Genomic DNA, 57113 nt, shown 5'->3' on the forward strand with positions numbered 1-57113 from the left:
AAGCCGCCATTGCGCGCTGGATCGACCATGACCGGCCATTGCCGGGCTTCGGCCACATGCTCTACCCGAATGGCGACCCGCGCGCCGCCGGCCTGCTGGCCGACATGGTGCTGGAAGACAATGTCGAGGAATTGCGTCATGCAGCGCACGCCGCGACCGGCAGCGAGCCGACGATCGATTTCGCGCTGGTGGCGTTGACCCGGTCCTATCGCCTGCCCGCCGACGCGCCGATCAGGCTGTTCGCGCTTGGCCGCAGCGTCGGCTGGACTGCGCATGCCATCGAACAGATCGCTTCGGGCAAGCCGATCCGCCCGCGCGCCCGCTATGAAGGGCAGTTGCCGGCAGAGGGATGAATCTAGAGCAGGCGGAACGGAATGCCGGTCAGCAGCGCCTTCACATAGCGCCGCTTCTGGTAGTGGCCGTTGAGCGAGACCCGCGACAGCGCCGTCGGTCGCTCCAGGCTGGTCGCGTCGAGCACGCCGGGCCGCGTCGTCACCGCCAGCTGGATGCCCGCCTTGGCCACCGCGTCGAATTCGCGTGGCGTCACCGCGACCTTGGTTCCATAGGGATAGGCGAAGGTCGTCGGCCGGCGCCCGATATAGGTTTCCACCGCCGCGATCGACCCGGAAATCTCGTCGGCGAGGCGGTCGGCGCCGACACGCGCCATGTTGATATGGGTCTGCGTATGGGCCCCGAAACGGGCGAGCGGGTCGGCGGCAAGCGCGCGCAGTTCGTCGGCGTTCATGATCAACTGGTCGACGATGGAGAGCGGTTCGATCATGCGCGAGCGCGCGGCCCGGTCGATCTGCGCCACCGCAACGTCTTCGTCGTTTGAGTGGACGTAGTGTACGATGCGCTCATAGGCGTCCTGCTTGCGGCTTGGCGTGTCGGTCAGCACCGTCTCGCCGCCACCGCCGAAGTCGAATTCGAACTTGTCCTTCGAGCGGGTCAGCACCTTGGCGGTCTCCCACCATATGGAGCGGGTGCGCTCGACGAAGCCCTTGGCGATGAAGATGGTGTAGGGCACGTGGTGCCGGCGGAACACCGGCGCGGCATGCTCGGCATTGTCGCGGAAGCCGTCGTCCAGCGTGAACACGACGAAGCGGCGCTTGTCCTGCCTGTCGGCGAGCAGTGCCGGCAGATCGTCCAGCGCCACCGGCGTCAGGCCGGTTCCGACGCAGACCCGGATCGCCTCGTCCAGGAATTCAGGCGTCACCGACAGCGTCGCGTTCGGGTCGAAGCCGCCGCGCCGGGCTGGGCGCACATGATGCAGGGTGAGAATGACGCCGCGACCCGCCGCCGCCGGCCACAGCGCACCTGCCCTGGTCAGGGCTACCCCTTCGAGGCCAGCGCGGATGGCGCCATGTTTCAGAAACCGCTTGGCCGAATTTTTCAGCGACATGCCGGCGCCCCGTCCGCGAAGCTGGCGGCATTGGCAAGGCGGCCTTCCGATCCAGGATGGCGTTGCACGGACATTCCTCGGCTCTGCTACGCGCCCGCGGAATGCAGGACGCGTCGATGGCCGATGGCACGGCCGCTGAAAGCCTATTCCAGCGCCAGTTAATAAACTGCCCGTGCAGCGCTACGTTTTGGGTGTCATCGCCTTGCCGGGCAAGGCGATGCCCGCAACCGCCTCAGCGGTATTTCATGTAGCCGACAAAGCCGGCGATGCGCCAACGGTCGCCATCGTTGCGGCAGAAATAGAGCGTCTGCCAGTTCAGCCGGTCGCTGCCGCCATCGGCCAGCGGCACGGTGCCGTCGAACTTCTTGTGCGCCACCGCGACATTGCCGTTGATCTCGATGCGGTTGAGCGTCACCGCCTTGAGCAGGGCCGATGGCAACGGCTCGGCATAGGCGACGGCGGCGGATTCGGCCGCCTGGCGCAGCCATTCGTCGCGATAGGCCTGCAGCGTCGGGAAGGCGGCGTTCCAATCGTCCTGGTTGGGAGAATTGTGGGCATGGATGCCGAGGAAGCGCACCTCGTCGAAATCATTGGCCACCATCGACCAATCCTGCGCGGCAAAGGCCTCGAAGTCGCGCGGCATCAGCATCTCCCAGATGAAGGCGCGGTCGGCGTCGCCGGCAAAGGGGTTCTTGGTCTCGGTCATGTCGGCTCCGGTAAGGTTCGTCTGCAGAAATGGTTCAGGAGAGTTTGCCGCGCGCGGCGACGGGCAGGATGTCGACGACGCGGTCGCCGGAAATCAGATAGACCTCGTCGAACAGATTGGTGACGACGCAGGCATGGTCGGGCAACACGCGCACGCGGTCGCCGACGGCAAGCCTGGCGCCGCCGCTGAGTTCGACCTTGCCATGCTCTTCGCTCAAGGCCGTGACGCGCGCGCCGGGGATGCCGACCAGTTCGCCATGGTCCGGCAGGCCGAGCAGGTCGCTCGACAGTGCCTTCGAGCCGCTGTCGAGGATGGCGCGGGTCGGCGTTGGTGCGGAGACGACGGTGGCGAGCACGGTCAGCGCGCAATCGTCCGCGCTGGCCGCACCCTTCTCGACCTGGTAGCGGTCCATATAGATGTAGGTGCCGGGCCGGTATTCGGTAACGATGGCTGCGTCCTGCCTGCGCCACATGTCGGGCGTGCCGCCGCTGGTCACGGTCTCGCAGGCGAAGCCTTCCTTTGCCAGCAGGTCGCGGGCGTCGGCGAGCCAGGTTTCCGCGGCTTCCGGCGCGCCGGCGGCGGGATAGGTCATCAGACCGCCGAAGGTCAGGCCGGGCGCCGAAGCGATCTGCTTTGCCAGCGTCAGCGCTTGCTCAGCCGTCTGCACGCCGCAGCGGGCGGCACCCGTGTCGCATTCGATCAGCACTTTCAGCGGGCGGCTAGCGTCCGTGAACATTTCAGCGAGCCCGGCGACGGTGGTCGCGCTGTCGGCGGTCACCGAAAGCGTCACGCGCCGATGCAGGGCCAGCAGCCGCTCCAGCTTCGCCTTGCCGATGATGTTGTAGGGCAGGAAGATGTCGGTCAGCCCGGCATCCGCCATCACCTCGGCCTCGCCGATCTTCTGGCAGGTGATGCCGGCGGCGCCGGCTTCGACCTGCTTTTTCGCGAAATAGGGCAATTTGTGCGTCTTGATATGCGGCCTGAGCTTCACGCCCGCCGCATCGGCAGCAGCCTGGGCGCGGGCGATGTTGCGCTCGGCGCGGTCGAGATCGATCAGCACGGCAGGCGTGTCGATTTCGGCGATGGTTTTCGGGCGTGGGCTCATCTTTTTGTCTCTTGTCGGCAGAAACGGTTGTCGATCTTTCAAACCTGGCCGGTGGCGGAGCGCCAGCTCTCGATCAGCTCCCGGTACCAGCGGGCACTCGATTTCAGCGTTCGCTGCTGGGTGGCGAAATCGACATACACGATGCCCCACCGCTTGGTGTAGCCAAGTTCCCATTCGAAATGGTCCAGGAACGACCAGACGAAGTAGCCATCGACACGAATGCCGGACCGCATCGCTTCAGTCAGCACCTGCAGGTGGCCCGACAGGAAGCGAATTCGCCCCGGATCGTCGACACGGCCGTCTTCGGAGAGCTGGTCTGGCATCGAACAGCCATTTTCGGTGATGACGACAGGCGGCAGCTTATCGCCGTAACGGTCGCGGAGGGCGGTCAGGACCTCGCCGAGGCCACTGGGCACGATCGGCCATCCCATCGTTGTTTCCGCGGCGCCGCCCGTCACCTCAACCTCGAAAGGCTCAAGGGCGGGCGTGGCAGCGGGTTTCAGCGCGGTGACCGTGAGCGGGTGGAAATAGGTCAGACCGAGCCAGTCGATCGGCGCCTTGATGATGTCCAAATCGCCTTCCCGCACCGCGGACCAGTTGGCGTCGGGCAGGGCCTCCAGTTCCTTCGGATAGCGGCCGAGCAGAACGGCATCGGTGACGAGGTTGTTGCGCAGCGCATCGAACAGGACGGTCGCGGCTCTGTCTTCGGGAGCATTCGAGGCGGGCCGGCAGGGTGAGGAATGATTGGTCAGGCCGATTCTGGCATTCGAATGCGCGCGGATCGCCCTTGTCGCCAGGCCATGGCCGAGAAGCAGGTGATGCATCACCGGCAGCGCCGCGCCGGTCGACAGTCGAAAGCCCGGCGCATGCTCGCCAAGCACATAGCTGTGGCGCATCAGCGTATAAGGCTCGGCAATGGTGAACCAGCTGCGGACCCGGTCGCCGAGCCTCCGTGCCACATGTTCTGCGAAGTCGGCGAAGCGTGTGCTGGTTTCACGCGCACACCAGCCTCCGTTCTCCATCAGCGCGGCGGGCATGTCGGAATGGAAAAGCGTGGCGATGGGTTCGATGCCCCGTTCCAGAAGACCGTCGACGAGCCGATCGTAAAAACCGAGGCCCGCTTCATTGACCGCGCCGCTGCCGGTCGGCTGGAGCCGGGACCAGCAGACGGAGAAGCGATAGGCGCTGAGGCCCAGTTCGGTCATGATGCCGAGATCCTCGCGCCAGCGATGATAGTGGTTGGCCGAGACGGAACCGTCGCTGCCGTCGACGACGCGGCCGGGCTCTCGCAGGAATCGATCCCAGACCGATTCACCACGCCCATCCTCGGCGAGCGCGCCTTCGACCTGATAGGCGGCGGTCGCGACACCAAACAGAAAGTCGCGCGGGAATGTGGCACCGAGTGCTGCTGGTGTTTCAGCAATCACGCGAGACTGGCCGGAAAGGGTGGAGGGAAGTGCCACGGTCAATCTCCGAGCGGCAGGCGCGGATCGGCCACCTTCAGCGTGTTCACGCTTTGCTTGATCCGGCGCAGATTTTCCAATGCCTTCGATCCCCGCGCTTCGGCGGTTGCCGTGGCGATGATGTCGAGGATGGCCAGCAGCGCGTAGCGCGACGAGGTCGGCTTGTAGATGTTGCCGTCCTCGACCGCCTGGAACGGGATCACCGTTTCGGCCGCCTTGGCGAGCGCGGACTCCGGCGGCGTGACGGCCACGGTGACGGCGCCGTACTGGCGGGCCACCTGCACGGCCTCGACCGTCGAGCGCGCATAGCCCGACACCGAGAAGGCGACCACCGTGGTTTCGGGCGTCGCCACAGACGCATACATGCGCTGCAACTGTCCGTCGACCTGGGCGAGCGCCGACAGGCCGAGCCGGAACAGCCTGTTCTGCATTTCCGTCGCCATCATCGAGGAGATACCGCCGGAGCCGACGCACAGAATATTGCCGGAAACGGCTATGCGCTCGGCGATCTCGATCAGCTTCGGCATGGCGAGGCTGCCGGTGGCGCGCTGGATGGCGGCGATGGCGGATTCGGTGATGGCGGCCGCGATGCGCTGCTCGCGCACGTCGCTGCCGGGCGGCTCGGCCGACAGATACTGGCCGCCGATGGCGATGGCCTGGGCAAGGTAGAACTTGAAATCGCGCAGGCCTTCGCAGCCGAGGCTGCGGCAGAAGCGCGTCACCGTCGGTTCGCTGATGGCGGCCCGCGCGGCGATCTCGGAGATTGCCGCCTTGGAGACGAAATCGGGTTCGGACAGCACCATGCTGGCCAGCCGGCGATCCGACTTGGTGCCGTCCTGCGCCATCATTTGCAGGCGGGTGATGATGTCCGCCGGGCTTTTCACAGCGGCAGGCCCGTTGCCGTGTCGAAAAGATGGATGTTTCGGGGGGCGACGCTGACCGGAAGCTGGTCGCCGGGCTTCACTGCGATGCGGTCGCGGAACACCGCGCGCACCGGGTCGCTGCCGATGGCGCCATAGACATGGGTCTCGGAGCCGGTCGGTTCGACGACGTCGACACGAATGGTGATGGCGCCATCGCCGCCGGCGATAAAATGCTCGGGCCGAATGCCGGCCTCTATGGTGCCGCCAGCGGCTGCGCTGCCGGCAAGCTTCAGCCGGCCGCCGCCCGCAGGCTCGAACCAACCGCCGTCCGATGCCGCTTTCAGCGCCCCGGAAACGAAGCTCATCGATGGCGAGCCGATGAAGGAGGCGACGAACTTGTTTGCCGGCTTGTCATAGAGGTCGAGCGGCCTGCCTACCTGTTGGATACGGCCCTTGTCCATTACCACGATGCGGTCGGCCATGGTCATCGCCTCGATCTGGTCGTGCGTGACATAGACGATGGTGGATTTGAGCCGCTGGTGCAGCGCCTTGATCTCGGTGCGCATCTGCACGCGCAGTTGCGCGTCGAGATTGGAGAGCGGCTCGTCGAACAGGAAGACTGAAGGTTCGCGCACGATGGCGCGACCCATGGCGACACGCTGGCGCTGGCCACCTGAAAGCTGGCGTGGATAGCGGTCGAGATAGGAGAACAGGTTGAGGATGCCGGACGCTTTCTTGACCTTCTCCTCGACCACCGGCCCGCTCTCGCCGCGGATCTTGGGGCCGAAGCCGATGTTCTCCGCCGCTTTCAGATGCGGGAACAGCGCATAGGACTGGAACACCATGGCGATGTTGCGCTTCTGCGGCGGCAGGTTGTTGGACCGCACGCCGCCGACCAGCAGGTCGCCGGCATTGATCGTCTCCAGTCCGGCCAGCATGCGCAAAAGCGTTGACTTGCCGCAGCCCGATGGGCCGACCAGCACGACGAACTCGCCACTGGCGATCTCGAGATTGATGTCCTCCAGAATTTTGTGATGCCCGAAGGACTTTGACAGGTTGCGGAACGAGACGTCGGTCATGTCTGGCTAACCTCCCAGAATGTCGTCGATGAATGGCAGATAGCCCGCCGTCAAACCGGCATCGACAGGCATGACGACGCCGGTGATGCCCGAGGCGCGCTCTGAAGCGAGGAAGGCGACGGCTTCCGCCACTTCCTTCGCATTGACGATGCGCCCGAGCGGATAGAGCCGCTTCAGTTTGCCGAGAATGTCGGGGTTTTTCTCCAGCCGGTGATCCCAGGCGGCGGTGCGGATCGAGCCGGGGCACACGACATTGGCGCGCACGCCGCTGCGACCAAGCTCGACGGCAAGTGCCTTGGCATAGGCGTTGATGCCGGCCTTGGCGGCGGCATATGCCGGATTGCCGAAATGCGCGATGGCGTTGACCGAGGACACGAAGACGACGCTGCCGCCGCCGCGTTTCGCCATTGCCTTGGTCAGCGGGTCGGCGAAGGTCATCACGCCGGTCAGGTTGAGGTCGAGTTCGCGCTCGATGCTTGCCGCGTTGAGCGCGACAAGCGTCTCGGCGCGGGTCCAGCCGGCGTTGTTGACGAGGATGTCGGGCACGCCATCGCGTTCGACAAGGTTAGCCGCGGCCGTCTCCAGCGCGGCGCGATCCGTCAGGTCGAAGACATGGCGCGAGGCGATCGCCGGATTGCTCAGCGCCTCCATGGACTGGTCGCAGCCGACCACACGTGCGCCGCGCTCAGCAAGCAACGCGACCAGCGCCGAGCCCAGGCCGCCGCCCGCGCCGGTGATCACCACGGTCTTGCCCTGGAACTCTTTGTCGGACATCGCCCGTGCTCTCTCCCCCTGGCTGGACCTTTTCACGGCTAGGCGCAAAAATGTAATTAAGCAACAGAAAAATCTGCTTGAAAGGTGGATTTTGCACGATAATGTAGGAAAGTAACATGAAGGCAAAACCGCATGTTGCGACTCGGGCCGCCGGCCCGCAAAGACAATGGGAGAGATTTTATGAAACTGGCACGATGGACTGCCGGCCTCCTGGCCGGGTTGAGCATGCTGGCGGTGGCCGCACAGGCGGAAGCGGGCGAAGTGCGGGTGACCGTCGCCGAATACAGCTCCAAGACCGGCCCTTATTTCGAAGAGGTCAAGAAGGAATTCGAGGCGGCCAATCCCGGCACGACACTGAAGTTCGAAATAGTTCCGTGGGACGTGTTGCTGCAGAAGCTGACCACCGACATTGCCGCCGGCACCAATGCGGATCTCTCGATCATCGGCACGCGCTGGCTGATCGACTTCGTCCAGCAGGGCGTCGCCGAACCGCTCGACAGCTATGTGACGCCGGATTTCAAGGGCCGCTTCATCGAGACCTTCCTGTCGCCCTCGATCATGGAAGGCAAGACCTACGGTCTGCCGATCGCCGCTTCGGCGCGCGCGCTCTATTACAACAAGGACCTGTTCGACAAAGCCGGCATCAAGAACCCGCCAGCGACCTGGACCGAGCTTCAGGAGGACGCCCGCAAGATCAAGGCCAACGGCGCCTTCGGTTACGGCATCCAGGGCAAAGAGATCGAGACCGACGTCTATTATTATTACGCGATGTGGTCGTTCGGCACCGAAATCCTCAACAAGGATGGCACTTCCGGCCTGAGCACGCCCGGAGCGCTTGAGGCGGCCAAACTCTACAAGTCGATGATCGACGAAGGACTGACCCAGCCCGGTGTCACCTCGATGAACCGCGAGGACGTCATGGCCCTGTTCAAGCAGGGCAAGGTCGGCATGATGGTCACCGCGCCCTTCATGATGAACCAGCTCAAGGACGAGGCGCCGAACCTGAAATACGGCGTTGCCGCCATCCCGGCCGGTCCGACAGGCGCGCGCGGCACCTACGGCGTCACCGACTCCATCATCATGTTCAAGAATTCCAAGAACAAGGATGAGGCCTGGAAACTGCTCGACTTCCTGTTCACCACAAAGCAGCGCGCCAAGTTCACTCAGAACGAAGGCTTCCTGCCGGTGAACAAGGAAGAGGCCAAGATGCCGTATTATGTCGACAATGCCGGTCTTGCCGCCTTTACAGCACTGCTGCCCGAAGCCCGCTTCGCTCCGGTCATCCCGGGTTGGGAGGAGATCGCGCAGATCACCAGCGACGCTGTGCAGAAGATCTATCTCGGCCAGGGTGAGCCGGAGGCGACGCTGAAGGACGCCGCCGCCAAGGCAAACGGCGTGCTGAAGAAGTAGCAGCCGACGGCGCGCCCGGTTTCGCCGGGCGTGCCACGGCACGGCGAAGAATGCGGCACCAACCAGGCCGCCGCGCCTTCTCTCGCCCGATCTCCGCTTCGTCCGGCATCCTTCCGCATCAGAAGAGGGAACCGGTCAGGTCCACCGCGGCGCCGGTCTCGTTGCCTCCCTTCGAGGTCGTCGCCCAGGTGGACCTGATCGTTGGGCGGTCGCTTCCGCAGGACGGAAGCGGCTTCGTGAAGCGGGATCGGGCGAGGCCCCAACCGGATTAGACAGATTTTCGCATGCACAATCGCGCGCTGCCCTATCTGCTCACCTTGCCCAGCCTGTTTCTGGCTGCGGTGGTCATCTTCTGGCCGGTCTACGACCTGATCCAGATATCGACCCACGATGTCAGTCGTTTTGGCCAGCTGCGTGACTTCATCGGCTTTGCCAATTTCGCAGCCCTTGCGGGCGATCCCGACTTCATGGCCGCACTGTGGCGCACCGGCCTGTGGACGCTTTCGGTCGTCGCCGGCGCGCTGATCCTGTCGGTCCCCGTAGCGATGATCCTGAATTCCGACTTCTACGGCCGCGGTCTCGCCCGCATCATCATCATGCTGCCCTGGGCGGTCTCGCTGACCATGACCGCCGTGGTCTGGCGCTGGGCGCTGAACGGCGAAAGCGGCATGTTGAATTCGGCCCTGATCGGGCTCGGCATCATCGACCAGAACATCCAGTGGCTGGCCAGCGCCGGCACCGCCTTCCCGATGCAGGTGCTGATCGGTATCCTGGTGACGGTGCCGTTCACGGTCACCATCTTCCTCGGCGGTCTGTCCTCGATCCCCGACGATCTCTATGAGGCGGCCGCGCTCGAAGGGGCGTCCCCCTGGCAGCAATTCCGCACCATCACGCTGCCGCTGCTGAAGCCGTTCATCAACATCGCCATCGTGCTGAACATGATCTACGTCTTCAATTCCTTCCCGATCATCTGGGTGATGACGCAGGGCGGGCCCGCCAATTCCACCGACATCCTGGTCACCTATCTCTACAAGCTGGCCTTCCGCGTCGGCAAACTCGGCGAGGCCTCCGCCGTCTCGCTGGTGATGTTCGCCATATTGCTCATCTTCACCATGATCTATGTGCGGCTGGCCATGCGGGAGCGGCAGGCATGAAAAAGAGCAAACTCGTCCGTTCCATAATCGCCTGGCTTTTGCTGGCGCCGTTGATCGTCGTCACGCTGTTTCCCTTCGCGGTGATGTTCCTGACGGCGGTGAAGCCGCGCACCGAGGTTTTGTCTCCGACCTGGTGGCCGAGCGAATTCCGCTGGTCGAACTTCGCCGACATGTGGGTGGCGACCGGTTTCGGCCGGGCGCTCATCAATTCGCTCTACGTTTCGATCCTGGCCACCGTCGGCGCCATCCTGATTTCCATTCCCGCTGCCTATGCCATGTCGCGCTTCCGTTTCGCCGGCTACGGGCTGATGCGGCAGTTCCTGCTGGTCTCGCAGATGATCTCGTCCATCGTGCTGGTGCTCGGCCTGTTCCGGCTGATCGCCGCCTGGGGGCTGATCGAGAGCACGACGGCCGTTGGCGTCGTCTACATGGCCTTCAACGTCGCCTTCACCGTGTGGATGTTGCAGAGCTATTTCGACACCATCCCGCGCGATCTAGAGGAAGCGGCCTGGATGGAAGGGGCCAGCCGCTGGCTCACCCTGCGCAAGGTGTTCCTGCCGCTTTGCCTGCCGGCCATCGCCGTCACCGCCATCTTTACCTTCATCAACGCCTGGAATGAGTTCATCGTGGCATTGACGATCCTGCGCAGTCAGGAGAACTACACGCTGCCCATTCAGGTGTTCGCGCTGGTTGCCGGCCGCTACACCATCGAATGGCATCATGTGATGGCCGCGGCCTTGCTTGCCACGCTGCCGGTGGCGGTGATGTTTGCCTGGCTGCAGCGCTATCTCGTTCGCGGCCTCGCCATCGGCGCGGTCAAATAACAGGAGAAATTTGAGACATGTCACGCAAGCAGGTTTTCGGGTCCTCGCATGTGCCGCTTTCGCCGGCGGTCAGGGCCGGCGACTTCGTTTTCGTCTCGGGTCAGGTGCCGGTGCGCGCCGATGGCACGGTGGTCGATGGCGGTATCGAGCCGCAGACCCGGCAGGTGCTGGAAAACGTCAAGGCGGCGCTGGCGCTGGCCGGCGCCACCATGGACGATGTGGTGAAAACCACCGTTTGGATCGAGGACGCCCGCGACTTCGGCGGCATGAACAAGGTTTATGGCTCCGTCTTCGCCAAGGAGCCACCGGCCCGCACCACGGTGGAATCGCGGTTGATGATCGACATCAAGGTCGAGATCGAGGCCGTTGCCTACGCGCCGGTGAAATAAAGACCGGCACTTGCGCTAGCTTCTCCGCCCAAGCGGCGGAGGGGCACAACTCCCAAGCTGATAGAGTACCCCATGCGTATCTTCACCGCCTCGCTGGCGACCGAAACCAACACCTTCTCCCCCGTGCCGACCGACCGGGCATCCTTCGAGATGGCCTTTTATGCCGGGCCGGGCGAGCATCCGGAAACGCCGACTTTGTGCTCTTCGCCGATCGTCGCGTTGCGCCGTCGCGCCGCTGCCGAAGGGTTGACCGTGATCGAAGGTACGGCGACTTGGGCCGAGCCCGGCGGGCTGGTGCAGCGCCAGACGTTCGAAGCGCTGCGCGACGAAATTCTCGACCAGCTGCGCGCAGCGCTTCCCGTCGACGCCGTCATCCTCGGCCTGCATGGCGCGATGGTGGCGCAAGGCTATGACGATTGCGAGGGCGACCTCTTGGCGCGCGTGCGCGAGATCGTCGGGCCGGATGTCGTGGTCGCTTCCGAGCTCGACCCGCACAGCCATCTGACGCCGAAGCGGGTGGCGGCGGCCAACATCCTGGCCGCCTTCCTCGAATTCCCGCACACCGATTTCTATGAACGCGGCGAACATGTCGTCGAACTCGGCCTCGCCGCCGCGCGTGGCGAGATCAAGCCCGTCATCTCCACCTTCGATTGCCGCATGATCGAGGTGATGCCGACCAGCCGCCAGCCGATGCGCGGTTTCGTCGATCGCATCAAGGCGCTGCACGGCAAGGACGGCATCCTGTCGGTCTCCGTCATCCACGGCTTCATGGCCGCCGACGTGCCGGAGATGGGCGCGCGCGTCATGGTCGTCACCGACAATGACAAGAAGAAGGGCGACGCGCTGGCCGAGCGGCTGGGACGCGAGCTTTACGCGTTGCGCGGGCAGCTCGCCATGCCGATGCTGACGGCGGATCCGGGCATCGACCGCGCGCTTGTCGTGCGCGCTTCCGAGAGAGCAAAGCCGGTGGTCATCGCCGATGTCTGGGACAATCCCGGCGGCGGCGTCGCCGGCGACGGCACGTCGCTGCTGCGCGCGATGCTGGCGCGCGGGCTCAAGAATGTCGGCGTCGCCACCATCTGGGACCCGCTCGCCGTCACCTTTTGCCACGCTGCGGGCGAGGGTGCCGTCATCGACCTGCGCTTCGGCGGCAAGGCCGGCCCGCTCGCCGGCGAGCCGATCGACGCCAAGGTGCGCGTGGTCAAGGCCGTCGACGAAGGGTGGCAGAGCTTCGGCCCGAGCCGTGTGACGCTGGGCGCCGCAGCGCTGGTGCGGCTGGAAGGCACCGAGATCGACGTCATCCTCAACACCAACCGCACGCAGACTTTCGAGCCGGATATCTTTTCCAACTTGGGCCTCGATCCGCTGACGAAGGACGTGCTGCTGATCAAGTCGACCAACCATTTCTACGCCGGCTTCGAACCGATCGCCGCCGAGATCATCTATGTGTCGGCGCCGAGCTCCTATCCGAGCGACCCCAGGGCGACCGACTACGCCAAACTGGTGCGGCCGATCTGGCCGCGCGTCAGCGATCCTTGGAAAGACGCGCAGAACTAGGCTGGCCTGGACGGTCGACGTCGCGACGGCCAAACACCCCGCGACGCTGCCCGGCAAAGAGCCGAGGTCGACGGATTGCAACAATGGTCAGGCCGCGCACGCCGGTCGAGATACGATACGGCGTGCGCGACCGAACCCATTCCACCCGAACCCCAGGCGCGGGAAGTCTAGCCAAATTTACCGCGCCAGCGAACTTCCCGCTGAAATACACCCAAAAATAGTTGGAAGTACTGCCGCGCTTGCCCGGGTAGAGCATACGTGTTTGCGTCCGGTTACACTTTGCTGGCGGTCCCGGCTGGTGTAGAGAACGCGCTCGAAACTTCCAGGGACGGGTTGATGACAATGTCGAAAAATATTCGCGGTTTTCTGTCCGGCGGGCGCCGGAGCGTTGCCGCGGCCCTCGTCCTGCTCGGCATGGCGATGCCGGCAATGGGCCAGGAGGCCAAGCTCGATGCGGCAAAGCCGGCCGACGGTGCGCCCTGGTTGATCAATTGCGCCAGCGGGGTTTCGAGCACTGATCTCGAGTGCCAGGCTTCGCAGAACTTGACCGAAACCAAGACCGGCCAGCGCGTGCTGACGCTGACGGTGCGGCGGCAGGGGGAAAAGGGCGAACTGACCTTGCTGCTGGCCTTGCCGCATGGGCTGTTCTTGCCGTCAGGGGTCTCCTACCAGGTCGACGAAGGCGAAAAGGCGACCGCCGCCATCCAGACCAGCGACCAGAACGGCGCCTATGCGGCCGTGCCGCTGGCGCCGGCCCTGCTGAAGACGCTGAAATCCGGCACGACGCTGAGCATCGGCATGGAAGCGGTGACGCGCAAACCTGTCACCATCCCCGTCCCGTTGAAGGGCTTCACCGCCGCCGTCGACAAGATGGTAGCAACGAAGTAGCGGCTTGAACGCCGCGCTTCCTGTCGGGCGCGAAAAGGACACTCCAGCAGTTTGGCACAGCGGCTGGTTCGTTCCGAAAAGCGAACCCGATTTTCGAGGTTGTGGGCCAGGTCAATGTCCGGGCGCCTCGTCTTCCTCAGCCTCAGGTTCCAGTTGATCGAACGCGATTTGCCAGTCGGCGACGATATCGGCGCGCGCCTTGTCACCGCCCTGGGCCGCAAGCCGCGCCTCCTGTCTCAGCGCGATGCGTGCGGCAGCCCGCGCAACGCGGCCTGACGGCGGCACCCACCCTCGAGGTTCGACGCCTGTCGCCAGCGCTTCGCCGACCGCGGCCTTTGCCTCCAATGCTTCGCCGGTGCCATACCGGGTGAGCAGCGCCTGAAACGCCACGTGCAGGTCCGGATCGAAGGCCTGTTCCTCGCCGAGCGCGCCGATCACCGGATTGCCGGGATGCAGGAAGGCCAGCGGCAAGAGGCCGGCCGGGATCGGGGTGTTGGCCGAATGGGTGCGGCCGCTGGCCAGCAGCTTCGGCAGGAGATGTGTGTGCGGGCCGGGCGGCGAAACACCGCCAGTGTCCGGTCCGCCGATCTTCTGATAGACCTCGACGCGGCCGAGCGCGGTCAGCGCCACACGATGCGGATGCGTCGACAGGATGGCGGCGGTCGCATTGTTGCCTGCCTCGAACAAGGAGCGGCCGAGATTGGCGCGCAGCTCGCCAAGCAGCTTCGGGTCGCTGGTGCGGATGCAGAAATCGCACTGCGCCAGGCCGAGCCCCATGTCGAACAGGATGCCGGTGCGGTCGATACCGCGGATCGCGTGGTCGTCCGGTCCGATCTCGGTCAGCACCTTGCGTTCCGCGCGCCGCGCATTGGCCTCCGGCAGGCAGAGTGCCACGGCATGGCTCCAGCGATGTCGTTTCGGGCTCAGCGTCTCATAGGCGATCGCGGTCACGTCGGCGAGGCGCCGCCGCTCCAGCCGGATGCCACCGCGCCGCGTCGCGCGCGCCAGTTCCAGCCCGTCGTCGATCACCGGCTGTTCGCCCTTGTCCTGGTGGAATTCGGCAATGGCGCCGAAGGAACCCATGCTCCAGCCGGACCGCCAGTCGCCGAGATGGGTTTGCAGCAGCGGCTCAAGGTCGGTCATGGTCTTCTTCCTGTTGTTGGGCTGGTTCGGCGAGGTCGAGCGGTTGGACGACGGCTCGCCCGTGCGCCGTGCCGAAATAGGCCTCGACGCCATAGACATCGCGCAGCGCCTGCGGTGTCAGCACCTGGTCCGGCGCGCCGTCGGCCACCAGACGGCCGCCGTCGAGGATGAGCAGCCGGCTGCACCAGCGCGCCGCGAGACCGAGATCGTGCAGCGAGGCGACGACGCTGCGGCCTTGCCCCGCCAGTTCGGCAAACAGCCGCATCAGCGTGATCTGGTGCGACGGGTCGAGGCCGGCGGTCGGTTCGTCCGCGAGCAGCAGCGGTGTTTCCTGCGCCAGCGCGCGTGCGATCAGCACCCGCGCCTTTTCGCCGCCGGACAGTTCGGTCGCTGCGCGGTCGCGGAAGCCGTCCACTTCCATGCGCCGCATCGCCCGCTCCACGGCGGCGCGGTCGTCAGGCGACGGGGCGGCAAATCCCGCGCGGTGCGGAGTCCGCCCCAGCGCCACCACCATCTCGACCGGGATTGCCCAGGCAAGTTCGCGCTCCTGCGCCAGATAGGCCACCGCTGCAGCCCGTTCTCGGGCGTTCATCCCGGCGGCATCGCGTCCGTTGATGACGATGCTGCCTCGTGCCGCGACGAGGCCGAGCACCGAGCGCAGCAATGTCGACTTGCCGGCGCCGTTGGGGCCGATCAATCCGACGAATTCGCCCGGCCGGACGGTGAAGGAAATGTCTTCCAGCACGCGCCGGGCGCCGAGCGAGGCGGAAAGGCTGGTGAGGGTCAGCAGGCTCATGCCAGCCTCCGCCGTTCGCGATAGACGAGCCACAGGAAGAACGGCGCGCCGACGATCGCGGTGAGCACGCCGAGTTTGAGGTCCTTGCCCGGTGCGATGACGCGCACGAGGATGTCGGCGGCGAGAACCACCGCCGCGCCGCCAAGGGCGGAAGCCGGCAGCAGCCGCGAGGGCCGTGCTCCCACCAGCGGTCGCAGCAGATGCGGCACCACCAGCCCGACGAAGCCGATGGCGCCGGCCACGGCGGTGGCGGCGCCCACGGAAGCGGCGGTGCCGAGCACCGCCAGGCGCTGCACGCGGCGTATGTCGATGCCCAGCGAGGCCGCGGTGTCGCTGCCGAGCGTCAAGGCGTCGAGCGCGCGGCCGAGTGTCAGCAGCACCGCCCAGCCGGCAAGCATGAACGGCGCCGCCAGCCAGACATGGGTCATCGAACGGTCGGTGAGCGAGCCGAGCATCCAGAACATGATCTCCAACGCCGCGAAGGGATTGGGCGACAGGTTGAGCGCTAGCGAGGTCATGGCCCCGGCGAGGCTGGAGACGGCGACGCCGGCCAGGATGATGGTAAGCGTGCTGCCGCGCCCTCCGGCGAGCGCCTGCACGACGATGACGGCGACCATCGCCCCCGCGAGCGCTGCCAGTGGCAAGGCGAAGGGAAACAGCATCGTCAGGCCGGAATAGATGGCGAGCACGGCGCCGAGCGAGGCCGAGGCGCTGACGCCGATCAGGCCGGGTTCAGCCAACGGGTTGCGCAGATAGCCTTGCAGGGCCGCGCCCGAAAGGCCGAGCGTGGCGCCGACCATCAAGCCGAGGAGCGCGCGCGGCAGCCGGATCTCGCGCATGATGAGTACGATTTCGTCCGCCTTGTCGGAGAACAGCGCGCGCATGCTGTCGCCGAAGGCGATGGCTGCCGGACCGACCGTCAGCGACAGCATGAACAGCAGCACGACCAGGACTGTCAGCGCCGCGAGCAGGGCGCGGTAGCGGGTCGTTTCACTCATGGCTTTTCGGCTCCCGAATGATCGCTGGCCGCCTCGACAAGCAATTGCACTGCCTCCGCCGTGAACGGGGTGCCGCAGATCGTGTATCTGGCCGGCACGGAAATGCTGCCGGTTTCCGCCGCCAGCGTTCTGTAGGCGGGGTGGACAAAGGTCTGCTGGGCAAGGGCCGGCGCGGCGTAGCGCGCCTCGCTGTCGACCAGCATGTCCGGCCTGGCCATGACCAGCAACTCCAGCGGCAATTGCTGGGTTCCGGACATGCCAAGCCTGGTGGCGAGATTGGTCAGGCCCGACGCGGTTACCACCGCGTCGACCAGGGTGCCGGCGCCGGAGGTGTAGGCATTGGCGTAATAGGTAGCGACGGTGATGTCGGGATGCGCCTTGGCCCTGGCTGCGGCCAGCTTGCGGTCGAGCTCGGCCACCAGCGCCTCGGCGCGGTTGCGGCGGCCGAGCATGTCGCCCATCCGCCTGAGGCCCGCCTTGACGTCGTCGAAGGAGGTTTCGGGCGCGAATTCCTCAACGCGGATACCGAGCCTCCTGAGCAGGCCGACCGTCGCTCGCGTCGTATAGCTGCCGGCAAGAACGAGGTCCGGCTGCATCAGGAACACTTCCTCGGCCAATCCGTGATTGATCGCGAAGCGCTGTGCTTCGTCCACCAGCACCGAGGTGTTGGGATCGGCGGCAAGATAGGAAACGGAATGAAGCTGGCCGTCGGCGGCCAACAGCATTGCCATCTGGTCGGTGCAGACATTCGTCGAGACGACGCGTCGCGGCGCCTCGCCGGCGCGCGCCGCGCCGGCAAACGCGACGAGGGCAAGGCCCGCTGTCAGTGCAAAGGCGGCGGCACGGTCGATCCAGCCGGTGTGGCTTGTGCTGTCTGGTGCCATCGCCTTGTCCTCGTTCACCGTCAGAATGTCCGGGTGAAGCTCAGATTGAAAGTCCGGCCGGGCGCGCGATAATCCGTCACCGTCGAATATTCGGCGTCGAACAGGTTCTCGACCGCGAACTTCACCTGCGAACGGGCGTCGAGCGCATAGAGCGCGGTGAAGTCCATCGTCACATAGTCCGGCAGTTTCACCGTGTTGGCCGCGTTGGCATAGCGCGCCGCGCCGTAGAGCAGACGGGCGGTCAGATCGAGCTGTTCGGTCGGGCTATAGGTGATCTCGGCCGTCGCCTTGAACCGGTCGCGATAGGGGATGTATTTGCCGTTGTCTTGGTTGAGCGGTTCGCGCACATCGACAGTCACCTTTCCGGCCCATTCAGTGTTGAAGCGGTGGTCGAGCGCCGCCTCGAAACCGGTGATGCGGGCCTTGGCCACGTTGAAGGGCCGATAAGTCGGCGGATTGGACGCGATCGCGTCGGCCAGCCAGGTCTGGTAGAAGGCGAGGTCGAGACTGGTGTCGGCGCCCGCCCGCCAGTTTAGCCCGACTTCGTAGGATTTGGATTTTTCCGGCTTGAGGTCCGGGTTGGAATAGCCCGGATAATAAAGCTCGTTGAAGCTCGGTGCCCTGAAGCCGGTGGCATAGGATGAGCGCAACGTGACGTCGGGCAGGATTTCATAGCTCGCGCCGACATTGTAGGTGGTGGCGCCGCCAAATTGGCCGTTGTGGTCATAGCGGATGCCGCTGTCGATCGTCAGCGCGTCGTATGATAGCGAGTATTGGCTGAACACCGCCGCCAGCGTACGCGCGGTCACGTCGAATTTGACGGTGGAATCCACCTGTTCGCGATAGGCCTCCACGCCGCTGGTCAGCACATGCGACATGGCGCCGGTGTCGAAACCCTTCTGGGTCGATGCGAAGATGCCGTAGCGGCTGGAATTGAAACGGCTGTCGCCGGCCACGCCGTCGCGGAAATTGCGGGAGCGGTCGACGGAGTTCGACAGTTCGATCGTCGAGATCCAGTCTTCGGCATGTTTGATCTCGGCGCCCAGTTTGCCGACGAAACTTGTCGTGTCGACTTCATTGGCGTCGGGATAGGAGGCGTCGTACTGGCCGCGGCTGCGCGAAATCAGCGCGTCGCCATAGATGCGCCCCCAGTCGAACTGCTTCGACAGCGAAGCGTTTATCGAGCCGAGCAGGAAGCCGTCATCGTCCGGCTCGTGGCCCCAGGCCGTCGGCGTGGTGAAATCATAGCCGCGCGTGCCGATGACGCTGCCGCCGATCGAATAGTCGACGCCGCTCGCGTTGCGGCCGCGCAAATTGCCGGACAGGGTTCCGCCCCACGGATGGCTGACGCCGGTGGTGATGGAGGCGCTGCTGTCGCGGCCGTCGGCGCAGGGGCCGCCCTGCTTGGTGATGATGTTGACGACACCGCCCATGGCGTCGGAGCCGTATTGCGCCGAATGCGCGCCCTTGGCGATTTCGATGCGTTCGATCGAATCGAGCGGGATGTTGCCGAGCGAGGCGGTGCCGGTGGTGACAGAACTCGCCCGGACGCCATTGACCAGCACCAGCGTCTGGCTGGCTGACATGCCACGCAGATAAAGATTGGCGCCGGCACCCTGACCGCCATAGGTGATGATGGAAACGCCTGTATAGGCTTTCAGCAGCGAGGGCAGATCGGGCGCGGCCGAGCGTTCGATGCTCCTGGCATCGATCACAGTCACCGAGGAAGTCGAGCGCTCCAGCGTGGTTTCGCGTCTCAGCGGTGTGGTGACCACGATGCGGTCGAGCATCGTGACGTCGCCGCGGTCATTATCGTCCTGCGCGCCGGCATGGTTCGTCGAAGCCAGCGCCACTGCGCCGGCCAGGAAAACAGTCTTTTTCACTTCCGCCCCCAAAAGGATCGACGGCGCAACGGCGCCGCAAGGTTCATCACGAACCGCAGACGGATGTGGCGATGCGAGGATTTGCGACGGGTCGCATTTCACCTCTCGGCCGTTCCGGCACGCGGCAACACTTTGTCGTGTCACCGCCACGGACGACCGCGCCTGATCACACCCCGTGATCAAGCATGGGTGACCGGAACAGGCAGGTCTCCTGACTTCCGTGTCATCGCTCTCTTCCGCCTTCCCGGTCGCGTCAGCGCCAGTGGCATCGTGGAAGAAGGCTCAACGGTTACAGTTGCGGGGGCAGTCGCGGCTTCGTCCGATTGCTCGGCCTCACCGTGTTCCCTTTTCATCCGCCTCGCGGCGGAACCAATTCCGATTCGGAAGCTAGCCATGGCCGCCCGGCGCGTCAACCGGGCCGGCGAACGAATGCCGCGATGGCAGTGATGCCGCGACCTCAGCCGTAATGGAGGCGCGGTTTCGGACCCTGGCCGACGAATTGCACGCCGACGCGGTCGTTGCGGCGCCAGCGCAGCACGGCCTCATAGGCAACGCCGTCCACCGGCACGTAGAGGCTGAATCGTTCCGGCACGACGACGTCGGCAGCCACCTTCAGTTCGGCGCCGTTGGCATGCTGGTTGCGGATGACGCAGGGGATTTCCGACGTGTGGATACTGGTGATGATCGTCGCGCCCTTGAGCACGCGTTGCCGGTGCTCGCGCTCGCGATGTTCCGTTTCCTGTTCGGACATGACCGTCTCATCACCCGGCGCCATCGGGCTGCGGCGCGTCTCAATTAGAACCCGTGCAGGTAACCATGAACACCGACAATAGACAATTGCCGCGATGTCGCGGCCAACAGCAATCTCCGATCGGGGTATCGGATTGGTGAATCGGGACCGTGTCGTTTTCAGGACTTTCGCACTGGCCTGTGCGGCAGGCGGCGGGTGGCGTAGCGACAACATCGACCCGTAACATTGTTGCAATGTGACGACGCGAAGCAGGGCGACGGCATCTGGTGCCGCAATGATTTCGAGATGAGGCCTGCAATGCGTTTGTTATCTGTGGTGTGTATCGCTGTTGTTCTGTCCGGCTGTCAGAACACACGCGATCGGGAACGCTGTCTGTCCTACGGGTTTATCGACGGAACCCCAAGCTTCTCAAGATGTCTGCAGCGATTTGACCTGGACAGGGATCGCCGGGGCGACCGCCCGTTCGACGACGAGCGCTACGAATACTGACGGCATGGACCGCGACGTGATCTCCGGCTAAAGCACACCCCTCTCAAGCAACAGTGACCAATGCACGTATTGATCGTTGAGGATGATCGCGAGCTCGCATCCTCGTTGAAGCACATCATGGAAAGCGCGATCGGGGTGACCGACGCTTTTGCGACAATCGCGGAAGCCGAGGCGGCCTTGATCGCCCATCCGTTCGATCTGGTGATCATCGACCGCCGGCTTCCCGATGGCGACGGCCTTTCGCTGCTTCCGGTGCTGCGCCGGCTGCGGCCGCGGCCCGCCACCTTGGTCCTGACCGCGCTGGACGACCCTTTCGACATCGCATCGGCCCTGGACAAAGGGGCGGACGAATATGTCGGCAAACCCTTCGAGCCGACCGAGCTCGTCGCCCGCGCCCGCGCGGTCCTGCGCCGCTACAGCCTGGACGCGCTGGGCACCACGCAGATCGGCAATCTGGTGTTCGATCTCAACCACAGATCGGCGAGTGTGGGACAGAAAGTGCTGGAGATTCCGCGCCGCGAACTGGCCATACTGGAAACCCTGGTGAGGCGCGCGGGGCGCGTCGTCCAGCGCGAGACGCTGGAATCGTCCGTCTACAACATCAATGAAGACATCGAATCCAACGCCCTGGACTCGCATGTGAGCCGCCTGCGGCGGCGCCTGCGTGAAGCCGATTGCGACGCCGTGATCAAAAGCGTGCGCGGCATCGGCTACATGCTGGTGTCGGAATGACGCGGTTGCGCCGATCCATCGCCTTTCCGGTTGCCACCCTTTTGGTCGTTGGCATGCCGATCGTCATGATATTGAGCACCGTGCTGACGCTCGCTGTTCTCGTCAGCACCAGCCTCGAGGAGCGGCTGCGCATCAACACGACCGAGCTCTCCAAGGTTCTGTCCGCGGCCATCACCTATGACGCGAGCGGACATCTCGCGCTCGACAGCAAGCGGCTTGCCACGAACATCGTCGACTTCGCCGAGGCGCAACCCACATTCTGGTATGTCATCGGAGACGGGGTCCAGACCATAACCCGCGGCACCCAACCGTCCTCGGCCCGGCGCGTCTTCGATCAGGTCCCTCAGGAGATAGGCTATTCGGAGTTCAGCTATCGGCAGGACGATCGGGACATGCTCGGCATCAGGACCGTCACGCAAGGCGGCGGGCGCAAGACCGTTGCGGTCGGTGGCATCTGGCTCTCCACCTGGGAGACGATCCTTGTAGCCCTTATAGCAGTGCGTTCGCAGGGCCTGGTCCAACTCCTCTGTCTCGTCTTGATCGCCACCACCTCGATCGCTGTTGTCGTGGTCAAGCGCTCGATCGCGAGGCCGGTGCGACGTGTCGTGGAATCGGCCGAGCAGATCGACGGCCTGCCCAATGGCCGCAGGATTTCGGACGACGATACGCCGATCGAACTGAAGCCCATGGTTGCGGCCTTCAACACCGCGCTGACGCGCATCGACACGGCCTTCGAGGCGCAGCGCAATTTCCTGGCGAACGCGGCGCACGAATTGCGCACGCCGCTGACCAAGATGCGCCTCAAGCTGGAACAGGTGAACGATGCCGAACTGCGGAGCGTGCTGGTCCGCGACACGACGCGACTGGCCTCGATCGTGACCACGCTTCTGCAGCTTGCCCGCCTCTCCGGCCAGTCGCTGGCCTTCGCGGAAATGGACCTGGCCGCGATCGCCAAGGCGGTGGTGTCCGATCAGGTGCCGATGGCGCTGAAGCGGGGTATCGAGATCGAATTGCGGACGCCGGGTCGGCTGGTGCCGGTTTCCGGGTCGGAAACGGCGATCCGGGTCGCGCTGGAAAACCTGATCCTGAATGCCGTGCGCCACGCCGCCGGCACCCGGCTGGTGATTGTCGAGGTGCTCGTGCCATCCGAAATCCGCGTGATCGATCATGGGCCAGGCATCCCGGTCGACGAACGCCTCGCGGTTCTGCAGCCTTTCGTCCGTGGCAAGCGCTGCGACAGCGAAGGCACCGGTCTGGGGCTCGCCATCGTCGAGCAGATCATGAGCGCCCATGGTGGCTCCGTTAGCCTCGAGGAGACCGAGGGCGGTGGAACGACGGTGTGCTTGAAGTTTGCACCGGCTGCGATGGCGGCGAAATGCGGTCGGAGGCCCAACACTGGCTCTCAATAAGGGGCATCAAATCCCCATGAGACTGTCGGACCATGCGCTCTTGCGAGCGCGCCGTCGGCGATTACGGCCCAATCCTCTCAAGCTGCACCGACGCATCTCCAAGCCACGTGATCCGGTAGATGCCGACGCGCGCGCCTCTGTCCTTGGGATCGAAGATTGCACCGTACCTCTGCCAGAACTGAGCGTCAGCGTTGTAAGTGACGACAAAGCTGTAGTCGCGCCATTCCTTGGCCATTTCTTTGTCGCAGGTCCAAAGATCGCTTTCACGATACGGCTTTCCGAGCGACCAGCACCATTTATTGGTTGCCAATGGAGCGACTAGGTATCTGAAAAGATAATAGGAATAGCCCGTTGTGTCCTGGTCAACGTAGTAGATAACGCTTTTCCTCGAAGTCTGCGGAAGCAAAACGTTGGCGATGGTTTCGAGTTCACCACGCATTTTCGCATCCTTGGCCGCAGACGCGGTTCGCTGCTCAGGACCGAGAAACACCGTGTTTCGTAGGCCGACAGGCGAAGCTAGGAAGATCATCGCAAGGGCTGCGCTTGCCGCTATGCGCACCCCCTGAGGCGCAATCGCGATTTGGCGGCATAGAATACCCAGCAACACCACGCCCCACGCTAAGAGATAGGTGCCAAAGTATCGCTCGAAAGAGGTCAGTATCCGGCCCTCGTATTCCCCGAAATAGTAACGGTAGGCGGCGAGCAGGACGAGTAAATAGCCGATTGATCCAGCGGTTAGTACCCCGAGGGATATAACCACCCTCGATTGCCTTACTAGCGCGGCGAGTGCCAGTGTGGCTGCGACAAGTACAAAGAAAACCTTCGCAAGTGAAATCCCGATTTCATCTGGCCAAACAACAGGGAGCCAGACGGTCGCGGCAGAACCGTTAAAGAACCGGTTCGTGAACTCGGCCTGTATTACAAGCGATCTCTCGTCAGGGGCGAAGAGGAAGCCAAGAAGCGATCGTAGCGTGATCGTTTGGGTGGTTTCCCCTATCCCCGCGACATAGTTCTTCCAGGTCCAACTGGCGGCCAGAATGCTGGCGAGGAGAAGTACACCTGGAGCTATCGCCGCAAGAACTGCCTTCATCTTCAGCTCGCGCAGTGCGGATCGATCCCTCCACAACTGGCTGCATGTGACGGCGGCAACCACAACAAGCCCAAGCAAAAGCCCGACATGCTTGATCAGCAGAAGGGTGACAATCGGCGGCACCAGCGCGAGCACACCGATCCAGTTTCTCGGCAGCGAAAAGCTGGCCGACAGTGTTGCGGCGAACACGAAGCCTAGCGTGTGGTCGACATATATGTCGTAGAGCGAATATCCGAGCAAGTAGCAGAGAAAGACGCATAGTCCGGCCAAGAGAAGGGCGACGATTGGTTGGCGTATCGCCGGTCCGATCGTGGCCGTGATCGCTGAGGCTATCAGCACATCGATCCCGATGAGTTGTGCCGCTTCGCCTCTGCCGCCGAAAAAAGCGAAATAATACTGCAGCACCGCAGTGCCTGGCGCATAGGCTTTGAACTGGATGTTCGACGTCGCTCCCCAGAGTGCCTGATCGGCAAGCAGATTCTTGACGGCGAGGGCCCAATGGGAAAACTCGTCCCAACCTAGGAACTGGAAATCATTCGCCAGCCGAACGTAGAAACAGATCAAGACTAACAGAACTGCCGCGAAGTAGACCGCAGTGCCGGGATCGAGTTTGTCCCAGATTATCTTCTGCAGCACGTGCATCAGGCACACGAAGCCGAGTAGGTAGATAGAGATCGCGACGGGGTAGGGAAATCCGAAGAGCGCCGCAGCGTATAATACCACGATGATCGAACAGGTTACGAAAAACGGAACGAACCAGACTGGAAGTCGAAGATAGACCGACGCGCCGATCCATAGGCCGATCAGAGAAAGTCCGAGAAAAAAAATCTGCAATGTACGCCCCGCTCAATCCCGGCGGTTCTTAGCTGAGGAGCCCGCGACACGCAATCGACACGGGCGGAAATCCAAGGTACACGGCGTGGCGATTTAGTATTTGAAGGGCGCTCCGAATGTCGATTGTCACAATGATATCATGTATTATCGCCGCGTTCGGGGTGGCGTCGGGGCAGATCATGATAAAGGCAGGCAGTCAGGCCTGGGTTGCGGCTGGAACACCTTTCGATTTTCGGGTGATCGCGTGGGTATCAAGCGCATTTGCACTTTACGGCGCTTCATCGATAGGCTGGCTTTACATTATGAGGCAAACACCTCTGTCGGCCGCTTACCCGTTTCTGTCGATGACTTTCGTTATCGTTCCGATCGGCGGTTTGATCTTTTTCTCGGAGCGGCTGTCATGGTACGACGCGCTCGCCTCGATGGCTATAATCGCTGGCATATGTATTTCGGCGTTCGGACGTAGCTAAGAGAGGCGGACAGCATGGCTGGCGAAAAAGTTCTGGTAATCGAGATCAACGAATTCAATACCGACCTGCTTCGGAAAGCCGCCGACGAGCTTGACCTGAAGAGTCTGAAGCGTGTTCTGTCGTTCCGAACAGGATCTACTATGGCGGATCAAGAGCATGAGCACCATGGCTTGGATCCGTGGGTGCAGTGGGTTTCAGTCCACACGGAAACGCCTTCACAAGAGCACGAGGTCATCCGGCTGGGCGACGTCACCAAGCTTAAACATACGCAGATTTGGGAGCGGATTGGCAGAGAGGGTTGGACCACCGGTGTGTGGGGCGTGATGAACGCATCGCGTAGTAACGCAAAGAACAATCTGTTTTTTGTAGCCGACCCATGGACGTTCTCCGAACGGCCGTTCCCCGAGAACGTTTCGGGTTTTCTTCAACTGCCCGGATATTTCGCGAAGAATTACCTGGCGCCTTCCAAGAGTCGCCTTCTTGGTTCCGCGCTGAAAACAAGCGCTTACCTCCTCCGTAACATCCCGTTGTCGAAACTGATTTCAGACGGCTGGTATCTGGCTCGCAATGTGTTGCGTACAGGGGTGAACACCGCGGTGCTATTCGGCGCCTACGAACTGATGTCCGCGCGGGTGTTTGCGAAATTCCGCAAGGCCCATAATCCAGATGCAAACATCATCTTTCTAAACTCGATTGCACATTTTCAGCATCATGACTGGGAAAGCGGCGGCCATCTCGATGCGACTGGAGAATTCGTATTCAAGACGATCGACCGGGTCTTGTCATTTGTCCTTCCGAAGGAAGGTGCTGATGTTAAGATCTTGGTCCTGAACGGCCTGTCCCAGCGCAACGTTTCTGACGAGGATTTCTACATCTACCGCCAGATAGATCCGCTGCGATTTCTGGAGCGCCTCAATCTTAAACCGGTCAGCGTCGAGCAGTGTATGACAAACGACGCTCATGTATTCTTCGCAACCAAGGAGGAGCGTGATAACGCTGCGCGGATCTTGTCCACGGGCCATATCGAAGGACAAAATGCTTTCTATGTCGAAGTCGACCAGTTTGACGATACCAAGCTCTTCTACCAACTAGCCTTCTGGGACGAGGTGGATATGAAAGCACCCTTGACGGTTGGCAACCATCTCATGCGGTTCGACGAGGAGTTTGCGGTCCACGCCAAACGGACCGGAGAACATGTTCCCGAAGGCACATATTTCGCGGCAGGCGTCGAAATGCCTGCGCGTGTGCCGAATTCACATGTGCTGCGGCATATTTGGCCGCTCGGTGCTGCGGCCTGATGGCTAACCTACCGATGCAAACGCCGTCGATCTCAGTCGTTATACCGTGTTATCGAGTCGGTGCGCATATATTAGACGTCATTAGATCAATAGGTCCTGAGGTTACAACCATTTTCGCCGTTGACGATCGTTGCCCTGACGGGAGCGGTAAGTTCGTCCGCGAGAATTGTACAGACCCGCGCGTTGCCGTTCTCGAAAACACGCATAATCTGGGTGTTGGTGGTGCCGTCATGCGAGGCTACGAAGAGGCGATAGCTGCCGGTGCCGAGATCATCGTGAAAATCGATGGAGACGGTCAGATGGACCCGGCGCTTCTTCCGGCATTCGTTGTGCCGATCGCTGCAGGTGACGCCGACTATACGAAAGGCAACAGATTCTTTGATCCGGAGGCCTTCGAAGCGATGCCTCGAGCCCGTGTAGTCGGCAATGCAGCTCTGTCTTTCATGACCAAACTGTCGACCGGTTACTGGAATATTTTCGATCCGACCAATGGCTATACTGCCATTCATGCCAGAGTCGCGGAGCGCCTTCCGTTCAAGAAGATCAGCAACCGATATTTTTTCGAGACCGACATTCTTTTCCGGCTGAATAGCTTGAACGCGGTCGTCGTCGATGTCCCCATGCAGGCGCGCTACGAAGACGAGGTAAGTGGCCTTCGAATCGGAAAAATTATCCCTGAGTTTTTCGCCAAGCACGTGCGAAATTTCATCAAGCGGATCATCTACAGATATTTTACAAGAGACTTTACCGCTGCATCGGTGGAATTGGTCGCCGGCCTTTTACTCGTTTCATTTGGAATGATCTGGGGAAGCTATCATTGGTACCTTTCCGCGATCAGGGACATCGTCGCCACAGCGGGAACGGTGATGATTGCGGCTCTTACCGTCCTAATGGGCTTACAATTGTTACTGGCATTCCTGAACTATGACATCGCCTCGGTGCCGAAACGTGTGCTTCATCCAAACCTATCGCGATGGAAACTACACCGGCTATCGCTGATCACCGATAAGGCAGCCGTCAATGAAGACGACCCGATTTGAAGAACGACACGCCGATCGATTCGATGCTGCAATGGAATGTGTGAGCCGCGTAGCCGTTCTTCACGGGTGCGTTGAGTTGATCGTGCAGACGGAAGGCAGCGCTGATCAGGTGTGACATGCCGATGGCTGAGTACCGGGCAAAACTGGGACAAGCCGCCTGGGCGCGTATCGCTGAAGAGACACCACGTGACCGAGAGTGGGATGAGGCCGTGCCAAAATAGCGAGCCGGGCTAGAACGATCCACCTCTGCAACCGCAGCCCGATGCGGCCTCAAGTCTTTTTGTTATCGAGCTCTGCCCAGAGTTCGGTTAGCGACTGGCCCTTCCGTCACCAATTGTCCGTCTCGACTTCATCTATGACGACAAAGATGTATTCGGGGTCGCGACCCAATTCGCGGACAAGAACATCCGTCATACCCCGGATCACTGCCCTCTTTTGATCGGTGGACACAATCCCTTTGGCAATCTCGACCTTTACATATGGCAACGGCTAGTCCCTCAACAACGCTCGGACAAAACTAACCGATTCCGCCGCCGGAGGAAATCGCAGTATAGCCGGGATCATATGGGGCCCACCGTGCGAGCGGTGGGCGCTGATAAGTTGTTCTGGAGCAAGTCACAAACCGTGAATTGACGGCCACCAGTTGATGTCGTTGGCTGCACGTGCTTGGGAGGGCGCAATGTCAGAAGATGATGACGAAGTGGGCGGCAGCACTGCGCTGGACGCTATGGCAATCTATCTAGCATCCACCCTCACGCGGCGGAAGGACTCCGCTGATGCTTATAGGACGGCTTGTGTGCGCCGATTTGGACAGGTTCAAGTCCAGCCAGCTTGAGTTTTCTTAAGGGCGGTTTCGTCGGGTTCTGACCGGCAGCAAGCCTCGCCCAGTATCCACGCTCCGGTACTGGCACCTGATGTCGGATGCACGTTTTCGTCAGGCCGCGATCCGATAGCCCGAACCGCTCAGCTAGTTTCTGAATGGGCGTCGACCACACAAGGTCATACATTTCTTCACGGGTAAAAGTACGTTTTTCTTGGGGCTCATCGTCAGCCACGTTTGGTCCGCAAATCGCTCGCGTGGTGCCCTGGGGGTACCCAAGGCCATTCCATGGAGAATTCGCCAAACGAGTTGGCGAATCAAGTAGTTGATTTTTGTCGGAAAAAATTGGTGCCGCTTAGGTGACTCGAACACCTGACCCCATCATTACGAATGATGTGCTCTACCGACTGAGCTAAAGCGGCTTACCAACGATCGGCCACACTACTATGGCCCTACTAACTCTTACTCTTCAACCCTAACCCGCTGGCTTTGCACTTCATTCTCTGGCGGACCCGCCAATTACGAATGATGTGCTCTACCGACTGAGCTAAAGCGGCCCGGCGAGCTTGGCGCCCGCGAAGATGGCTGGGTGATAGCCGCAAGCCCGCGCAAATTCAAGATGCGTCGTTGCCGATTCTCGCCAAAAGCTGGACGAAAGCGGCGTCAGGCAGCGAGCCTGTCCTTCGCCGCCCGGTATTCGCGCACCAGCCGCTCGACCAGTTCGGCCGCCGGCACCACCTTGTCGACGGCGCCGATGCCCTGGCCGCAGCCCCAGATCTGCTTCCAGGCCTTGGCGGCGCTGAAATCCATCGTCGAGGGGTCGGAGACCGGCAGATTGTCGGGATCGAGCCCCTGGGCGCGGATCGAGCCTTTCAGGTAATTGCCGTGCACGCCGGTGAAGAGGTTGGAATAGACGATGTCGGCGGCCTTCGATGCGACGATCATCTGCTTGTACTCATCCACCGCCCGCGCCTCGGCCGTGGCGATGAAGGGCGAACCGATATAGGCCATGTCGGCGCCCATCGCTTCCGCGGCAAGCACGGCGCCGCCATGGGCGATTGCCCCGGACAGCAACAGCGGTCCGTCGAACCATTGTCGGATTTCCTGCACCAGCGCGAAGGGTGACAGCGTGCCGGCATGGCCGCCGGCGCCGGCCGCCACCGCGATCAGCCCGTCGGCGCCCTTTTCGATCGCCTTGCGGGCATGGCGGTCGTGGATGATGTCGTGCAGCACGATGCCGCCATAGGAATGAACGGCCTGGTTCACTTCCTCGACGGCACCAAGCGAGGTGATGACGACCGGAACCTTGTATTGCACGCAGAGCCGCAAATCGTGCTCCAGCCGGCCGTTGGTCTTGTGCACGATCTGGTTGACCGCGAAAGGGGCCGAAGGCTGGTGCGGATGGGCGGCGTCGTGGCGGGCGAGTTCCTCGGTGATCTCGGCCAGCCATTCGTCGAGCTGGGCCTCGGGCCGCGCATTGAGCGAGGGAAAGGAGCCAACGATGCCGGCCTTGCATTGCGCCAGCACCAGCGGCGGATGCGAGATGATGAAGAGCGGCGAGCCAACCACCGGGATCCTGAGGTTTTTGCTGAGAATCTCCGGCAATGCCATGGTCGCGGGCCTCCCGTTCGTATTGACGTTTCCGTAAACGTCAATTTCATAGCGCAACCTCGCAGTGTCGGCAATCGCCGAAAATCGGGTCCGGAAAGTCACGGTTGGTGGCGAAAATGCCTGTTGTAGGCACCGGTTAGCGCGAAATGGCGGCATCCGCCCGTTGATTGATCGGCCTCCGACGGCTAACCATCAGCAACTTGTGACCGCCTGGCGGAAGGAAAGCGATTTGGACGCGATCGAAAAGGCGATCCGCAACGCCTTCGAAAAAGGCGACCCCGACGACCGCGCGTTCCGCGAGCGGGTCTATCGCTCGGCTTTCGCCGCACTCGACCGCGCGCTGCTGGCCAATCCGGGCGTTACCGTCGAGATGGCGATCAAGCGCCGCAAGGCCATGCAGGCTAAGATCGCCGAGATCGAATCGGAATTCCTGCCGGCCGTGCCGGGCGTTGCACCCGAGGTTCATATCGGCGAACATGCGCCGGCCGCGGAAGCGCCAATGGGTGCGCCGGCGACGCCGGAGCCGCGCATCGAACCCTCCGTCGGAGCCGGTCACCGCTCGGAACCGGGGATCGACGCGCCGCGTTCGCGCGTCTTGCCCTCGGTTCCCGACATCATGCCGGACCGCACTTTGCCTGGTGGACCTTCGCCCGAGGACATCAGGCTGGCCGGCGGCCCGGAAGTGCGGCCTGACCGCGACGCGCGCCGGGTCGGGCGTCGCCTGCCGCTGACGGCGATCTTCTTCGGGATCACGCTGCTCGCCGCCGTCGGCATCGGCCTTTGGTGGGCGGTCCAGACCGGCGCCTTCAAGACGCTGGAGGAGCTTGGCCAGCCGCCATCGCCGACGCCGACCGTGTCGGGCGAGGACTATACGCCCGAGGCCGGCACCAAGACGCCGAAACTGTCCAGCGACGGCGCCCAGAACCGCCACTGGATCAACGTCTTCTCCCCTGCCAATCCGGCGCAGGTCGCCACCCCTTCGGATGCCAAGGCGGCGGTGATGAAGGACGATTCCGGCTCTTTCCTGCGCGTCACCTCCGGCCCCGCCGGGTCCGCCATCAGTTTCGATGTCGGCCAGGGCATACTGGAGCAGATCGCCGGCAAGCATGCCGTCTTCGATATCATCGCCCGCGCCGAGGACGGCAAGGAAACGCAGATGTCGGTCGACTGCAATTTCGGCGAGCTGGGCGACTGCGGACGCAAGCGCTACGCCGTCGGCAATCAGCGCAACGAATATCTGTTCGACGTGCAGATGCCGGCCAAGCGGCCGGGCGCCGCCGGATCCATCGCCATCAATTCCGACTTCGACAAGCAGGACAAGTCGGTCGATATCTATGAGATCAGGGTGTCGGTGACCGAGTAAGGCGCCTCAATCGAGCAGAGCCTGCAGCGTCTCGATGCGGTCGGCCTCGGCCGTCGGCTTGTCCCAGCGCAGCCGCGAAATGCGCGGGAAGCGCATGGCGACGCCCGATTTGTGGCGGGTCGAGCGGTTCAGTCCCTCGAAGGCGACTTCCAGCACCAGCCCGGCGGTGCGGTCGGCGCGCACCGAGCGTACCGGCCCGAAACGCTCGATCGTGTTGTCGCGCACATATTTGTCGATCTGTTTCAATTCCTCGTCGGTGAAGCCGAAATAGGCCTTGCCCACCGGCACCAGTTCCTCCGCGCCTTCGGGGCCGGCCCAGACGCCGAACGTGTAATCGGAGTAGAAGGAGGAGCGCTTGCCGTGTCCGCGCTGGGCATACATCAAAACAGCGTCCACCGTGTGCGGGTCACGCTTCCACTTGAACCAGGGCCCTTTCGGGCGCCCGGCGAGATAGGGCGAATCCCAGCGTTTCAGCATCACGCCTTCGATGATCGGGTGCGGTGGGGTGCTGCGGCTGGTTTCGAGTTCGGCCCACCTGTCGAACGCGACGAAGGGCGACAGGTCGAAACGGGCGGGATCGAGCGTTTTGATAAACGCCTCGAGCCGGGCGCGCCGTTCGCGGAAGGGCAGGGTGCGCAAATCCTCCTCTCCCAGCTGCAAAAGATCGTAGCAGCGCATGAAGGCGGGATATTGCGCCTGGATCTTGGGCGACACGCTTTTGCGGTTCAGCCGCTGCTGCAAATCGGAGAAGCTGCCGGTGGCGTTGGGCGAGCCGACCAATAGCTCGCCGTCCAGCACCGCGTCAAAACTGATCGCTTCCATAAGGTCGGGAAAGGCCTGCGCCACATCCTCTCCGGTGCGCGAATAAAGCCGCCGCACACCGCCTTCCGCAGTGGCCTGCACGCGAATACCATCCCATTTCCATTCGGCGGCATAATCGGCCGGATCGAGCTTTTCGAAATCCTTGTCTTCGACCGGATGCGCCAGCATGACGGGGCGGAACAACGCCTTGGCGGCGCGCTCTGGCTTCTCTGCCTTGCCCTCCAGCCAGGCGAACAGCTCGGCATAGGGCGGCGTCAGCCCATGCCAAAGCTCCTCGATCTCGGCCACGTCGACCCTGCCGAGGTCCGCCACCGCCTGTTTGGCCAGCCGCGCCGAGACGCCGATGCGCAACCCGCCGGTGACCAGCTTGATGATGGCGAAGCGTGCCGAAATGCCGGCGCTGTCAAGCAGCCGGGTGAGCACTTTCGGCCCGTCGGAGCGGCTGGCGGCCTGCAGCTTGCCCACCACCTCGCCCAGCGTCGGCACATGGTTCACCCGCGCGGCGGGATCGGTGGGCCAGACCAGCGAAACGGTTTCGGCGAGATCGCCGACATAATCGTATGAATAGCCAAACAGTACGGGGTCCATGCGCTCGGTCACCAATGCGCGCAGCATGGCGGGCTTCACCGCTGCGATGGAAAGATCGCCGGTGATCGCCGCCAGTGCATAACCGCGATCGGGGTCCTCGACACTGCGGAAATAGTCGGTGAGCAGCCTCAGCTTGCCGTTGCGCGACGGCATCAGCACCAGCCGGTCGAGGAGTTCGGCGAAGCGGTTCATTGCCCCTCGTCCTCATAGCCGATGAGATGCAACGGTTTCCCGGTAAGACCTTCCAGCTCGCACCAGCGCACCAGCGCCTCTTCGCGGCCATGCGTGACCCAGATTTCCCGCGCACCGGTTTCCCTGATCGTGGTGGCCAGCTCGTCCCAGTCGCCATGGTCGGAAATGATCAAGGGCAGTTCGACGCCGCCCTGCTTGGCACGCTGGCGAATGCGCATCCAGCCAGAGGCGAAGGACGAGACCGGGTCGGGGAAGCGCCTTGCCCAGCGGTCGGAGAAGGTGGAGGGCGGGCCGATGACGATGGCGCCGGCGAAGTCGGGCTTCGTCCCGGTCTCCACGGTCGCCGGCTCCAGCACGCCGAGATCGATGCCCTGGCTCTGGTAGTAATCGGAGATCTTGGCCATGGCGCCGTGGATGTAGATGGGCCGATCGTAGCCGGCGTCGCGCAACAGCCGCATCACGCGCTGCGCCTTGCCGAGCGCATAGGCGCCGACCAGATGCGAACGCTCCGGAAACTGCGCCACAGAGCGCAGCAGCTTGGCGATCTCGTCTTCCGCCGGCGGGTGGCGGAACACCGGCAGCGCGAAGGTCGCCTCGGTGATGAAGACGTCGCAGGGCACCACCTCGAAGCCGGCGCAGGTCGGGTCAGCCTGGCGCTTGTAGTCGCCGGAGGCGACGATGGTGAGGCCGTTGTGCCGAACCGCGATCTGCGCCGAGCCCAGCACATGGCCGGCCGGATGGAAGCTGACGGAAACGCCGTTCAGCGTGATCGTTTCGCCGAGCCTTGCCGCCTGCGTCGTGCCGGCGAAATCCTCGCCGTAACGCAGGGCCATGATGTCCAGCGTCTCGCGTGTTGCCAAAACGGCGCGATGGCCGGAGCGGGCATGGTCGGAATGGCCATGCGTGATCAGCGCGCGGTCGACCTGGCGGACAGGGTCGATGAAGAAATCGCCGGGCGGGCAGTAGAGCCCTTCGGGACGGGAGCAGAGCAATTCGCTTGGGCGCATGGTGTCAGGATAGGTCATCGGCGGCGAGATGAAAGGTGGCCGGCCAAAGGCTGCTGCCAGATTTGGCAGGTGCCTATGCTGAAGCCAGGGTGTCAGGAGGGGGGTGGCCGCTGCCGTTCCCTTCTCCCGCAAGGGGAGAAGGGAAAAGGGGGGCTTGCGCGGAACGCCCCGCTACCGCTATGCGACGCGCCGGAGATCTCCTCATGAAACCGCTACCCGCCTCGTCGGGCGACCTGCTTGCCGACCGCCGCGCCGATTACGCCGAGGCGCTGTTCGCCTCGCAGGACTATGCCGACGCCGCCGAATTGATACTGGGTGCGCTGGAGCTGGCGCCCGACTGGGCGCTCGGCTGGTTTCGGCTGGGCGAAATGCAGGAAGCGGCCGGCAATCTCGACGCCGCCGCCGAGGCCTGGGCAATGGCGCTCAAGCTCGACCCGATCGACCGGCCGGGCTCGGCACTCAAGCTCACGCTCATCGGCCGCGCCCCGCAGGCAGACGCCCCGCCAAGCGCCTTTGTCGAAGCGCTGTTCGACCACTATGCGCCGAGCTTCGACACCTCGCTGGTCGAAAAGCTCGAATACCGTGTTCCCGAATTCCTGACCGAGGCGATCCGCGCGCAGGGCGAGCGCCGCTTCCGCCTCGCGCTCGACCTCGGCTGCGGCACCGGCCTGATGGGCGAGCGGCTGCGCCCCTTCGTCGACAGGCTCGAAGGCTACGACATTTCCGCCTCCATGCTACGCAAGGCCCGCGACAAGGGCGTCTACGATCATCTCGGCAAGGCCGATCTGCAGCAGTTTTCTTATGCCGGCGAAGCACCGGACCTGGTCACCGCCGCCGATGTCTTCATGTATGTCGGCGCCCTGGACGGCATTGTGAGAACCGTTGCCGGCCTGCTTTCGCCCGACGGCCTGTTTGCCTTTTCGGTCGAGAAGCTTTCCGCGGCGGGCGATTTTGCCCTTCAGCCCTCGCGTCGCTACGCGCATGCCGAAGCCTATGTCCGCGCCGTGCTGGCGGCGAATGGTTTTTCGGTCCTGTCGCTCGAGGAGCGCGTCATCCGCCAGGACCGCCGCGAGCCCGTCGCCGGGCTGATCGTTGTGGCGGCGCGGTAGCGGAGGCCTTTCGGGCGGGGCCGTCGCCGCCTTCACCCTGTTTCGGGCCGTCAGGGGGATGTGACGGAGCGGCACCCCAAGCACTCGTCATTCCGGGCAAGCGAGGCGAAGCCGAGCGCCGACCCGGAACCCATTGAGCAGCGCGGCCGGGAACGAAGGTCGCACGGACGACATGAAGCATGCGACGCCGGTCCGGTTGCGTGAACGGTCCAGGACGAGGACCGGGCCGGGCTCGACGATGGTGCGGCCAATGGGTTCCGGCTCTCGCTGCGCTCGGCCGGAATGACGGCGGTGGAGTTGTCGCGTCGACGCATAGTAGCGTTGATACACTTCTTCATCGCCACGCCCGCTTTCGCGTCTGGCCATTGTCAAAGAACACTCCCTCATTGGAGGGTGGGAAGCGGGGCGCCGGGTCGGTGCCTCTTAGCAAATAATACGTGGCGCCTTCCGGGCGCCCCGCCAGTGTTCTTGCCCCGGACCGACCTCGCCGTCCTTCGCGACGGCAGACTTCGGGCCTCGAAGCCGCCATTTTCGGCGGCCGGGTTTTTCCAGGGCCCGGACTTAGGGCTCGTCACCAGACAGCGCCACCGTTAGCGCTGCCAGTCCGGCACCGGCGCCCTCCCTGATACCCGGTGCGCACCAGGTTCCCGTGAGGGCGATGGGCTGATTGTCGTGCAAGCCCCGAACGTGTGGGCAAATCCGGGCGTGGTTTTCGTGCGGTTTTCGGCAAGGGATTGAAGGGACAGCGTACTTTCTTTGAGCTTGCGTCTTCCTCCACGCATCCAATCCACATCCTGCACCGCGCCGGTGAAATCGCCGACGACACGGCGCCGCATGCCAGCCAGGGCGCGGAAACGGATGCTACCCGCAAACCGGACCGTCGGCGGCGATTCAGGATCATGGGGCATGCGCCAGGTGCCCGCTCGGGCCGTGGTGCGAAAGCGATCCCCTTTTGTTCCATATTTTGCTTGGCTGGCGCCCACGCTCGCGCTAGGTCTGGGGCGTGAAAGCCGAACCGCGCCTTGTTGCCGAAGACAGCCTGCTCCCCGAACCCTTCATTCGGTGGTTCGGGGCCAAGGGCTGGTCGCCGCGCGCGCATCAGTTGGAGCTCTTGGCCAATGCGCGGTCGGGCCGCTCGATGCTGCTGATCGCGCCGACCGGCGCCGGCAAGACGCTGGCCGGTTTCCTGCCTTCGCTCACGGAACTGGCCGAGCGGCCAAGGCATAAACCCGGCATGCGCCCTCGCGGCGTGCACACGCTTTACATCTCGCCGTTGAAGGCATTGGCCGTCGACATCGAGCGCAACCTCGGCAAGCCGGTGGAGGAGATCGGCTTGGCTGTCACGATCGAGACGCGCACCGGCGACACGCCCGCTCACAAGCGCCAGCGTCAGAAGCTGGCGCCGCCGGATATACTGCTCACCACGCCCGAGCAGCTGGCGCTGCTGATCGCGTCGAACGGCGCCGACCGTTTCTTCGAGGATTTGCGCTACATCGTGCTGGACGAGCTGCACTCGCTGGTGACCTCCAAGCGCGGCCATCTTTTGGCGCTGGGGCTGGCGAGACTGCGCAGCTTCGTGCCGGAGCTGACCGCCATCGGCCTTTCCGCCACCGTGGCCGAGCCGGACGAATTGCGCCGCTGGCTGGTGCCGCAGGTTGCTTTGGAGAATAGCGTCGAGCGCGTTCCCCCTCTCCGGTCTGCTCCGCAGACCACCTCTCCCCCACATTCGTGGGGGCGAGGAACCCAGGCTGGAGAAGCGCAGGCGTCGCGGCAGCGATTCCTCGCCCCTGCCGGAGGCGGGGGAGAGGTGGCTCGCCCGCAAGGCGAGACGGAGAGGGGGTATGGCGCCAACTCTCCTTCAACGACCACCGCCCCCATGGCCGGCCTCATCACCGTCGCCGGCGGCGCCAAGCCAAACATCTCGATCCTCGATTCGCGCGAGCGCGTGCCATGGTCGGGCCATTCGGCGCGCTACGCCATTCCCGAGGTCTACGAGGCGATCCGCCGCCACAAGATGACGCTGCTGTTCGTCAACACGCGCAGCCAGGCCGAACTCCTGTTCCAGGAACTGTGGCGGGCCAACGAGGACGCGCTGCCGATCGCGCTGCATCACGGCTCGCTGGAAGTGGGCCAGCGGCGGCGCGTCGAGAAGGCAATGGCCGACAACGCCTTGCGCGCCATCGTCGCCACCTCCACCCTGGATCTTGGCATCGACTGGGGCGATGTCGACCTTGTCGTGCATGTCGGCGCGCCGAAAGGCGCGAGCCGGCTTGCCCAGCGCATCGGCCGCGCCAACCACCGCATGGACGAGCCGTCGAAGGCCATCCTCATTCCGGCCAACCGCTTCGAGGTGCTGGAATGCCGGGCAGCCCTCGACGCCAATTATCTCGGTGCGCAGGACACGCCGCCGCTGCTGGCCGGCACGCTGGACGTGTTGGCGCAGCATGTTTTGGGTTCCGCCTGCGCGGCGCCCTTCGATGCCGACCAGCTCTATGCCGAGGTGTGCTCGGCCGCGCCCTACGCCGCGCTCGCGCGCGAGACCTTCGACCGTGTCGTCGATTTCGTCGCCACCGGCGGTTATGCGCTGAAGAGTTACGAGCGTTACGCCCGCATCCGTCGCACCAAGGAGGGACTGTGGCGGGTAACGCATCCGCGCATCGCTCAGCAATACCGCCTCAATGTCGGCACCATCGTCGAGATGCCGGAGCTCAACGTGCGCTATGTGCGCCAGGGTCGCGGCATGGCCGGGCGCGGCGGGCCGGTGCTTGGCAAGATCGAGGAATATTTCGCCGAGACGCTGCGGCCGGGCGACAATTTTCTGTTTGCCGGCAAAATATTGCGCTTCGAAGGCATCCGCGAAAGTGAGTGCATCGTCTCCAACGGCACCGGCGCCAACATCATCGTGCCGTCTTATGCCGGCGGCAAGTTCCCGCTTTCGACCTATCTGGCCGAGCAGGTGCGCGCCATGCTGGCCGACCCCGGGCGCTGGCAAAAACTGCCCGAGCAGGTGTCGGAGTGGCTGGGCATGCAGAAGCTGCGCTCGGTGCTGCCGAAACAGGGCGATCTTTTGGTCGAGACCTTTCCGAAGGGCAACCGCCACTACATGGTGTGTTACCCCTTCGAGGGCAGGCTGGCGCACCAGACGCTGGGCATGCTTTTGACGCGCCGGCTGGAACGCGCCAATGCGCGCCCGCTCGGCTTCGTCGCCACCGACTATTCGCTGGCCGTGTGGGCGCTGGACGACATGGGCGCGCTGTTCAAGGCAAGGCAGCCGTCGCTGGCCGAACTGTTCGACGAGGACATGCTGGGCGACGATCTCGACGCCTGGCTGAACGACAGCTGGATGCTGAAGCGCACCTTCCGCAACTGCGCCGTCATTGCCGGGCTGATCGAGAAGCGGTTTCCCGGCCAGGAGAAGAGCGGCCGCCAGGTGACGGTGTCGGCCGACCTGATCTATGATGTGCTGCGCAGCCACGAGCCGGACCACATCCTTTTGCAGGCGACCCGAACGGACGCCGCCGCCGGCCTGCTCGATGTCGCGAGGCTGGCCGACATGCTCTCGCGCATCCGCGGTCGAATCGTGCATAAGACGCTCGACCGCATCTCGCCTCTGGCCGTGCCGGTGATGCTGGAGATCGGCAAGGAGCCGGTCAATGGCGGCGCCAATGAATCGCTCTTGATGGAGGTGGCCGATCTGGTCGAGGAAGCGATGGGACCACGATGAATTTTTCCGCCGTGCGCGCATCGACAGCACCCGCCGCCGAGATGGTCGCCATCTCGGGCGAGCGTGCGCTGTGCGATCCGCGCGGTACCTTGTTCTTCCCCGACCTTGCCCTGCTCGCCGTCTCCGACCTGCATCTGGAAAAGGGCTCGTCCTTCGCCCGGCGCGGCAAGCTGATCCCGCCCTACGACACCGTCGCCACGCTGTCGCGCCTCGAGGCGGTGATCGAGGATTACCGGCCGAAGATCGTCGTCAGCCTGGGCGATTCCTTTCATGACGGTGAAGGCGCCGAACGCCTGCATCCCGATTTTCGCGCCCGGCTGGAAGGGCTGATGACCGGGCGCGACTGGTTCTGGATCGCCGGCAACCATGACCCGGAAGCGCCGGCCGACCTGCCCGGCGAGACTATACTGGAGCTGGCGGTCGGCGCCGTGCTGTTCCGCCACGAGCCGTCGAGGCAGCGCGTCGAAGGCGAGATCGCCGGCCATCTGCATCCCTGCGCGCGCATCGTGCAGCGCGGCCGCTCGGTGCGCCGCCGCTGCTTTGCCGGCGACGGCGGACGCATGATCATGCCTGCCTTCGGCGCCTATACCGGCTCGCTCAACGTACTCGACCCGGCCTATCGCGGCCTGTTCAACCGCGACGCGCTGATGGTCTATATGCTGGGCACTGACCGCATCTTCGCCATTTCCAGCGCCATGTTGCGGCCAGGGTAAGGTAGAGCGCTGGTTGGACGTGCCGCAGCCACGCCGGCTGCTATCGCCCAGCGGTTCATACGCCGCCCGCCTATGCCGGCCGCCGTTTCGCGTCCATCATGGTGATGACCCAGAGCACGAGCCCGGCCAGCGACAGGCCGCAGCCGACATAACCCGCCGAAGGGAAACCGTAGCCGGCGGAAATGGCGAGGCCGGCGAGCCAGGGGCCGAGGGCGTTGGCGACGTTGAAGGCGCTGTGGTTGGCGGCGGCAGCAAGCGTCTGCGCGTCGCGCGCGACATCCATCAGATAGGTCTGCAGCACGATAGCGAGGCCCGTTGTGCAGCCGACGAGAAAGACGACGAGCGAGATCGACCACAGCGCGCCGACCGAATAAGGGAAAGCGAAGAGGGCGGCAGCACTGGCGATCAAAAGCACCGTCGCCGTCGGCTTCAGCGCCTTGTCCGCGGCCCAGGCCGAAACCAGATTGCCCAGCGTCATGCCGACGCCGAACAGGCCGATCACCAGCGGAACCAGGCGCGGATCGACCTTGGTGACTGCGAGCAAGGTCGAAGCGGTGTAGGAGTAGACGGCGAAAAGCCCGCCGAAGCCGACGATGGCGGTTGCCAGCGTCAACAGCACCTGCCGGTTGCGGAAGGCGCCGAGTTCGCGCAGCGGGCTGGCGTCTTCGTCGGGCCTGTCGCGTGGTGCGAACAGGGCAACCATGATGAAGGTCGCCAGCGCCAGAAAGCCGGTCAGGGCAAAGCCCGCTTGCCAGCCGAATACCTGGCCGAGATAGGTCGCCGCCGGGACGCCGATGATCGTCGCCACTGTCAGGCCAAGCATGACGCGTGCGATGGCGGTGGTCCGTTCCTTCGGGCCAACCAGCGATGCCGCGACGAGTGCCGCGACGCCGAAATAGGCGCCGTGCGGCATGCCGCTGAGGAAACGCAGGACAAGCAGCCATTCATAGTTGGGCGCGAGCGCGGTCAGGCAGTTGGTTATGCCATAGGCGGCCATCAGGGCCATCAAGAGGGTGCGGCGCGGAACGCGGGCCGACAACACGGCAATGATCGGCGCGCCGACGACCACCCCCAGCGCATAGGCACTGATCGCGTGCGCCGCCTTCGGCTCATCGATGCCGAGCCCGGCCGCGATATAGGGCAGCAGGCTCATGGCCGCGAATTCGGTCGAGCCGATGGCGAAGCCGCCGATGGCGAGCGCCAGCATCACCAGCCAGGGCTGCACCGCCGGTTCGCCTTTGAGGATTGCTGCGTCGGACATCGGGCCGCTCCTGCGCTGCGTTGCGCAACGTTATGCTGCGCCGCAATATCGCCTTGCGCGTGGGAGGGCAATGCTGCCAGTGCCTTGGAGCGCATGGTGCAGAACCGCTGCTCTCGCCAGGCTGCTGCCGCTGCGTCGCCGGCGACGGCGGCGGCCGCGGCCGTGGCCGCACGATCATGTCAGCCTTCGACGCCTATACCGGCTCGCTCAACGTGTTCGACCCGGCCTAAGCGTCAGAATCTCATCGACAGGTGCGAGGCCTATGCCGACGCCATGGCCGATACGTTTTGCGCCTATCTGCACAAGTTGCAGCAAGGCTGAGTGAAAAGGCTGGCCCTTTGACAGCCCAGCCAGGCGATTGGGCAGCAACTCGCGTCGTTGCGACCGTGGCAAAAGGCCATGTGCCCGCGGCCTGGGGTCTCCAAGGCTTCGTTTGATCAATCCTTGCGGAAGATGAGCCTTCCGAGCCAGCCGGTGATCATGGCGAGGCTGATGGCGAACAGGCCGTAGAGGAAGGAATAGTCGTGCGCGGCGCGGAAGATCGATTGTTCGAAACCGGATTTGCGGATTTCCAGCTGCGCCGAACTTTCCTTCACGAAGACGCCGTTCTTGAACAGGAAGGCGCGCGCCTTGTGCGTGCCCACCGGCACGTTGGGGGCCAGTCGCACGGAGGCGCGGAACAGGTTCTGCGACAGGAACTGCACGCCGCCGACATTTTCGCTGTAGAGGCCGGTCGCGGTCTTGCGCTCGCGCAGCGCGGCGGTGAATTCCTCGATGGTGGCGGGGCTCTGGCCGGTATCGGCCGGCTGCATGAAGATGTTGTTGGCGCCGAGCGACAGCTGCTTGTAGCTGGCCGGTTCGGTGACGTCCTGGAACGGCCGCGTCGTGGCGATCGAATAGGAAACCGGCACGTTCTCGAAGGTTTCGGATTCGAGATTGATCCAGACGCCGAGCACACGATCCTTGCGCCGCACCACCACGGGGCGCGCCGGCCCTTCCAGCACCACGATGACGTCGTAGCGGCCCTGGCGCGCCACTTGCGCATCGGCGTCTTCCAGCGCGCCGAAAATGGTGAGGTCGGCGCCGCTGAAGCCGGCGGTGATCATCACCTTGTCGGTGGAAAGGCCGATCTGGATGCCTTCCTGATGCGGCGATTGCGCGGCCGTCGGCATTGCGGTGGCGAGCACCAGCGCCAGAGCAATTCCAGGAAAAGTGTGTAGCGCTTTTCCGCGTTTCCGTGAAAAACGGAAACGCTCCAGCAGCGCGGCCGGCGGGGCGAACCGCGCCATCAGATCAATCCCGCCCCGGTCAGCGAGTAGAGGTTTGGTGGCGTCACGAACAGGTCTATGGCCAGTCGGATCGCAACCGCCAGCACCAGCAGCGCGAGCAGGGCGCGCAGCTGTTCGCCGCGCAGCCGCTGGCCGGCCTTGGCGCCATATTGCGCGCCGGCGACGCCGCCCACCATCAACAGGAAAGCCAGCATCACATCCACCGTCTGGTTGGTGGTGGCGTGCACCAGCGTCGTGTAGGCCGATGTGAAGATGATCTGGAACAGCGAGGTGCCGATGACGACGTTGGTCGGCACCTTCAGGAGATAGATCAGCGCCGGCACCATGATGAAGCCGCCGCCGACACCCATGATGGACGACAGGAAGCCGATCGCCGCACCCAGCCCCAGCACCGGGATGATGCTGACGAACAGCTTCGAGGCGCGGAAGCGCACCTTCAGCGGCAGGCGGTGGATCCAGTTGTGCTGGCCGGATTTCTTCAACGTCGGCGCCGCACCGTTGTTGGTGGCCCGCAAGGCGTTGACGCTTTCGACCAGCATCAGCCCGCCGACGGTGCCAAGCAGGATCACGTAGAGCAGCGAGATGAACAGGTCGAGCTGGCCGATCGCCCGCAGCAGGCCGAACACATAGATACCGGCCGTCGAGCCGACGATACCGCCGGCCAACAGCACTCCGCCAAGCTTGAAGTCGAGCGTGCCGCGCTTCATGTGCGACAGCGCGCCGGAGAAGGAGGAGGCGATGACCTGGTTGGCGCCGGTGGCGACCGCGATCGCCGGCGGAATGTTGTAGAAGATCAAAAGCGGCGTGATCAGAAAACCGCCGCCGACCCCGAACATGCCCGACAGAAAGCCCACCGCTGCGCCCATGGCGAGCAGCACCACGATATTGACGGATATTTCCGCGATCGGGAGATAGATACCCACCCGTCAGTCTCGATCAATCCAGCGTTGCGGCGACAGAGCCTCTGCCCGTATAGCACCGAAAAGCTAATTCGTTCTTGCGTCGGCGCCGCGGCCGGGAAAACCCGCGCCACGGTGCCGAAACAAAAACCACTTCAATCAGTTGGCAGGCAATTTGATGGCAAGGGCGTCGCGCCGGCGACACCCGCCGTGCTATTTGCGCGCCAGCAGCGCCTTGACCAGCTTCTCGTCGACCGATCCCGTCGCCGGCAGGCCGTTGTCGGTCTGGAAAGCCATGATCGCCTTCTTGGTCCTGTCGCCCATGACACCGTCGGTACCGCCGGAATCATAGCCGTTCTTCGACAGGATGCGCTGGATGTTCTGCACCGCCTTCTTCATGTCGAGGCTTGCCATGGTCGTTGGCGCGTCCTGCCATGCGCTCGGCATGTCGGTGTTGTTGGCCTCGGCATCCAGCGCCTTCGGCTTCCACAGTTCGACGGTCTGACGGGCGCGTTCGAGCTGTTCGGGGCGCAGCGCCTTGGCGATCTCGTCGCGCTTGGCGGTGGCGTCCTTGTCGCCGGTCTTGGCCACCAGCCCGAACCATTTGTAGGACTCTTCCAGATTCTGCGGCATGCCGACGCCCTTGGCGGCGAGGATGCCGAGATTGAACTGGCTGTCCTTGACGCCGAGATCCGCAGCCTGTTGGAACCAGCGGGTCGCCGCCTCGTTGTCGGCGGCGCCGTCGGCGCCCATCGCGAACAGAACCGCCAGATTGTGCATGGCGCTGGCATTGCCCTTCTCGGCGGCGCGCCGGTACCATTCCTTCGACTTGGCGATGTCGCGGGTTACACCGATGCCCTTTTCGTAGAAATTGCCGATGCGGTATTCGGCGGGCGCGAAGCCGCGCTCGGCCGCCTCGCCATACCATTTGGCGGCGGCCACCATGTCTTCCTTGACGCCGCGCGCTTCCGCGTAACGCGAGCCGACTTCGAACAGGGCCTTGGCATCGCCGCCGACCGCTGCGTCACGCAAGGCGGTCGGGCCGATATTCTGCGGAACGTCGATCGCCGCAGTGACCGGAGCGGTTGTGTCGCCCACCGGAGGCAGGGCGCCGGTCTTGTCCGTGTCGGAGACGCCTGGACTGGACATGCCGGGCACATCGACCGTCGGCAAGGTGACCGGGGCCGCGATCAGCGCCGGCGTCGCGGGCTGCGCTTCGACGGATCTGGCGGCCGGCTCGGGCGTCGCGGGGTTTGATGCCGCTCCCTGCAGCATCGCGACATCGTCGGCCGCCTTCGGTTGCCCGAATTCCTGCTTGGCGATGACGCGAACCGATGCATCGTCCGGCATTGGCTTGGCGGCGATTTCGTTCGTCGGCGTCGCAAGGGTCGGAACCGCCGATGCGGTTTCGACCTGGCGTTCGATGGCGGGCAGTGGCGTGTCGTTGACCGCGACTTCCTTGGGATCGGACAGGAAGGCCTTGCCGAGCTGCAGCCCGGCCAGGGCCAGCATGATCGCGGCGGCGGCCATCAGGATCGGCTTGCGCCGCGCCTTGAGCAGATTGCCGAGGCGGAACGATTTGCCCGAGCCGGTCGCCGACGATTGATGCTTGAGTGTCTCGGCCTCGGCGGCCGCTGCCTGTGCTGCACGGCGCGCGGCGGCAATGAAATCGGCCTTCGAGGCGTCGGCGGGGGCTTGTCTGGCCGGCTGGCCGCGTTCGTCGCGCACCCGCTTCATGATCGCGCTGAGGTCGGGCGCACCCGAACCCGGTTCGAGCGGCCGGTTGACCAGCTTCGGCTCGAGCGGCTCGTCGAGATCGACGCTCGGCACCTCGACCGTCGGCGCGGCCGCCATCGGCTGCTGCTCGTCGTTCTCGCGGCGCATCTTGAAGGCGCGGGCGAGGCCGCCGAACATCGACCTGCCCTGGCCGGCGATTTCGGAATCGGGGGCGATGGCTTCGGAGCCCAAAGCGGCCCGAGCGGCTTCGACGGCCGCCTGTGCCGGGGTGCGCGTGGTGTCGCGCATCGTCGGTTCGACCGACAAGGGCAGCGGCTCGTCCATGTCGAGGGCCGGCGCATCCTGCACCGCGATCTTGGCGACCGGGGCCGGCAGGACGGCATCGCCGGTCTCCAGCGAGCCCAGGCGGTCGACGATCTTCAGCAGCGTGTCGTGGATCGCCTCGAAGGTCTTGATGTTGCGCTCGTCGGAGCGGCGGGTGAGCCCCTCCAGCGTCTTCAGGTCCTGCGCCAGGCCGGAGACGGCTACCGTGTCGCCATTGGTGGGCCCAAGCGCCCGCACCGCGTTTTCGGCCGCCTGTCTGGCGGTTTCGAGAATGGTGTCGCGGTTGGCGGTCAGCGATTCCTCGATCTTTTCGAGGCGCGGTCCGAGGTCGTCGAATTCGGGCAGCGGAGCGCCCGGGCGCGACAGATGCGTGGACAGGCCGGAGACCTGCGCCTCCAGGCTGCGGATCAGGTCGGGGTCGATGCCGGAAACCTGCGAAGACGACAATTCCAGCCGGCTCGAAATATCGTCGAGCCGATCTTCGAGGCTGCGGATCGCCTCCTTGCCGGCGCTCTCGGTGGCGCGGCTTTCAAGCCGCTGCGCCAGCGCGTTGAAGCGGGCGTCGATCGCTTCCATGATGCCGGAATTGTCCGGAGCGGCTTGCTGCGGCCGGCGCTCCAGCCGGTCGGCGACGTCGTCCAGTCGCCGCTCCATGTCGCGGAACAGCATGTTGCCCTGCTGCATCGCGTCGTCCTGCCGGCGCTCGATGATGCCGGAAAGCGTCTCGAAGCGCTGTTCGAGACCCTGGAAGAGGTGATCGAGCACTTCGCCGCGCGGGCGTTCGTCGGCGACCTCGTCGATCTGCCGCGCGAGCGCGGCGATGCGCTGCTCGATGCGTTCGAACGGCGCCGGGTCGAAGGCATTGGACTGCGCGGCCACCGTGGAGGCGACGATCGCCCGCGAGATTTCGTCCAGGCGTTCGTCGATCATGCCATAGATGTCGCCGCCACGGCGGCCTTGCTGGCTGGCGAAATGGTCGACGGCGCCGGCCAGAGCACGCACCTTCTCTTCGAGCGAGCGCAACGACAGCGATTCCGGCAGCTTGTTGACGGCGGCGTTGATCTGCTCGAGGCGTTCGGCCAGCGCGTCGGCGCCGTCGCCGCGCTTGCGGTCGTTGTCGTCATACCGGTTTTCGAAGGCCGACCAGCGACGGTCGAATTCCTGCCAGCGCCGGTCGACCGCCTGCACGCTGTCCTCGCGCGCCAGCGTGTCCAGCGCGCCCCTGACCTGCTCGAGTTCGAGCCGCAGCATGTTGACGCTCTTGTCGTCGCTCTTTTCGGCCAGCGTGCGGATGGCTCCCGACAGGCGTTCGAATTCGAAGCCGAGCTCGGCGTTGTCGCCGCCGCGCGGGGCCTGTTGGTAGACGCGTTCGATATCCTTGCGCAACGACTGGAATTCGCGCTGCAGCCCGGCGGTCATCTGCTGGCGCAATTCCTCGCGCAGGCCGCGCAGTTCTCCGGCGATCTTGCCGACCTGGGCGATACCGTCTTCCTGGCCGCGCATGCGTTCGAGGTCGCGCGCGATCGACTGGTAAGGCTGGTCGAAGCTCTGCGCGGGGCGCTGCCGGTAGGGACGGGGCTCTTCATAGGGGCGCTGATAACCGCGCGATCCTTCATACGGCCGCTGCGCATAGGCGGGCTCGCTGTAAGGGCGCTGGCTGGCGCGGGGCGATTCGTAAGGCTGGCCGTAGGGCTGGTTGCGGCCGTAGCGCGGCTCGTCATAGCGGGAGGCGGCGGGCTCTTCGCGATTGTGGTCGAGCCGCTGCTCCAACGCTTCCATCGAGCGGTTGAGTTCTTCCAACGTCGCATGGCGCCGGCGTTGCCGGCCGGCGTTCAACGTGTCGAGATAGGACCGCTTGCTGTTCATCGAACGCCCGTTCCGAATTTGGCTGGCCTTGGCCAACTGCTCCCTAACCCAGTCGGGACCCGAAGCCGCGGGGCGGCGGAAGGCGAACTTCCGGATTTTTGCCCGTGCTTCGGAGACCGTGAGCAAAGCGAGACTGGATAAACACGGATGACCGACAGCCGCACCTTTCCCCCAACGTGGTAAACAAGCCGTTAACCAAGCTTAAGAAGCTTCAGGATTCGTTGAGAAAAGCTTGCGCCCGTCGCCGTGCCGGCGCCGTTCTGGCGGGCCTACTTGCATTTCCAAAGCGATATCGCTATATCCCTTACGTAAACGTAAGGGGCGCGCGGATGCGTCTCTTGCGAATTTTTTTCGCAACCGCGTTCTGGAAGCAAAGCCCCCCGGCGCTTCCGCCACAGGCGACACCGGGCTTTAGGGCCGCGCGTCCCATCGGGGAATATCGATGACTGTTCAACTCACCACCGTCGGCGGGATCGCCGGCAACACCCAGGCCGCACCGAGCGAGGCGGACGACGAGCTGGTTCGCATCGGCGAGATGGCCAAGCAGTATGGCGTCACCTTGCGCACGCTGCGCTTCTATGAAGACAAGGGGCTCTTGAACCCGCATCGCGACGGCGCGACGCGTCTTTATACGCATCGCGACCGTGTGCGCCTGAAACTGATCCTGCTCGGACGCAAGGTCGGTTTCTCGCTGCGCGAGGTCAAGCAGATGATGGATCTGTACGATCCGACCGGCTCGAACACCAAGCAGCTTCGCCTGGCGCTCGACAAGTCGGAGAAGCAGATCCTGCGCCTGCAAAAGCAGCGCGCGCTGATCGATGACGCGATCAACGAGCTGAGCGGCGCCATGGGTTCCGTGCGCCAGATGATCGCCGAGCGCGCCGCGGCGACATCGACCGCGGCCAACTGAAACCGCACAATGCGGACGCCATGTCGTCTGCGATTGGCAAGACAAGATCAGGCGCGTCGCCAGTGGCGGCGCGCCTTTTTGTTGCCGAAAGCGGGTCGGCGGATCGTCAAAGTCGTTGCGCGCTTCCTTTACGGCAGCGAAAAATCATCCAAAAAAGCGGCCGGGCGCAAATATTGACGTTTACGCAAACGTCAATATTTGCTATCCGATCCTTACTATCGGCCCGGACGCCGCTCGGCGCGGGCCTGTCCCGTTGTTGCTTCAGTGGAGGAAGACGCAATGCCGATCTACCAGGCGCCCGTCCGTGACACCCTTTTCGTGCTGAACGAGGTGCTGGGCTACGAGCGGTACACCAATCTTCCCGGCTTTTCCGATGCATCCGGCGACGTGCTGGAAGCGATCCTCGCCGAAGGTGCAAGGCTCGCCGAAAACGTCATCCTGCCGACCAATCGCGTCGGCGACATGGAAGGCTGCGTCCGTCACGACGACGGCTCGGTGACGACGCCCAAGGGCTTCAAGGAAGCCTATCGCCAATATTGCGAAGGCGGCTGGATGGGGCTTGCCGCGCCGGTCGAGCATGGCGGCCAGGGCCTGCCCTATGCCGTGCACACCGCCGTCGCCGAATATATGGTCTCGGCCAATCTGGCGCTGCTGATGTATCCGGGGCTTACCCAGGGCGCGATCGCCGCCATTCTCACTCACGGCACCGACGAGCAGAAGACTGCCTTCGTGCCGAAGATGGTCGAGGGTGTGTGGACCGGTACGATGAACCTGACCGAGCCGCATTGCGGCACCGATCTCGGCCTGCTGCGCACCAAGGCCGTGCCGAACGGCGACGGCACCTACAAGATTTCCGGCCAGAAGATCTTCATCTCGGCCGGCGAGCACGACATGGCGGACAACATCGTCCATCTGGTGCTGGCCCGCATCGAGGGCGCGCCGGAAGGGGTGAAGGGCATTTCGCTGTTCATCGTGCCCAAGCTCAAGCTCGACGCCGCCGGCAATCCGGGCGAGCGCAACACGCTCTCCTGCGGCTCGATCGAGGAGAAGATGGGCATCCACGGCAATTCCACCTGCGTCATGAACTATGACGAGGCGGAAGGCGCCCTGCTGGGCGAGCCGAATGGCGGCCTCAGGGCAATGTTCACGATGATGAACGAAGCGCGCCTCGGCGTCGGCCTGCAGGGCCTGTCGCAGTCGGAGGTCGCCTATCAGAACGCGGTGGCCTATGCCAAGGACCGCCTGCAGGGCCGGTCGCTCACCGGCGTCAAGGCGCCGGAGAAGAAGGCCGACCCGATCATCGTCCATCCCGACATCCGCCGTTCTTTGATGACCATGCGTGCCTTCAACGAGGCCGGCCGCGCCTTCACGCTGTGGACGGCGCTGAAGTCCGACGTCGCGCACCGCTCGGGCGACGACAGCGACCGCCAGGCGGCCGACGACCACATGAGCCTGATGACGCCGATCGTGAAGGGCGTGCTCACCGACAAGGGCTTCGAACACGCCGTGATGGCGCAGCAGGTGTTCGGCGGCCATGGCTACATCGAAGAACACGGCATGAGCCAGTTCGTGCGCGATGCCCGCATCGCCATGATCTATGAAGGCGCCAACGGAATCCAGGCGCTCGACCTCGTCGGCCGTAAGCTCGGCGCCAATGGCGGCCGTGCCGTGCAGGCCTTCTTCAAGGAAGTCGGCGAATTCTGCGAGGAAAACCGCGCCGACGAGAAGATGGCGCCGTACACCAAGGCGCTGAAGAAGGGTTTGAACGACCTGCAAGCGGCGACGATGTGGCTGATGCAGAACGGCATGAAGAACCCCGACAATGCCGGTGCCGCCTCGACCGACTTCCTGCATCTCTTCGGCCTGGTCGCGCTCGGCTATATGTGGGCCCAGATGGCCAAGACCGCGCAGGGCAAGCTTGCCGACGGCGCCAACGGATCGACATCTTTCTATGACAACAAGCTGGTGACGGGCCGCTACTTCATGGAGCGCGTCATGCCGGAGACCGCGGCGCATCTGGCGCGCCTTTCCTCTGGTGCGGAGACGATGATGGCCCTGCCGGCGGAGGCGTTCTGAGCAATGACATCCGGTCATCTGTTCACGATTGAACAAATGACCTATGTCTCTATGGTGCGGTAAACAGGGAGCATTCCATGGCAACCAATCCCGCCGACGTCCTGTCGCTGCCGAAGCCCGCCTGGGCCGGCGAGGATGTCACCATGCTCTACGACATGGCGCGCCGCTTCATGGCGGACGAGATCGCGCCGCATTACGACGACTACGAGAAGAACGAGATCGTCGATCGTTCGGCCTGGGAAAAGGCCGGCGCCAACGGCCTGCTCTGCGCCTCCATGCCGGAGGAATATGGCGGTTCGGGCGGCACGTTCGCCCATGAGAGCGCCATCATCGAGGCGATGGGCCATGTCGGCGTCGACGGTTTCGGCATCGCCCTGCACAATTCGATCGTCGCTCCCTACATCCTCCACTACGGCTCGGAAGAGCAGAAGAAAAAGTGGCTGCCGAAGATGGCGAGCGGCGAACTGATCGGCGCCATCGCCATGACCGAGCCCGGCGCCGGCTCGGACCTGCAGGGTGTGAAAACCCGCGCCGAGAAGGACGGCAACCACTACCGCATCAACGGCTCCAAGACCTTCATCACCAACGGCCAGCATGCCAACCTGATCATCGTCGTCGCCAAGACCGATCCCGCCAAGGGAGCCAAGGGCACGTCGCTCATCGTGGTCGAAACCGACGAGGTCGAAGGTTTCAAGCGCGGCCGCAACCTCGACAAGATCGGCCTGAAGGCCAACGACACCTCGGAACTGTTCTTCGAGGACGTGCGCGTGCCGACGTCCAACCTGCTCGGTTCCGAGGAGGGGCAGGGCTTCATCCAGCTCATGCAGCAATTGCCGCAGGAGCGCCTGCAGATCGGCACCGGCGCGATTGCCATGGCCGAGCGAGCGCTGGCGCTGACCATCGACTACGTCAAGGAACGCAAGGCCTTCGGCAAGGCGATCCTCGATTTCCAGAACACCCAGTTCAAGCTGGCCGAACTGAAAACCGAGATCACCATCGGCCGCGTCTTCTACAATGATTGCGTTACCCGCCACGTTGCCGGCGGCCTCGATCCCGTCACCGCGTCGATGGCCAAGTACTGGCTGTCCGACCTGCAGGGCAAGGTCGTCGACGAATGCCTGCAATTGCATGGCGGCTATGGCTACATGAACGAATATCCCATCGCGCGCATGTGGCGCGATGCCCGTGTGCAACGCATCTATGGCGGCACCAACGAGATCATGAAGATGCTGATCTCCAGGAGCCTGTGAGGCATGGCCGAGTTCACCCTCCACTGTTTTGCGGAGAGCGGCAATTCCTACAAGGTCGCCTTGCTGCTTACGCTCTGCGGCGGTGACTGGAAGCCGGAACGCGTCGCCTTTTTCGGCGGCGAGACCCGCACGGCCGACTATCGCAAAGTCAATGTCATGGGTGAGGCGCCGGTGCTCAGGCATCATCGGCCCGACGGCGATTTCATCCTCAGCCAGTCCGGCGCCATCCTTATCTATCTGTCACGTCGCTTCGGTAGGTTCGGCCATGAGACCGAGGCCGAGGAATTCGAGATCCTGCGCTGGATTCTGTTCGACAACCACAAGCTGACCGGCAACACTGCCTCCGAGCGCTTCATGCGGTTCTTCCGCAAGAAGGTGGGCGATCCAGCCGCCGAATTCATTTATGCGCGCGCCAAGGATTCCTGGAGGATCCTCGACGCGCATCTGTCCGATCGCGACTGGGTCGCGGCACCGCGGCCGACCGTCGCCGACATTTCGCTTTGCGGCTACCTGTTCTGGCCAGACCAGATCGATGTGAATTGGAACGATTATCCGGCCATCGCGCGCTGGCTCGACCGCATCCGCAACCTTCCCGGCTGGGCGCCTCCCGAGGCGCTTATGCCGTCGGGGTTGTGACGAGGTCGAGCTTGCGCGGAAAGCCGAGAACCAAAGGAGACTGAAATGGCCGACGCTTATGTCTTTGACGCCGTGCGCACGCCGCGCGGCAAGGGTAAGAAGGACGGATCGCTGCACGAAGTGCCGGCGGTGCGTCTCGGTGCGAAGGTGCTGGAAGCGCTGCGCGACCGCAACGGGCTCGACACCGGTTCGGTCGACGACATCATCTTCGGCTGCGTCGATCCTGTCGGCGAGGCGGGTTCGGTGATCCCGCGCGCCGCCGCCTTCGAGGCGGGCTACGACACCAAGGCGCCGGGCATGCAGCTGTCGCGTTTCTGCGCGTCGGGTCTTGATGCCATTAACCTGGGCGCGGCCAAGATCGCGCAGGGTGCCGACGACATCGTGATTGCCGGCGGCGTGGAATCGATGAGCCGTGTCGGCATGGGTGCCTCGGGCGGTGCCTGGTTCATGGACCCCTCGGTCGGCTTCCCCGGCTGGTTCGTGCCGCAGGGCATCTCGGCCGACCTGATCGCCACCAAGCACGGCTTCTCGCGCGACGACGTCGACGCCTATGCGGTGGAAAGCCAGAAGCGCGCGGCGAATGCCTGGCAGAAGGGCTACTTCAAGAACTCCGTCGTGCCGATCAAGGACCAGAACGGCCTGACCATCCTCGATCATGACGAGCATATGCGGCCCTCGACCGACATGCAGTCGCTGGCTTCGCTCAACCCGTCCTTCGTCATGCCCGGCGAAATGGGCGGCTTCGACGCGGTCGCCGTGCAGCGTTATCCCGAGCTGGAAGAGGTCAACCACGTCCACCACGCCGGCAATTCTTCCGGCATCGTCGACGGCGCCGCAGCCGTGCTGCTCGGCTCCAAGAAGGGCGGCAAGGCGATGGGCCTGAAGCCGCGCGCCCGCATTCGCGCCTTCGCCAATATCGGCTCGGAACCGGCGATCATGCTGACCGGCCCGGTCGACGTGACGGAGAAGCTGCTGGCGCGCGCCAAGATGAAGCTTTCGGACATCGACCTGTTCGAGCTCAACGAGGCCTTCGCCAGCGTCGTGCTGCGCTACATGCAGGCCTTCGAGATTCCGCATGACAAGATCAACGTCAATGGCGGCGCCATCGCCATGGGCCATCCGCTCGGCGCCACCGGCGCCATGGTGTTCGGTACGGTGCTCGACGAGCTGGAGCGCCGCAACCTCAACACCGCGCTGGTGACGTTGTGCATCGGCGCCGGCATGGGCACCGCGACGATCATCGAGCGCGTCTGATTTCGACCGGAAGGAGAAGACAATGACCTACAAGAACTTTTCGGTCGAGACCGACGCCGACGGCATCGCGCTCGTTACCTGGGACATGCCGGGCCGCTCCATGAACGTCTTCACCGAAGAGGTGATGCGCGAGCTCAACGCCATCATCGACCAGGTGGTGGCGGACGCCGCGGTCAAGGGCGCGGTCATCACGTCCGGCAAGGACAGCTTCTCGGGCGGCGCCGACCTCACCATGCTGCAGCAGATGCTGGGCACCTTCGCCAAGGACAAGGTGACGGACAAGGAAAAGGCCACCAAGACGCTGTTCGAGAATGTCGGCTTCATGACCGGCCTGTTCCGCAAGCTGGAAACCTGCGGCAAGCCGTGGGTGTCGGCCATCAACGGCACCTGCATGGGTGGCGCCTTCGAAATGTCGCTGGCCTGCCATGGCCGCGTCGCCGCCGACACCGACAAGGTCAAGATGGCGCTTCCCGAAGTGAAGGTCGGCATCTTCCCGGGCGCCGGCGGCACGCAGCGCGTGCCGAGGCTCACCGACACGCAAGGCGCGCTGGAGATGCTGACCACCGGCAAGAACCTGACCGCTCAGAAGGCCAAGGCGATGGGCCTGATCCACGAAGTCGCCGAGCCGGCCAAGCTGGTCGAGACCGCCAAGGCGATGATCAGGAACGGCCTGAAGCCGGTGGCGCCATGGGACGAGAAGGGCTTCAAGCTGCCCGGCGGCCCGATCTATTCGGTCGCAGGCGCCAATCTGTGGCCGCCGGCCATCGCCATTCTGCGTCGCGAGACCTACGGCAATTATCCTGCCGCGATGGCGATCCTGAAATGCGTCTATGAAGGCCTCCTGGTGCCGTTCGACACCGCGCTCCGGATCGAGACGCGCTACTTCACCGAAATCCTGCAGAGCAAGGAAGCAGCGGCAATGATCCGCTCGCTGTTCGTGTCGCTGCAGGAGCTGAACAAGGGCGCGCGGCGTCCCGAAGGCGTGCCGGAGACGAAGTTCAAGAAGATCGGCGTCCTCGGCGCCGGTTTCATGGGCGCCGGCATCGCCTATGTCACCGCCAAGGCCGGCATTCCGGTCGTTCTGCTCGACCGCGACCTGCCGTCGGCCGAGAAGGGCAAGGCGCATTCGGACGCGCTGATTTCCGAGCAGGTCAAGAAAGGCCGCGCCAAGCCGGAAGAGAAGGACAAGCTGCTGGCGCTGATCACGCCGACCGCCGATTATGCCGACCTTGCCGGCTGCGATCTCGTCGTCGAGGCGGTGTTCGAGGATTCGGAAGTCAAGAAGGGCGCGACCGAGAAGGCCGAGGCCGCGCTGAAGTCGTCGGCGATCTTTGCTTCCAACACCTCGACCATTCCGATCTCGTCGCTGGCCAAGAACTCGGTGCGGCCGAAGAACTTCGTCGGCATCCACTTCTTCTCGCCCGTCGACAAGATGATGCTGGTCGAGATCATCCTCGGCAAGAAGACCGGCGACAAGGCCGTCGCCACGGCGATCGACTATGTGCGGGCGATCAAGAAGACGCCGATCGTCGTCAACGACACGCGCGGCTTCTACGTCAACCGTTGCGTGCTGCGTTACATGGCTGAAGCCTTCCAGATGCTGATCGAAGGCGTGCCGGGGGCGATGATCGAGAACGCCGCCAAGGCGGCCGGCATGCCGGTCGGCCCGCTGGCGCTGACCGACGAGACGGCGATCGACCTCGCCCAGAAGATCATGAAGCAGACCATTCGCGACCTCGGCGAAAAGGCCGTCGACAAGGAGCAGTTCGCGCTGATCAACACGCTGGTCGACAAGCATGAACGCCTCGGCCGCAAGAATGCCAAGGGCTTCTACGACTACCCGCCGAAGCCGGCTAAGAAAAAGCTGTGGCCGGGCCTCAAAGGTCTCTATCCGCAGCTCGATCCCGACAAGGTCGACTATGAGGAGCTCAAGCAGCGCCTTCTGGTGACGATCGCGCTGGAGGCCGCGCGCGTGATGGAGGAGGGCATCGTCACCGACCCGCGCGAAGCGGATGTCGGTTCGATCCTCGCCTTCGGCTTCGCGCCCTATACTGGCGGTGCGCTGTCCTACATCGACGGCATCGGCGCCAAGGCGTTCGTCAAGATCGCCAAGGGCCTGCAGAAGAAGTATGGCGCGCAGTTCAAGGCGCCGAAGCTGCTTCTCGACATGGCCGACAAGGGCGAAACCTTCTACCAGCGCTTCGACCCCTACGCGAAGGGCGAGGTCAAGAAGGCGGCATAAGTCGAAACATCGTTCCTCTCCCCGTTCACGGGGGGTGAAGAGCGCTCCACGAAGCGGACGAAAAGCCAAATGCTTGGCTTTTCGAGTGAAGAACGCCCGAAGCGATAGCGGAGGGCCCACTTGACAGGCAGGTGAGGGGCGACACCTGCCTTGCGATATTCCGGAGCCCCTCATCCGGCCCTTCGGGCCACCTTCTCCCCGTGAACGGGGAGAAGGAAGGGAAGTTTCATCATGTATGTATGGCCGCGTCTCGCACGCATGGCGCTGACGGCGAAATCGCGCGGTCCCTACAAGATGGGCGACGAAAGCCGACTGGGTTTCCGCTGCCTGCCGACCGATATCGACTTCAACGTGCATCTCAACAATGCCCGCTACATGATGCTGGCCGACCTCGGCCGCATCGACATCTTCATCCGCGCCGGCCTGATCGCGCTGGCGCGCAAGAAGGGCTGGGCGCCGATGCTGGGCGGCCTGCAGACCGTCTACGTGCGCGAGATCAGGCTATGGCGCCGCTTCGAAGTGGTGTCCTCGATCGAGACCTGGGAAGGCACGCAGGTACTCGGCTCGCATCGCTTCGTGCTCGACAATGGCGAGACCGCAGCGCTGATGAAGACGACCGCCGGCGTCTATGACCGCGCCGGCCGCCGCTTTATCGACATCCAGGAACTCACCGCCGCCCTCGGCTACGACATCAAGCCGCGCGCGCCGACGGCGGCCGAACAGGCTTTCATGGCCTCGCACCAGGGGCTGCGCGCCGCGGTGAAGAGCGGCGGGTGATCCAGCTGACCCCGTCCTTGGGATAAAAGGGGGATGGCAAGCCATCTCTTGCCATCTTGATGGCTGGGCGCGTTGCTCTATATTGAGACGATAGAGGAGGCGCCCATGGCCGAACCCCAACTTTCCGTGCGCAGCGCAAAGGCGCGCGATCTTGCCCACCGGCTGGCTCGCCGCGAACAGCGATCGATCGCGGATATCGTCGAACGCGCCTTGGAAGCTTACGAAGTGCGGGAGACGGGCCGCGAGCCGGCTGCCGCATTCTATACGCGACTTTCTTCCGATCATGGCACCGACATTGATCTGGACGCTGTGATCCGGAGCGGGCGCAAGCCTCATACAGGGCCCGACCTTTGATCTTTCTGGATACCAACGTGGTTTCGGAAACGTTGCGAAAGGCTCCGGACCCGGCCGTTGTCGCTTGGTTGACGCGCTTCGATGCCGAGATCGCCCTGCCAACGATTGTCATCGGTGAGATTGCTTTCGGCATCCGCAAGATTCGGCCCGATCAACGTGCGGATCGGCTGGAACAAGGTTTGTTGGAATGGCGCCGCCGTTTCGCCGGACGTATTTTCGGGCTGACCGAGGAAGCCGCCCTTGCCTATGGTGAAATCATGGGCGACGCCGTTTTGCGCGGGCGCGCAATGGCGGCGCCGGATGGCATGATTGCCGCGATTGCGCGCGTCAATGGCGGGCGCCTTGCGACACGCAATCTCAAGGATTTCGCGGATACCGGCCTCGATCTCGTCTCGCCCTGGGTATTTTGATACGCCTCTCACACTTGTTGTTGCATGATCGCGGCTTTCATCTGGACAGGGCGTCAAGCAGGAGCTAGAAGTCGAAAAGAGGTATTTTTTCCTGTTTGAACGGAGCCGGCCGTGCTCTCGCATGATCGTGTATGGGCCGCGATAGACGCCCTTGCGGAGCGTTATTCGCTGTCGGCCTCGGGTCTCGCCAAGCGCGCGGGCCTCGATTCCACGGCTTTCAACAAGTCGAAGCGGCAGTCGTCGGACGGGCGCCCGCGCTGGCCTTCCACCGAATCGCTGGCCAAGATCATCGAGGCCACCGGCGCCACGCTGAATGAGTTCATGGCGCTGGTCGAGAACAGGACGCCGGCCATGACCGGCTCCGGGCGTTCCTCGCAAAAAGCGGTGCCGCTGGTCGGTTTCGCGCAGGCCGGCGCGGGCGGCTATTTCGACGATGCCGGTTTCCCGG

48 protein-coding genes, 1 tRNA gene and 1 riboswitch (2 of these 50 running past the window's edge) are annotated in these 57113 nt (G+C 63.8%); of the genes, 26 read left to right on the top strand and 23 right to left on the bottom strand.

Annotated features, from left to right (window positions below):
• Positions 1–353: the 3' portion of a citrate synthase gene (locus tag QFZ88_RS16535; protein ID WP_024922608.1), read on the top strand. Its footprint begins 787 nt before the window's first position; only the last 353 of its 1140 coding nucleotides appear in the window; its start codon lies off the left edge, out of view; its stop codon occupies positions 351–353.
• 2 nt (positions 354–355) lie between these two features.
• Here the strand turns inward: QFZ88_RS16535 and QFZ88_RS16540 are convergent, their stop codons facing one another.
• The 7 genes from QFZ88_RS16540 to QFZ88_RS16570 all read right to left on the bottom strand — a co-directional run bounded on the left by QFZ88_RS16540 (position 356) and on the right by QFZ88_RS16570 (position 7392).
• A complete protein-coding gene (locus tag QFZ88_RS16540) occupies positions 356–1402 on the bottom strand; it encodes a polysaccharide deacetylase family protein (protein WP_024922609.1) in 1047 nt (348 codons plus the stop codon).
• A 232-nt stretch (positions 1403–1634) separates the two neighbouring features.
• Positions 1635–2108, bottom strand: coding sequence for a hypothetical protein (locus QFZ88_RS16545; protein WP_024922610.1), 474 nt, complete (start codon positions 2106–2108; stop codon positions 1635–1637).
• A 34-nt stretch (positions 2109–2142) separates the two neighbouring features.
• Positions 2143–3213 (bottom strand): D-TA family PLP-dependent enzyme, encoded by a 1071-nt coding sequence (locus QFZ88_RS16550; RefSeq protein ID WP_024922611.1) that lies wholly within the window; start codon positions 3211–3213, stop codon positions 2143–2145.
• 38 nt (positions 3214–3251) lie between these two features.
• Entirely contained in the window at positions 3252–4676 is a 1425-nt protein-coding gene (locus QFZ88_RS16555) for a GH1 family beta-glucosidase (protein ID WP_307418270.1), read from the bottom strand.
• Positions 4677–4678: 2 nt separating this feature from the next.
• Positions 4679–5560 carry a MurR/RpiR family transcriptional regulator gene (locus QFZ88_RS16560; protein ID WP_024922613.1) on the bottom strand — a complete coding sequence of 294 codons (882 nt, stop codon included), beginning with the start codon at positions 5558–5560 and terminating at the stop codon, positions 4679–4681.
• Positions 5557–6618 (bottom strand): ABC transporter ATP-binding protein, encoded by a 1062-nt coding sequence (locus tag QFZ88_RS16565; protein ID WP_024922614.1) that lies wholly within the window; start codon positions 6616–6618, stop codon positions 5557–5559. Before QFZ88_RS16565 ends, QFZ88_RS16560 begins: the two co-directional genes overlap by 4 nt.
• A gap of 6 nt (positions 6619–6624) precedes the next feature.
• Positions 6625–7392: an SDR family oxidoreductase gene (locus QFZ88_RS16570; protein ID WP_024922615.1), complete on the bottom strand. Its 768-nt coding sequence runs from the start codon at positions 7390–7392 to the stop codon at positions 6625–6627.
• Between the two features lie 180 nt (positions 7393–7572).
• On the opposite strand from QFZ88_RS16570, the gene QFZ88_RS16575 reads away from it, so the two are divergent.
• The 6 genes from QFZ88_RS16575 (at position 7573) to QFZ88_RS16600 (ending at position 13614) form a co-directional block, all read left to right on the top strand.
• Positions 7573–8802: an ABC transporter substrate-binding protein gene (locus tag QFZ88_RS16575; RefSeq protein ID WP_024922616.1), complete on the top strand. Its 1230-nt coding sequence runs from the start codon at positions 7573–7575 to the stop codon at positions 8800–8802.
• 284 nt (positions 8803–9086) lie between these two features.
• On the top strand, positions 9087–9956 hold the full coding sequence (locus QFZ88_RS16580) for a carbohydrate ABC transporter permease (protein ID WP_024922618.1): 870 nt from the start codon (positions 9087–9089) through the stop codon (positions 9954–9956).
• Entirely contained in the window at positions 9953–10780 is an 828-nt protein-coding gene (locus tag QFZ88_RS16585) for a carbohydrate ABC transporter permease (protein WP_024922619.1), read from the top strand. The genes QFZ88_RS16580 and QFZ88_RS16585 overlap by 4 nt, the downstream gene beginning before the upstream one ends.
• A gap of 17 nt (positions 10781–10797) precedes the next feature.
• Entirely contained in the window at positions 10798–11169 is a 372-nt protein-coding gene (locus QFZ88_RS16590; RefSeq protein WP_024922620.1) for a RidA family protein, read from the top strand.
• Between the two features lie 72 nt (positions 11170–11241).
• On the top strand, positions 11242–12726 hold the full coding sequence (locus QFZ88_RS16595; RefSeq protein ID WP_024922621.1) for a M81 family metallopeptidase: 1485 nt from the start codon (positions 11242–11244) through the stop codon (positions 12724–12726).
• Positions 12727–13062: 336 nt separating this feature from the next.
• A complete protein-coding gene (locus QFZ88_RS16600) occupies positions 13063–13614 on the top strand; it encodes an invasion associated locus B family protein (RefSeq protein WP_244431155.1) in 552 nt (183 codons plus the stop codon).
• Positions 13615–13725: 111 nt separating this feature from the next.
• Here QFZ88_RS16600 and QFZ88_RS16605 read toward each other — a convergent pair whose 3' ends face one another.
• The 6 genes from QFZ88_RS16605 to QFZ88_RS16630 form a co-directional block, all read right to left on the bottom strand.
• Positions 13726–14757: a DUF6925 family protein gene (locus QFZ88_RS16605; RefSeq protein WP_024927244.1), complete on the bottom strand. Its 1032-nt coding sequence runs from the start codon at positions 14755–14757 to the stop codon at positions 13726–13728.
• A complete protein-coding gene (locus QFZ88_RS16610) occupies positions 14744–15553 on the bottom strand; it encodes an ABC transporter ATP-binding protein (RefSeq protein ID WP_024924415.1) in 810 nt (269 codons plus the stop codon). Before QFZ88_RS16610 ends, QFZ88_RS16605 begins: the two co-directional genes overlap by 14 nt.
• Complete coding sequence (locus QFZ88_RS16615) at positions 15550–16551, bottom strand: FecCD family ABC transporter permease (protein ID WP_024924416.1); 1002 nt, start codon at positions 16549–16551, stop codon at positions 15550–15552. Before QFZ88_RS16615 ends, QFZ88_RS16610 begins: the two co-directional genes overlap by 4 nt.
• Entirely contained in the window at positions 16548–17435 is an 888-nt protein-coding gene (locus QFZ88_RS16620) for an ABC transporter substrate-binding protein (RefSeq protein ID WP_051504798.1), read from the bottom strand. Before QFZ88_RS16620 ends, QFZ88_RS16615 begins: the two co-directional genes overlap by 4 nt.
• A gap of 20 nt (positions 17436–17455) precedes the next feature.
• On the bottom strand, positions 17456–19318 hold the full coding sequence (locus tag QFZ88_RS16625; protein ID WP_051504796.1) for a TonB-dependent receptor domain-containing protein: 1863 nt from the start codon (positions 19316–19318) through the stop codon (positions 17456–17458).
• A gap of 183 nt (positions 19319–19501) precedes the next feature.
• Positions 19502–19707: riboswitch (cobalamin riboswitch) on the bottom strand.
• Between the two features lie 68 nt (positions 19708–19775).
• Positions 19776–20069 (bottom strand): hypothetical protein, encoded by a 294-nt coding sequence (locus tag QFZ88_RS16630; protein WP_024924419.1) that lies wholly within the window; start codon positions 20067–20069, stop codon positions 19776–19778.
• Positions 20070–20618: 549 nt separating this feature from the next.
• Between QFZ88_RS16630 and QFZ88_RS16635 the strand changes: the two genes are divergently transcribed.
• A complete protein-coding gene (locus tag QFZ88_RS16635; protein WP_024924420.1) occupies positions 20619–21290 on the top strand; it encodes a response regulator in 672 nt (223 codons plus the stop codon).
• Complete coding sequence (locus QFZ88_RS16640; RefSeq protein WP_024924421.1) at positions 21287–22699, top strand: sensor histidine kinase; 1413 nt, start codon at positions 21287–21289, stop codon at positions 22697–22699. Before QFZ88_RS16635 ends, QFZ88_RS16640 begins: the two co-directional genes overlap by 4 nt.
• Before the next feature lie 61 nt (positions 22700–22760).
• Here QFZ88_RS16640 and QFZ88_RS16645 read toward each other — a convergent pair whose 3' ends face one another.
• The gene (locus tag QFZ88_RS16645; protein ID WP_024924422.1) at positions 22761–24623 is read right to left on the bottom strand and encodes a hypothetical protein; all 1863 of its coding nucleotides are present in this window, start codon (positions 24621–24623) and stop codon (positions 22761–22763) included.
• A gap of 484 nt (positions 24624–25107) precedes the next feature.
• Here QFZ88_RS16645 and QFZ88_RS16650 point away from each other — a divergent pair, with 484 nt between their 5' ends.
• Positions 25108–26391 (top strand): hypothetical protein, encoded by a 1284-nt coding sequence (locus QFZ88_RS16650; protein ID WP_024924424.1) that lies wholly within the window; start codon positions 25108–25110, stop codon positions 26389–26391.
• 14 nt (positions 26392–26405) lie between these two features.
• Complete coding sequence (locus QFZ88_RS16655; RefSeq protein ID WP_204367410.1) at positions 26406–27431, top strand: glycosyltransferase family 2 protein; 1026 nt, start codon at positions 26406–26408, stop codon at positions 27429–27431.
• A gap of 327 nt (positions 27432–27758) precedes the next feature.
• Here QFZ88_RS16655 and QFZ88_RS29540 read toward each other — a convergent pair whose 3' ends face one another.
• The 3 genes from QFZ88_RS29540 to QFZ88_RS16665 all read right to left on the bottom strand — a co-directional run bounded on the left by QFZ88_RS29540 (position 27759) and on the right by QFZ88_RS16665 (position 29862).
• Positions 27759–27917, bottom strand: coding sequence for a tautomerase family protein (locus tag QFZ88_RS29540; RefSeq protein ID WP_081766881.1), 159 nt, complete (start codon positions 27915–27917; stop codon positions 27759–27761).
• 680 nt (positions 27918–28597) lie between these two features.
• Positions 28598–28673: transfer RNA gene (locus tag QFZ88_RS16660), tRNA-Thr, on the bottom strand.
• Between the two features lie 241 nt (positions 28674–28914).
• Positions 28915–29862 (bottom strand): NAD(P)H-dependent flavin oxidoreductase, encoded by a 948-nt coding sequence (locus QFZ88_RS16665; RefSeq protein WP_024924426.1) that lies wholly within the window; start codon positions 29860–29862, stop codon positions 28915–28917.
• Positions 29863–30091: 229 nt separating this feature from the next.
• Here QFZ88_RS16665 and QFZ88_RS16670 point away from each other — a divergent pair, with 229 nt between their 5' ends.
• Positions 30092–31225, top strand: coding sequence for a hypothetical protein (locus QFZ88_RS16670; RefSeq protein ID WP_024924427.1), 1134 nt, complete (start codon positions 30092–30094; stop codon positions 31223–31225).
• A gap of 6 nt (positions 31226–31231) precedes the next feature.
• Here QFZ88_RS16670 and QFZ88_RS16675 read toward each other — a convergent pair whose 3' ends face one another.
• The gene (locus QFZ88_RS16675) at positions 31232–32827 is read right to left on the bottom strand and encodes a cisplatin damage response ATP-dependent DNA ligase (protein WP_024924428.1); all 1596 of its coding nucleotides are present in this window, start codon (positions 32825–32827) and stop codon (positions 31232–31234) included.
• On the bottom strand, positions 32824–33834 hold the full coding sequence (locus QFZ88_RS16680) for a ligase-associated DNA damage response exonuclease (RefSeq protein WP_024924429.1): 1011 nt from the start codon (positions 33832–33834) through the stop codon (positions 32824–32826). The genes QFZ88_RS16675 and QFZ88_RS16680 overlap by 4 nt, the downstream gene beginning before the upstream one ends.
• 203 nt (positions 33835–34037) lie before the next feature.
• Here QFZ88_RS16680 and QFZ88_RS16685 point away from each other — a divergent pair, with 203 nt between their 5' ends.
• The 3 genes from QFZ88_RS16685 (at position 34038) to pdeM (ending at position 39380) form a co-directional block, all read left to right on the top strand.
• Complete coding sequence (locus QFZ88_RS16685) at positions 34038–34943, top strand: class I SAM-dependent DNA methyltransferase (RefSeq protein WP_024924430.1); 906 nt, start codon at positions 34038–34040, stop codon at positions 34941–34943.
• A 1003-nt stretch (positions 34944–35946) separates the two neighbouring features.
• On the top strand, positions 35947–38667 hold the full coding sequence (locus tag QFZ88_RS16690) for a ligase-associated DNA damage response DEXH box helicase (protein ID WP_024925944.1): 2721 nt from the start codon (positions 35947–35949) through the stop codon (positions 38665–38667).
• A gap of 41 nt (positions 38668–38708) precedes the next feature.
• Positions 38709–39380, top strand: a complete 672-nt coding sequence (gene pdeM / locus QFZ88_RS16695; RefSeq protein ID WP_244431220.1) for a ligase-associated DNA damage response endonuclease PdeM — start codon at positions 38709–38711, stop codon at positions 39378–39380.
• 70 nt (positions 39381–39450) lie between these two features.
• Here pdeM and QFZ88_RS16700 read toward each other — a convergent pair whose 3' ends face one another.
• Complete coding sequence (locus QFZ88_RS16700) at positions 39451–40641, bottom strand: MFS transporter (RefSeq protein ID WP_024925946.1); 1191 nt, start codon at positions 40639–40641, stop codon at positions 39451–39453.
• A gap of 32 nt (positions 40642–40673) precedes the next feature.
• Between QFZ88_RS16700 and QFZ88_RS16705 the strand changes: the two genes are divergently transcribed.
• Entirely contained in the window at positions 40674–40871 is a 198-nt protein-coding gene (locus QFZ88_RS16705; protein ID WP_024925947.1) for a hypothetical protein, read from the top strand.
• 207 nt (positions 40872–41078) lie between these two features.
• On the opposite strand, the gene QFZ88_RS16710 is transcribed toward QFZ88_RS16705, so the two are convergent.
• The 3 genes from QFZ88_RS16710 to QFZ88_RS16720 form a co-directional block, all read right to left on the bottom strand.
• Positions 41079–41930: a TIGR02186 family protein gene (locus QFZ88_RS16710; protein ID WP_024925948.1), complete on the bottom strand. Its 852-nt coding sequence runs from the start codon at positions 41928–41930 to the stop codon at positions 41079–41081.
• The gene (locus QFZ88_RS16715) at positions 41930–42853 is read right to left on the bottom strand and encodes a sulfite exporter TauE/SafE family protein (protein ID WP_024925949.1); all 924 of its coding nucleotides are present in this window, start codon (positions 42851–42853) and stop codon (positions 41930–41932) included. The genes QFZ88_RS16710 and QFZ88_RS16715 overlap by 1 nt, the downstream gene beginning before the upstream one ends.
• A 189-nt stretch (positions 42854–43042) precedes the next feature.
• Entirely contained in the window at positions 43043–46756 is a 3714-nt protein-coding gene (locus QFZ88_RS16720) for a peptidoglycan-binding protein (protein ID WP_024925950.1), read from the bottom strand.
• Between the two features lie 442 nt (positions 46757–47198).
• Between QFZ88_RS16720 and QFZ88_RS16725 the strand changes: the two genes are divergently transcribed.
• From QFZ88_RS16725 to QFZ88_RS16770, 10 genes are all read left to right on the top strand, one after another.
• Positions 47199–47666 carry a MerR family transcriptional regulator gene (locus QFZ88_RS16725; RefSeq protein WP_024925951.1) on the top strand — a complete coding sequence of 156 codons (468 nt, stop codon included), beginning with the start codon at positions 47199–47201 and terminating at the stop codon, positions 47664–47666.
• Between the two features lie 279 nt (positions 47667–47945).
• The gene (locus tag QFZ88_RS16730) at positions 47946–49742 is read left to right on the top strand and encodes an acyl-CoA dehydrogenase (protein WP_024925952.1); all 1797 of its coding nucleotides are present in this window, start codon (positions 47946–47948) and stop codon (positions 49740–49742) included.
• A 77-nt stretch (positions 49743–49819) separates the two neighbouring features.
• Positions 49820–50992, top strand: coding sequence for an acyl-CoA dehydrogenase family protein (locus tag QFZ88_RS16735; protein ID WP_024925953.1), 1173 nt, complete (start codon positions 49820–49822; stop codon positions 50990–50992).
• A gap of 3 nt (positions 50993–50995) precedes the next feature.
• Entirely contained in the window at positions 50996–51628 is a 633-nt protein-coding gene (locus QFZ88_RS16740; RefSeq protein WP_024925954.1) for a glutathione S-transferase family protein, read from the top strand.
• A gap of 45 nt (positions 51629–51673) precedes the next feature.
• Positions 51674–52882 (top strand): acetyl-CoA C-acetyltransferase, encoded by a 1209-nt coding sequence (locus tag QFZ88_RS16745; RefSeq protein ID WP_024925955.1) that lies wholly within the window; start codon positions 51674–51676, stop codon positions 52880–52882.
• A 22-nt stretch (positions 52883–52904) separates the two neighbouring features.
• Entirely contained in the window at positions 52905–55124 is a 2220-nt protein-coding gene (locus tag QFZ88_RS16750) for a 3-hydroxyacyl-CoA dehydrogenase NAD-binding domain-containing protein (protein WP_024925956.1), read from the top strand.
• Between the two features lie 231 nt (positions 55125–55355).
• Positions 55356–55901 carry a thioesterase family protein gene (locus QFZ88_RS16755; protein ID WP_024925957.1) on the top strand — a complete coding sequence of 182 codons (546 nt, stop codon included), beginning with the start codon at positions 55356–55358 and terminating at the stop codon, positions 55899–55901.
• Between the two features lie 105 nt (positions 55902–56006).
• On the top strand, positions 56007–56255 hold the full coding sequence (locus QFZ88_RS16760; RefSeq protein WP_024925958.1) for a type II toxin-antitoxin system VapB family antitoxin: 249 nt from the start codon (positions 56007–56009) through the stop codon (positions 56253–56255).
• The gene (locus QFZ88_RS16765) at positions 56252–56665 is read left to right on the top strand and encodes a type II toxin-antitoxin system VapC family toxin (RefSeq protein ID WP_024925959.1); all 414 of its coding nucleotides are present in this window, start codon (positions 56252–56254) and stop codon (positions 56663–56665) included. Before QFZ88_RS16760 ends, QFZ88_RS16765 begins: the two co-directional genes overlap by 4 nt.
• 111 nt (positions 56666–56776) lie before the next feature.
• Positions 56777–57113 carry the 5' portion of a S24 family peptidase gene (locus tag QFZ88_RS16770; RefSeq protein ID WP_024925960.1) on the top strand. The gene runs 314 nt beyond the window's last position, so 337 of the gene's 651 nt are visible here — the first part of the coding sequence; it begins with the start codon at positions 56777–56779; the stop codon falls past the right edge of the window.

Origin of the sequence: Mesorhizobium sp. YL-MeA3-2017 (assembly GCF_030814575.1) — a bacterium.
Lineage (GTDB): Bacteria > Pseudomonadota > Alphaproteobacteria > Rhizobiales > Rhizobiaceae > Mesorhizobium > Mesorhizobium terrae.

What these genes read in the sequence shown, in the direction of transcription:
- QFZ88_RS16540 (WP_024922609.1), bottom strand. Translation starts at nt 1,402, where the DNA reads ATGTCGCTGAAAAATTCGGCCAAGCGGTTTCTGAAACATGGCGCCATC.
- QFZ88_RS16545 (WP_024922610.1), bottom strand. Translation starts at nt 2,108, where the DNA reads ATGACCGAGACCAAGAACCCCTTTGCCGGCGACGCCGACCGCGCCTTC.
- QFZ88_RS16550 (WP_024922611.1), bottom strand. Translation starts at nt 3,213, where the DNA reads ATGAGCCCACGCCCGAAAACCATCGCCGAAATCGACACGCCTGCCGTG.
- QFZ88_RS16565 (WP_024922614.1), bottom strand. Translation starts at nt 6,618, where the DNA reads ATGACCGACGTCTCGTTCCGCAACCTGTCAAAGTCCTTCGGGCATCAC.
- QFZ88_RS16570 (WP_024922615.1), bottom strand. Translation starts at nt 7,392, where the DNA reads ATGTCCGACAAAGAGTTCCAGGGCAAGACCGTGGTGATCACCGGCGCG.
- QFZ88_RS16575 (WP_024922616.1), top strand. Translation starts at nt 7,573, where the DNA reads ATGAAACTGGCACGATGGACTGCCGGCCTCCTGGCCGGGTTGAGCATG.
- QFZ88_RS16580 (WP_024922618.1), top strand. Translation starts at nt 9,087, where the DNA reads ATGCACAATCGCGCGCTGCCCTATCTGCTCACCTTGCCCAGCCTGTTT.
- QFZ88_RS16585 (WP_024922619.1), top strand. Translation starts at nt 9,953, where the DNA reads ATGAAAAAGAGCAAACTCGTCCGTTCCATAATCGCCTGGCTTTTGCTG.
- QFZ88_RS16590 (WP_024922620.1), top strand. Translation starts at nt 10,798, where the DNA reads ATGTCACGCAAGCAGGTTTTCGGGTCCTCGCATGTGCCGCTTTCGCCG.
- QFZ88_RS16595 (WP_024922621.1), top strand. Translation starts at nt 11,242, where the DNA reads ATGCGTATCTTCACCGCCTCGCTGGCGACCGAAACCAACACCTTCTCC.
- QFZ88_RS16600 (WP_244431155.1), top strand. Translation starts at nt 13,063, where the DNA reads ATGACAATGTCGAAAAATATTCGCGGTTTTCTGTCCGGCGGGCGCCGG.
- QFZ88_RS16605 (WP_024927244.1), bottom strand. Translation starts at nt 14,757, where the DNA reads ATGACCGACCTTGAGCCGCTGCTGCAAACCCATCTCGGCGACTGGCGG.
- QFZ88_RS16610 (WP_024924415.1), bottom strand. Translation starts at nt 15,553, where the DNA reads ATGAGCCTGCTGACCCTCACCAGCCTTTCCGCCTCGCTCGGCGCCCGG.
- QFZ88_RS16615 (WP_024924416.1), bottom strand. Translation starts at nt 16,551, where the DNA reads ATGAGTGAAACGACCCGCTACCGCGCCCTGCTCGCGGCGCTGACAGTC.
- QFZ88_RS16620 (WP_051504798.1), bottom strand. Translation starts at nt 17,435, where the DNA reads ATGGCACCAGACAGCACAAGCCACACCGGCTGGATCGACCGTGCCGCC.
- QFZ88_RS16630 (WP_024924419.1), bottom strand. Translation starts at nt 20,069, where the DNA reads ATGTCCGAACAGGAAACGGAACATCGCGAGCGCGAGCACCGGCAACGC.
- QFZ88_RS16635 (WP_024924420.1), top strand. Translation starts at nt 20,619, where the DNA reads ATGCACGTATTGATCGTTGAGGATGATCGCGAGCTCGCATCCTCGTTG.
- QFZ88_RS16640 (WP_024924421.1), top strand. Translation starts at nt 21,287, where the DNA reads ATGACGCGGTTGCGCCGATCCATCGCCTTTCCGGTTGCCACCCTTTTG.
- QFZ88_RS16650 (WP_024924424.1), top strand. Translation starts at nt 25,108, where the DNA reads ATGGCTGGCGAAAAAGTTCTGGTAATCGAGATCAACGAATTCAATACC.
- QFZ88_RS16655 (WP_204367410.1), top strand. Translation starts at nt 26,406, where the DNA reads ATGCAAACGCCGTCGATCTCAGTCGTTATACCGTGTTATCGAGTCGGT.
- QFZ88_RS16665 (WP_024924426.1), bottom strand. Translation starts at nt 29,862, where the DNA reads ATGGCATTGCCGGAGATTCTCAGCAAAAACCTCAGGATCCCGGTGGTT.
- QFZ88_RS16675 (WP_024924428.1), bottom strand. Translation starts at nt 32,827, where the DNA reads ATGAACCGCTTCGCCGAACTCCTCGACCGGCTGGTGCTGATGCCGTCG.
- QFZ88_RS16680 (WP_024924429.1), bottom strand. Translation starts at nt 33,834, where the DNA reads ATGCGCCCAAGCGAATTGCTCTGCTCCCGTCCCGAAGGGCTCTACTGC.
- QFZ88_RS16685 (WP_024924430.1), top strand. Translation starts at nt 34,038, where the DNA reads ATGAAACCGCTACCCGCCTCGTCGGGCGACCTGCTTGCCGACCGCCGC.
- pdeM (WP_244431220.1), top strand. Translation starts at nt 38,709, where the DNA reads ATGGTCGCCATCTCGGGCGAGCGTGCGCTGTGCGATCCGCGCGGTACC.
- QFZ88_RS16700 (WP_024925946.1), bottom strand. Translation starts at nt 40,641, where the DNA reads ATGTCCGACGCAGCAATCCTCAAAGGCGAACCGGCGGTGCAGCCCTGG.
- QFZ88_RS16705 (WP_024925947.1), top strand. Translation starts at nt 40,674, where the DNA reads ATGCTGCGCCGCAATATCGCCTTGCGCGTGGGAGGGCAATGCTGCCAG.
- QFZ88_RS16710 (WP_024925948.1), bottom strand. Translation starts at nt 41,930, where the DNA reads ATGGCGCGGTTCGCCCCGCCGGCCGCGCTGCTGGAGCGTTTCCGTTTT.
- QFZ88_RS16720 (WP_024925950.1), bottom strand. Translation starts at nt 46,756, where the DNA reads ATGAACAGCAAGCGGTCCTATCTCGACACGTTGAACGCCGGCCGGCAA.
- QFZ88_RS16725 (WP_024925951.1), top strand. Translation starts at nt 47,199, where the DNA reads ATGACTGTTCAACTCACCACCGTCGGCGGGATCGCCGGCAACACCCAG.
- QFZ88_RS16730 (WP_024925952.1), top strand. Translation starts at nt 47,946, where the DNA reads ATGCCGATCTACCAGGCGCCCGTCCGTGACACCCTTTTCGTGCTGAAC.
- QFZ88_RS16735 (WP_024925953.1), top strand. Translation starts at nt 49,820, where the DNA reads ATGGCAACCAATCCCGCCGACGTCCTGTCGCTGCCGAAGCCCGCCTGG.
- QFZ88_RS16740 (WP_024925954.1), top strand. Translation starts at nt 50,996, where the DNA reads ATGGCCGAGTTCACCCTCCACTGTTTTGCGGAGAGCGGCAATTCCTAC.
- QFZ88_RS16745 (WP_024925955.1), top strand. Translation starts at nt 51,674, where the DNA reads ATGGCCGACGCTTATGTCTTTGACGCCGTGCGCACGCCGCGCGGCAAG.
- QFZ88_RS16750 (WP_024925956.1), top strand. Translation starts at nt 52,905, where the DNA reads ATGACCTACAAGAACTTTTCGGTCGAGACCGACGCCGACGGCATCGCG.
- QFZ88_RS16755 (WP_024925957.1), top strand. Translation starts at nt 55,356, where the DNA reads ATGTATGTATGGCCGCGTCTCGCACGCATGGCGCTGACGGCGAAATCG.
- QFZ88_RS16760 (WP_024925958.1), top strand. Translation starts at nt 56,007, where the DNA reads ATGGCCGAACCCCAACTTTCCGTGCGCAGCGCAAAGGCGCGCGATCTT.